50 protein-coding genes and 4 tRNA genes are annotated in these 42,151 nt (G+C 55.5%); 4 read left to right on the forward strand and 50 right to left on the reverse strand.

The window, feature by feature from the left end; translation table 11 throughout:
- On the forward strand, nucleotides 1-248 hold a 248-nt coding region (locus GVN17_RS28015), incomplete at its 5' end, for a hypothetical protein (RefSeq protein WP_166598545.1).
- Nucleotides 249-254: 6 nt separating this feature from the next.
- Here GVN17_RS28015 and GVN17_RS28020 read toward each other — a convergent pair.
- On the reverse strand, nucleotides 255-2,411 hold the full coding sequence (locus tag GVN17_RS28020) for a mechanosensitive ion channel family protein (RefSeq protein WP_256665489.1): 2,157 nt from the start codon (nucleotides 2,409-2,411) through the stop codon (nucleotides 255-257).
- Nucleotides 2,412-2,599: 188 nt separating this feature from the next.
- On the opposite strand from GVN17_RS28020, the gene GVN17_RS28025 reads away from it, so the two are divergent.
- The gene (locus tag GVN17_RS28025) at nucleotides 2,600-3,178 is read left to right on the forward strand and encodes a TetR/AcrR family transcriptional regulator (protein ID WP_166598547.1); all 579 of its coding nucleotides are present in this window, start codon (nucleotides 2,600-2,602) and stop codon (nucleotides 3,176-3,178) included.
- Between the two features lie 53 nt (nucleotides 3,179-3,231).
- Complete coding sequence (locus GVN17_RS28030; protein ID WP_166598548.1) at nucleotides 3,232-3,708, forward strand: nuclear transport factor 2 family protein; 477 nt, start codon at nucleotides 3,232-3,234, stop codon at nucleotides 3,706-3,708.
- A 91-nt stretch (nucleotides 3,709-3,799) separates the two neighbouring features.
- Here the strand turns inward: GVN17_RS28030 and GVN17_RS28035 are convergent, their stop codons facing one another.
- Together GVN17_RS28035 and GVN17_RS28040 are read right to left on the reverse strand one after the other, a co-directional pair.
- Entirely contained in the window at nucleotides 3,800-4,327 is a 528-nt protein-coding gene (locus tag GVN17_RS28035) for a single-stranded DNA-binding protein (RefSeq protein WP_166598549.1), read from the reverse strand.
- Between the two features lie 9 nt (nucleotides 4,328-4,336).
- On the reverse strand, nucleotides 4,337-5,731 hold the full coding sequence (locus GVN17_RS28040; protein WP_166598550.1) for an MFS transporter: 1,395 nt from the start codon (nucleotides 5,729-5,731) through the stop codon (nucleotides 4,337-4,339).
- Nucleotides 5,732-5,918: 187 nt separating this feature from the next.
- Between GVN17_RS28040 and uvrA the strand changes: the two genes are divergently transcribed.
- Complete coding sequence (gene uvrA, locus GVN17_RS28045) at nucleotides 5,919-8,753, forward strand: excinuclease ABC subunit UvrA (protein ID WP_166598551.1); 2,835 nt, start codon at nucleotides 5,919-5,921, stop codon at nucleotides 8,751-8,753.
- Nucleotides 8,754-8,820: 67 nt separating this feature from the next.
- Here the strand turns inward: uvrA and bfr are convergent, their stop codons facing one another.
- From bfr to birA, 47 genes are all read right to left on the reverse strand, one after another.
- Nucleotides 8,821-9,285: a bacterioferritin gene (gene bfr / locus GVN17_RS28050; RefSeq protein ID WP_166598552.1), complete on the reverse strand. Its 465-nt coding sequence runs from the start codon at nucleotides 9,283-9,285 to the stop codon at nucleotides 8,821-8,823.
- A gap of 260 nt (nucleotides 9,286-9,545) precedes the next feature.
- Nucleotides 9,546-9,932, reverse strand: a complete 387-nt coding sequence (gene rplQ / locus GVN17_RS28055) for a 50S ribosomal protein L17 (protein ID WP_166598553.1) — start codon at nucleotides 9,930-9,932, stop codon at nucleotides 9,546-9,548.
- Nucleotides 9,933-9,974: 42 nt separating this feature from the next.
- Nucleotides 9,975-10,976, reverse strand: a complete 1,002-nt coding sequence (rpoA, locus tag GVN17_RS28060; RefSeq protein WP_007970428.1) for a DNA-directed RNA polymerase subunit alpha — start codon at nucleotides 10,974-10,976, stop codon at nucleotides 9,975-9,977.
- 22 nt (nucleotides 10,977-10,998) lie between these two features.
- Nucleotides 10,999-11,619, reverse strand: a complete 621-nt coding sequence (gene rpsD, locus GVN17_RS28065) for a 30S ribosomal protein S4 (protein WP_002555465.1) — start codon at nucleotides 11,617-11,619, stop codon at nucleotides 10,999-11,001.
- 18 nt (nucleotides 11,620-11,637) lie between these two features.
- A complete protein-coding gene (gene rpsK / locus GVN17_RS28070; protein ID WP_002555466.1) occupies nucleotides 11,638-12,027 on the reverse strand; it encodes a 30S ribosomal protein S11 in 390 nt (129 codons plus the stop codon).
- Nucleotides 12,028-12,057: 30 nt separating this feature from the next.
- Nucleotides 12,058-12,414, reverse strand: a complete 357-nt coding sequence (gene rpsM / locus GVN17_RS28075; RefSeq protein WP_004883692.1) for a 30S ribosomal protein S13 — start codon at nucleotides 12,412-12,414, stop codon at nucleotides 12,058-12,060.
- A gap of 131 nt (nucleotides 12,415-12,545) precedes the next feature.
- Nucleotides 12,546-12,662 (reverse strand): 50S ribosomal protein L36, encoded by a 117-nt coding sequence (gene rpmJ / locus GVN17_RS28080; protein ID WP_002555468.1) that lies wholly within the window; start codon nucleotides 12,660-12,662, stop codon nucleotides 12,546-12,548.
- Nucleotides 12,663-12,690: 28 nt separating this feature from the next.
- Complete coding sequence (gene secY, locus GVN17_RS28085; RefSeq protein WP_166598554.1) at nucleotides 12,691-14,022, reverse strand: preprotein translocase subunit SecY; 1,332 nt, start codon at nucleotides 14,020-14,022, stop codon at nucleotides 12,691-12,693.
- Nucleotides 14,023-14,454 (reverse strand): 50S ribosomal protein L15, encoded by a 432-nt coding sequence (gene rplO / locus GVN17_RS28090; RefSeq protein WP_166598555.1) that lies wholly within the window; start codon nucleotides 14,452-14,454, stop codon nucleotides 14,023-14,025.
- A 3-nt stretch (nucleotides 14,455-14,457) separates the two neighbouring features.
- Entirely contained in the window at nucleotides 14,458-14,634 is a 177-nt protein-coding gene (gene rpmD, locus GVN17_RS28095; RefSeq protein WP_093468886.1) for a 50S ribosomal protein L30, read from the reverse strand.
- A 2-nt stretch (nucleotides 14,635-14,636) separates the two neighbouring features.
- On the reverse strand, nucleotides 14,637-15,137 hold the full coding sequence (gene rpsE / locus GVN17_RS28100; RefSeq protein ID WP_093468883.1) for a 30S ribosomal protein S5: 501 nt from the start codon (nucleotides 15,135-15,137) through the stop codon (nucleotides 14,637-14,639).
- Between the two features lie 3 nt (nucleotides 15,138-15,140).
- Nucleotides 15,141-15,491: a 50S ribosomal protein L18 gene (gene rplR / locus GVN17_RS28105; protein WP_037017727.1), complete on the reverse strand. Its 351-nt coding sequence runs from the start codon at nucleotides 15,489-15,491 to the stop codon at nucleotides 15,141-15,143.
- A gap of 10 nt (nucleotides 15,492-15,501) precedes the next feature.
- A complete protein-coding gene (gene rplF / locus GVN17_RS28110; protein WP_074758964.1) occupies nucleotides 15,502-16,035 on the reverse strand; it encodes a 50S ribosomal protein L6 in 534 nt (177 codons plus the stop codon).
- 13 nt (nucleotides 16,036-16,048) lie between these two features.
- The gene (gene rpsH / locus GVN17_RS28115) at nucleotides 16,049-16,441 is read right to left on the reverse strand and encodes a 30S ribosomal protein S8 (protein ID WP_020290698.1); all 393 of its coding nucleotides are present in this window, start codon (nucleotides 16,439-16,441) and stop codon (nucleotides 16,049-16,051) included.
- Nucleotides 16,442-16,654: 213 nt separating this feature from the next.
- Nucleotides 16,655-16,960 (reverse strand): 30S ribosomal protein S14, encoded by a 306-nt coding sequence (gene rpsN / locus GVN17_RS28120; RefSeq protein WP_003228726.1) that lies wholly within the window; start codon nucleotides 16,958-16,960, stop codon nucleotides 16,655-16,657.
- A gap of 13 nt (nucleotides 16,961-16,973) precedes the next feature.
- Entirely contained in the window at nucleotides 16,974-17,513 is a 540-nt protein-coding gene (gene rplE / locus GVN17_RS28125) for a 50S ribosomal protein L5 (RefSeq protein ID WP_037017720.1), read from the reverse strand.
- Between the two features lie 20 nt (nucleotides 17,514-17,533).
- Complete coding sequence (rplX, locus tag GVN17_RS28130) at nucleotides 17,534-17,848, reverse strand: 50S ribosomal protein L24 (RefSeq protein ID WP_002555478.1); 315 nt, start codon at nucleotides 17,846-17,848, stop codon at nucleotides 17,534-17,536.
- Nucleotides 17,849-17,859: 11 nt separating this feature from the next.
- Nucleotides 17,860-18,228 (reverse strand): 50S ribosomal protein L14, encoded by a 369-nt coding sequence (gene rplN, locus GVN17_RS28135; RefSeq protein WP_002555479.1) that lies wholly within the window; start codon nucleotides 18,226-18,228, stop codon nucleotides 17,860-17,862.
- Nucleotides 18,229-18,251: 23 nt separating this feature from the next.
- Nucleotides 18,252-18,518, reverse strand: a complete 267-nt coding sequence (rpsQ, locus tag GVN17_RS28140) for a 30S ribosomal protein S17 (RefSeq protein ID WP_003194644.1) — start codon at nucleotides 18,516-18,518, stop codon at nucleotides 18,252-18,254.
- Between the two features lie 2 nt (nucleotides 18,519-18,520).
- Nucleotides 18,521-18,712, reverse strand: a complete 192-nt coding sequence (gene rpmC / locus GVN17_RS28145; protein ID WP_002555481.1) for a 50S ribosomal protein L29 — start codon at nucleotides 18,710-18,712, stop codon at nucleotides 18,521-18,523.
- A complete protein-coding gene (rplP, locus tag GVN17_RS28150; RefSeq protein WP_003228729.1) occupies nucleotides 18,712-19,125 on the reverse strand; it encodes a 50S ribosomal protein L16 in 414 nt (137 codons plus the stop codon). Before rplP ends, rpmC begins: the two co-directional genes overlap by 1 nt.
- Nucleotides 19,126-19,137: 12 nt before the next feature.
- Nucleotides 19,138-19,824, reverse strand: coding sequence for a 30S ribosomal protein S3 (rpsC, locus tag GVN17_RS28155; RefSeq protein WP_008065719.1), 687 nt, complete (start codon nucleotides 19,822-19,824; stop codon nucleotides 19,138-19,140).
- A 13-nt stretch (nucleotides 19,825-19,837) separates the two neighbouring features.
- Complete coding sequence (rplV, locus tag GVN17_RS28160) at nucleotides 19,838-20,170, reverse strand: 50S ribosomal protein L22 (protein WP_003103908.1); 333 nt, start codon at nucleotides 20,168-20,170, stop codon at nucleotides 19,838-19,840.
- A 13-nt stretch (nucleotides 20,171-20,183) separates the two neighbouring features.
- Entirely contained in the window at nucleotides 20,184-20,459 is a 276-nt protein-coding gene (gene rpsS / locus GVN17_RS28165) for a 30S ribosomal protein S19 (RefSeq protein ID WP_002555486.1), read from the reverse strand.
- 16 nt (nucleotides 20,460-20,475) lie between these two features.
- A complete protein-coding gene (rplB, locus tag GVN17_RS28170; RefSeq protein ID WP_166598556.1) occupies nucleotides 20,476-21,300 on the reverse strand; it encodes a 50S ribosomal protein L2 in 825 nt (274 codons plus the stop codon).
- A gap of 14 nt (nucleotides 21,301-21,314) precedes the next feature.
- The gene (rplW, locus tag GVN17_RS28175; protein WP_008374165.1) at nucleotides 21,315-21,614 is read right to left on the reverse strand and encodes a 50S ribosomal protein L23; all 300 of its coding nucleotides are present in this window, start codon (nucleotides 21,612-21,614) and stop codon (nucleotides 21,315-21,317) included.
- Entirely contained in the window at nucleotides 21,611-22,213 is a 603-nt protein-coding gene (gene rplD / locus GVN17_RS28180) for a 50S ribosomal protein L4 (RefSeq protein ID WP_037017717.1), read from the reverse strand. Before rplD ends, rplW begins: the two co-directional genes overlap by 4 nt.
- Nucleotides 22,214-22,225: 12 nt before the next feature.
- Nucleotides 22,226-22,861: a 50S ribosomal protein L3 gene (rplC, locus tag GVN17_RS28185; protein WP_166598557.1), complete on the reverse strand. Its 636-nt coding sequence runs from the start codon at nucleotides 22,859-22,861 to the stop codon at nucleotides 22,226-22,228.
- Nucleotides 22,862-22,942: 81 nt separating this feature from the next.
- Entirely contained in the window at nucleotides 22,943-23,254 is a 312-nt protein-coding gene (gene rpsJ / locus GVN17_RS28190) for a 30S ribosomal protein S10 (RefSeq protein WP_003186070.1), read from the reverse strand.
- 141 nt (nucleotides 23,255-23,395) lie between these two features.
- The gene (gene tuf, locus GVN17_RS28195; protein ID WP_166598558.1) at nucleotides 23,396-24,589 is read right to left on the reverse strand and encodes an elongation factor Tu; all 1,194 of its coding nucleotides are present in this window, start codon (nucleotides 24,587-24,589) and stop codon (nucleotides 23,396-23,398) included.
- 31 nt (nucleotides 24,590-24,620) lie between these two features.
- The gene (gene fusA, locus GVN17_RS28200; protein ID WP_166598559.1) at nucleotides 24,621-26,750 is read right to left on the reverse strand and encodes an elongation factor G; all 2,130 of its coding nucleotides are present in this window, start codon (nucleotides 26,748-26,750) and stop codon (nucleotides 24,621-24,623) included.
- 30 nt (nucleotides 26,751-26,780) lie between these two features.
- On the reverse strand, nucleotides 26,781-27,254 hold the full coding sequence (gene rpsG / locus GVN17_RS28205) for a 30S ribosomal protein S7 (protein ID WP_007970418.1): 474 nt from the start codon (nucleotides 27,252-27,254) through the stop codon (nucleotides 26,781-26,783).
- Nucleotides 27,255-27,366: 112 nt separating this feature from the next.
- Nucleotides 27,367-27,738 (reverse strand): 30S ribosomal protein S12, encoded by a 372-nt coding sequence (rpsL, locus tag GVN17_RS28210; RefSeq protein WP_003186084.1) that lies wholly within the window; start codon nucleotides 27,736-27,738, stop codon nucleotides 27,367-27,369.
- A gap of 204 nt (nucleotides 27,739-27,942) precedes the next feature.
- Complete coding sequence (gene rpoC / locus GVN17_RS28215; protein WP_166598560.1) at nucleotides 27,943-32,142, reverse strand: DNA-directed RNA polymerase subunit beta'; 4,200 nt, start codon at nucleotides 32,140-32,142, stop codon at nucleotides 27,943-27,945.
- A 63-nt stretch (nucleotides 32,143-32,205) separates the two neighbouring features.
- Nucleotides 32,206-36,279 carry a DNA-directed RNA polymerase subunit beta gene (gene rpoB, locus GVN17_RS28220; RefSeq protein ID WP_166598561.1) on the reverse strand — a complete coding sequence of 1,358 codons (4,074 nt, stop codon included), beginning with the start codon at nucleotides 36,277-36,279 and terminating at the stop codon, nucleotides 32,206-32,208.
- A gap of 220 nt (nucleotides 36,280-36,499) precedes the next feature.
- Nucleotides 36,500-36,865: a 50S ribosomal protein L7/L12 gene (rplL, locus tag GVN17_RS28225; RefSeq protein ID WP_166598562.1), complete on the reverse strand. Its 366-nt coding sequence runs from the start codon at nucleotides 36,863-36,865 to the stop codon at nucleotides 36,500-36,502.
- Nucleotides 36,866-36,943: 78 nt separating this feature from the next.
- Nucleotides 36,944-37,444 carry a 50S ribosomal protein L10 gene (gene rplJ, locus GVN17_RS28230; protein ID WP_081569202.1) on the reverse strand — a complete coding sequence of 167 codons (501 nt, stop codon included), beginning with the start codon at nucleotides 37,442-37,444 and terminating at the stop codon, nucleotides 36,944-36,946.
- A gap of 199 nt (nucleotides 37,445-37,643) precedes the next feature.
- Nucleotides 37,644-38,339 (reverse strand): 50S ribosomal protein L1, encoded by a 696-nt coding sequence (gene rplA, locus GVN17_RS28235; RefSeq protein WP_166598563.1) that lies wholly within the window; start codon nucleotides 38,337-38,339, stop codon nucleotides 37,644-37,646.
- A complete protein-coding gene (gene rplK, locus GVN17_RS28240; RefSeq protein ID WP_020290713.1) occupies nucleotides 38,339-38,770 on the reverse strand; it encodes a 50S ribosomal protein L11 in 432 nt (143 codons plus the stop codon). The genes rplA and rplK overlap by 1 nt, the downstream gene beginning before the upstream one ends.
- A gap of 119 nt (nucleotides 38,771-38,889) precedes the next feature.
- Nucleotides 38,890-39,423, reverse strand: coding sequence for a transcription termination/antitermination protein NusG (gene nusG, locus GVN17_RS28245; RefSeq protein WP_166598564.1), 534 nt, complete (start codon nucleotides 39,421-39,423; stop codon nucleotides 38,890-38,892).
- Between the two features lie 9 nt (nucleotides 39,424-39,432).
- Nucleotides 39,433-39,801: a preprotein translocase subunit SecE gene (gene secE, locus GVN17_RS28250; protein ID WP_166598565.1), complete on the reverse strand. Its 369-nt coding sequence runs from the start codon at nucleotides 39,799-39,801 to the stop codon at nucleotides 39,433-39,435.
- Between the two features lie 46 nt (nucleotides 39,802-39,847).
- Nucleotides 39,848-39,923, reverse strand: a tRNA-Trp gene (locus tag GVN17_RS28255).
- 179 nt (nucleotides 39,924-40,102) lie between these two features.
- Nucleotides 40,103-40,178, reverse strand: a tRNA-Thr gene (locus GVN17_RS28260).
- 27 nt (nucleotides 40,179-40,205) lie between these two features.
- Nucleotides 40,206-40,279, reverse strand: a tRNA-Gly gene (locus tag GVN17_RS28265).
- 25 nt (nucleotides 40,280-40,304) lie between these two features.
- Nucleotides 40,305-40,389 (reverse strand) — tRNA-Tyr (locus GVN17_RS28270).
- Nucleotides 40,390-40,530: 141 nt separating this feature from the next.
- Nucleotides 40,531-40,968 carry a hypothetical protein gene (locus GVN17_RS29775; protein ID WP_256665500.1) on the reverse strand — a complete coding sequence of 146 codons (438 nt, stop codon included), beginning with the start codon at nucleotides 40,966-40,968 and terminating at the stop codon, nucleotides 40,531-40,533.
- Between the two features lie 57 nt (nucleotides 40,969-41,025).
- Nucleotides 41,026-41,985 (reverse strand): bifunctional biotin--[acetyl-CoA-carboxylase] ligase/biotin operon repressor BirA, encoded by a 960-nt coding sequence (birA, locus tag GVN17_RS28275; RefSeq protein WP_166598566.1) that lies wholly within the window; start codon nucleotides 41,983-41,985, stop codon nucleotides 41,026-41,028.
- Between the last annotated feature and the right edge of the window lie 166 nt (nucleotides 41,986-42,151).

Below are 42,151 nucleotides of genomic sequence, written 5' to 3' on the forward strand. Positions count from 1 at the left end.
CGATTCCCCTGCTGCGGGAGGTCCGCAAACGCCCATTGGATGGCAGTTTGATCGGGGTCAGCGGCGTCGATCCGCTGAACCTGGCGGGCACGCTGTTGCCAGGGCCGAAAGTCGCGGCAGTGGTCGGCAACCGGCTGGTCTACCGCGACGGGGTTCCCATCGCGGCGGTCGTGGCGGGCAAGCCGCAATACTGGGGCGAACTGGACGCCGGGATGATGTTGCAGGTCCGGGACCGGTTGTTTAGATAATCGCGGTCACACCGGGCTCTCCGACCCGTCTTTATTCACGATTGTCGTCTTGCCCGGCAACGCTTGCTGCTCGTCGCCGTCCTCCATCTGCGAATACTGGCCGTTGTGCGGGCTCATCACCAGTTGTGGATAAGTTTGCGCAAATCGCACGTCTGTGGACTTATCCACAAGGCGCTTGAGTTTGTCGTTGAATGCGCGACTGACCGCATACTGCCCGCCCGACGACGTGCGGAACTGCGCCGTGATCACGATCCCGTTCATGTCCATGCGATCCAGCCCGAACACTTCCAGCGGCCCTTGCAGCTTGCTGGCCAGCAGGAAATCATCGGTGATTGCCTGCCCGGCTTCGCGAATCAGCGAGGTCGCAGAATCCACATCCGAATCGTAGGTGAACTGGAACGAGAAGAACGCGTAAGCGAACTGGCGAGACTGGTTGGTCACCGCCTTGATCTGACCGAACGGCACCGAATGCACGAACCCCTTGCCGTCGCGCAAACGCAGCGTGCGGATAGTCAGACTTTCCACGGTGCCCGCGTGGCCGGAATCCAGCACCACCCAGTCGCCGATGGAAATGGTGTCTTCGATGATGATGAACAGACCGGTGATCACGTCCTGCACCAATTGCTGCGAACCGAAACCGATGGCGAGACCGACCACCCCGGCACCCGCGAGCAGCGGCGCGACGTTGATCCCGAGGTTGGCCATGGTCGTGATCGTGCAGATCACCACCAGAATGATTTTGATCGCGTTGCGCAGCAGCGGCAGGATCGTCTTGACTCGCGTACTCGGCTGACGGGACGAACGCGTGCTGGTCGGCGGCTTGAGGGCTTCCTGAATTGCAGTGTCCATCACCACCCACAGCAGCCAGGTCACCAGAAAGATCAGCCCGATGCTGCTGAGGGAATCACTGATTACTTTGCCCAGCGCATTCCGTTGCGCGAATTCGAACAGCGAAAAACCCCAAATCCGGCCCAACAATTCAATGAACCCAATCGCCAGCGCAATGCGCAGCACAGCGTGCAACAGGCTCAGCAAACGCTCCTTGTAAACCCTTGAGCTGCGCTCCTCCGCAGGCTTGAACATGTGTTGGAACAATGTGCTGAGAAACACCGTGCCGATCAGCAAAACGGTCGTGAGCAAGGCGCAACGCAGGGCTTCCTGGCTGTCCTCGCCTGCGCCGATCAGGTTGACGCCCGAGACCAGAATCATCAGCAAAATAGGCAGGTGCCATAGGCTCGAAAAAATCTTCAACGTTTGCTGCAACGCCGGTCGCGACAGCCGTGCACTCAATGGACGGTTGCGGATCAGATGGGCCACGGGGCGGCGCATGCGAATCACCACGATGCAAAACATGATCGACGCCATCAGCCCGGTGAACGCTGCGACGCTGGTGGTGACGTTGCCGCCGATCTGGCGGGAAATCTGTGGGCTGGTCAGCGCGTCACTCAAGGCCGCGAAGAACCCGATGATGAACAGCGGATGCGGCGCGTAGTGACGAATGATGCGAACCGCCGGCCGCTTGTGGCCCGAGTTGAACAGCACGATCACCGACATCAGCACCGAGGTAGAGAAAATGCCGCTGCTCGTCGAATACGCCAGACACAACGCCAGCGCCCGGCCAATCGACAGTTGCATGAAATGACTCACGTAAAGCGTCAGCGGTAGAGAGATCAGAGCCGGAATCGTGAAGGGCAGCACGTAACTCAGCACGCCTTGCACACGCTCTCGCCGGGCCAGCAGCCGATGCCGCGACACGCGATTGACGATGAACGTGCCGATTCGATTCAGCATCAGGAATGCGCCGATCCAGACCACCGACAGGATCAAGAAGTCTCCCGCGATTGCCCAAGGCGAGCGGGAAGACGGTTTGTTGACCAGCGCCCCCAGCTCATCAGCCGCACGGTCGGCACGCAAACGCCAGGAGTCGAGCAAATGGCCGTCCAGGTCCAGCTTGTCCTGGACGCTGTCGATACTGGTGCTGATGACGCCGAGCAATCCGCCCTTCACCAGGATCTCTGGTTTAGGGGGTTCGGCTGCTGGCGCCGCATCGGCTGGCGCGGTTGACTGGGCGGTGCTCGTGGGAGGCGCACTGGCTGCGTGCGCGTTGAGGCTGCCGAGACAGATCGTCAGACACAGCAGCAGGACAGATTTGAAATTCGACAAAACGCAGGTCACTCCTTCGGTCATGAGGGACGGCGAAATCAAGGCCCACAGAAACTGATCGAAATTCGCCGCGCAAGTTCGGCGCGGTCGGCAACCTTCATCCGCTTTGAGCTTCGCCCGACCAACGGAAAACGTCCTTTTCATAAACGCACTTGACGATGGAGAACGATCGTTCTACCTTAAATCCCATGAATACGACGACCACCGACACACGCGACAAAATTCTCGCGACCGCCGAGCAGCTCATCTATCAGAACGGGATTCACGCTATGGGCATGGATCTTCTGGTGAAGACTTCCGGTGTCGCCCGTAAAAGCATCTACCGTTATTTCGCGACCAAAGACGAGGTCGCCGCCGCGGCGCTCAATGCCCGCGATGTGCGCTGGATGCAATGGTTCAGAACCGAATCGGACAAGGCGGACACCCCGCAGGCGCGCATCCTGAACATGTTCAACGTGCTCAAAGGCTGGTTTGAATCGAAAGGGTTTCACGGCTGCGCGTTCATCAATACGTCAGGGGAAATCGGTGATCCAAACGACCCCATTCGCCTGATCGCCAAGCTGCACAAACAGAAATTGCTGGATTACACGCTAGAACTGACCGAGCAACTGAACATTGAGCAACCGTCAGCACTCGCCCGGCAGTTGCTGATACTGATGGAAGGCGCCATCACCATGGCCCGCGTCATGGGCGACTACAGCGCCGCCGACAGCGCAAGAGATGTTGCGCAGCTGTTGCTGAAACAGGCCTTGCCCCAAGAGGCCTGAGCTTCAAGAACGCTCCACCCACTGATCTATCCAACTTGCCTGGAGGCTCTGCCATGTCCAATGCCCAAACTCGCCCGCCGCTTCCCCCGTTCACCCGCGAATCGGCGATCCAAAAGATTCGCCTCGCCGAAGATGGTTGGAACAGCCGCGATCCTGAAAAAGTCTCGTTGGCCTACACCCTCGACACCCAATGGCGTAACCGCGCCGAGTTCGCGACCAATCGCGAAGAGGCCAAGGCCTTCCTCACCCGCAAATGGAAAAAAGAGCTGGACTACCGTCTGATCAAAGAGCTGTGGGCTTTCACCGACAACCGCATTGCCGTGCGTTACGCCTACGAGTGGCACGACGACTCCGGCAACTGGTTCCGCTCCTACGGCAACGAGAACTGGGAATTCAACGAAGACGGCCTGATGCACCGCCGCTTTGCCTGCATCAACGACATGCCAATCAAGGAATCCGAGCGCAAGTTCTTGTGGCCACTGGGACGCCGTCCGGATGACCATCCGGGGCTGACAGAACTGGGGCTGTAAACGCCAACGCCGATGAAACAACAAAGCCCCCGACAGCTGAGCTGTACGGGGGCTTTAGTTCTAATGCGTTATTGCGTTTGATTCGGATGAATCAGAACGGAATATCGTCATCAAAGCTGTCGAAGTCAGGAGCCGGTTGTGGCGCTTGCTGCGGAGCTGGACGCGATTCGCGCTGTGGCTGTTGTTGTGGAGCAGCCTGTGGACGCGATTGTTGTGGACGAGGTGCGGAATTCTGATAACCACCACCGCCTTGACCTTGTTGAGCATCACCCTGTGGACGGCCGCCGAGCAGTTGCATGGTGCCTTGCATGTCCACGACGATTTCAGTGGTGTAACGCTTGATGCCGTCTTTTTCCCACTCGCGGGTTTGCAGTTTGCCTTCGATGTAGACCTGCGAACCTTTACGCAGGTACTCGCCGGCGATCTCTGCGACCTTGCCGAACATCGAAACGCGGTGCCATTCGGTCTTTTCAACTTTCTGACCGGTTTGCTTGTCGGTCCATTGTTCGCTGGTCGCCAGACTCAGGTTGGTCACAGCGTTACCGTTAGGCAAGTAGCGAACTTCGGGATCCTGGCCGCATGTACCGACCAATATGACTTTGTTAACCCCACGGGCCATAACGTTCTCCTAGGCTTCAACCGTTTCCGACGCTGGATTGACCACTTCGTCGAAAGACGCCCGATCCAACAGTTCTTTGTCAAATTTGATATAGATGGCAGCCTCATCGGCTACCACTACTGCATCTGTTACTCCACGTACGGCCAACACGCGATCGGCAAGGCCTGTGTCGCGTTGAGCCTCGGGCGACAACGGCAAGCGAAGGCTGGTTACGTACGGAGGCTCGCGCATGGTAACAGCAAAAGCGAGCCAAATGGCGGCCAGCGCTGCGCCTCCCAGGAAGACCACACCCAACCCACCGTGCTGAAACAGCCAGCCGCCGAGGATGCCACCCGCCGCCGAGCCGAGGAACTGACTGGTGGAGTAAATCCCCATCGCAGTGCCTTTGCCGCCCGCCGGAGAGACCTTGCTGATCAGAGAAGGCAGCGACGCTTCCAGCAGATTAAATGCGGTGAAAAACACCACTGTCCCGATGACCAACGCCCTAAGCGTATTGCCGAACTCCCAGAAGAATAGTTCAGTGAGCATCAGCACGGAGACCGCGCCGAGCAAGATACGCTTCATCTGACGCTTCTTCTCGCCGTAGATGATGAACGGGATCATCGCGAAGAAAGAAATGAGCAACGCGGTCAGGTAGACCCACCAGTGCTGTTCTTTGGGCAAGCCCGCTTTTTCGACCAACGCCAGCGGCAACGCGACGAAACTGGACATGAGCATCGCGTGCAACGCGAAGATACCCAAATCCAGGCGCAGCAAGTCAGGATGTCGGAGCGTCGCGCCCAAGGCTTGACGAGCGAGGCCAGATTCGCGGTGTTGCAGCGTCACGGTGGATTTGGGCACCACAAACGCGACGATCACGATACCGATCAATGCCATGGCCCCTGTCGCCAGGAACAAACCTGAAAGCCCAAAGGCACTGGTCAGGATCGGCCCGACCACCATCGCGATGGCGAACGACACGCCAATCGTCATCCCGATCATCGCCATCGCCTTCGTGCGATGCTGTTCACGAGTCAGATCGGACAACAGCGCCATGACTGCGGCTGAGATAGCACCCGCGCCTTGAAGAACGCGCCCGGCGATAACGCCCCAGATCGACGTGGACTGTGCAGCCAGTACGCTACCGAGCGCAAACACCACCAGCCCCAGATAAATCACCGGGCGACGGCCGATGCGGTCGGAGATGATGCCGAATGGAATCTGCAGTACGGCCTGGGTCAGGCCGTATGCGCCAATCGCCAGACCAATGAGCGTCGGGCTTGCGCCTGCCAGGTCCATACCGTAGGTCGCCAGGACCGGCAGCACCATGAACATGCCAAGCATACGGAACGCGAACACCAGCGCCAGACCGCCCGCTGCGCGGGTTTCGCTGCCACTCATGCGCTCGCTGTGAGAATCGTGCATGGAAGAACCTCATGTGAACCGGCGGCGATTCTACCAGTCCCATCGATGTACAGCACATACGACGCTTTGCCGCGCATCGCGGGAATTTTCTTTTTCCCCTGTACGTAGGCCGACTGCTCAATAGTGTGCATCCATCCAGTATTTGGCCGTATACTCCAGCGTTTTACGCCCGCCGTGCGAGGCCACCTTGGACAAGATCCTGATTCGTGGGGCACGAACCCACAACCTGAAAAACATCGACCTCACCCTGCCCCGCGACAAGCTGATCGTCATTACCGGCCTTTCTGGTTCCGGTAAGTCGTCGCTGGCATTCGACACGCTGTACGCCGAAGGCCAACGCCGCTACGTCGAGTCGCTTTCGGCGTACGCGCGCCAGTTCCTGTCGATGATGGAAAAGCCTGACGTTGACACCATCGAAGGCCTCTCGCCTGCGATTTCGATTGAGCAGAAATCCACATCCCACAACCCGCGTTCGACCGTGGGCACCATCACCGAAATCTACGACTACCTGCGCTTGCTATATGCCCGCGTCGGCACACCACGCTGCCCGGACCACGACATCCCGCTGGAAGCGCAGACCGTCAGTCAGATGGTCGATCTGGTGCTTGCGGAGCCAGAGGGCGCCAAGCTGATGTTGCTCGCCCCGGTTGTGCGCGAGCGCAAAGGCGAGCATTTGGCGGTATTCGAAGAACTGCGCGCTCAGGGCTTCGTTCGTGCACGGGTCAACGGCAAGCTGTGCGAACTCGACGAGCTGCCGAAACTGGATAAACAGAAGAAGCACTCCATTGACGTCGTCGTCGACCGTTTCAAGGTCCGTGCCGACCTGCAACAACGTCTGGCCGAGTCGTTTGAAACAGCACTAAAACTGGCCGACGGCATCGCGCTGGTCGCACCGATGGACGATGAACCCGGCGAAGAGATGATTTTCTCCGCGCGGTTTGCCTGCCCCATCTGTGGACACGCCATCAGCGAGCTGGAACCCAAGCTGTTCTCCTTCAACAACCCGGCGGGCGCCTGTCCGACCTGCGATGGCCTGGGTGTGAAGCAGTTCTTCGATATCAAACGACTGGTGAATAGCGAACTGACGTTGGCCGAAGGCGCGATACGTGGTTGGGACCGACGCAACGTTTACTATTTCCAGATGCTCGGGTCTTTAGCGAGTCATTACGGTTTCAGTTTGGAAGTGCCGTTCAAGGAACTGCCAGCCGATCTCCAAAAAGTCCTGCTCAACGGCAGCGGGAGCCAGAACGTCGACTTCCGCTACCTGAATGACCGTGGCGACATCGTCAAGCGCGCTCACCCCTTCGAGGGGATCGTGCCTAACCTTGAGCGTCGCTATCGCGAAACCGAATCCGCCACTGTGCGCGAAGAACTGGCGAAATTCCTCAGCACTCAACCTTGCCCGGATTGCCGAGGGACGCGACTGCGTCGTGAGGCTCGGCACGTTTGGGTGGGCGAAAAAACGCTCCCGGCCGTCACCAACCTGCCTATCGGTGACGCCACTGAATACTTTGGCGAACTGAAGCTGACAGGACGTCGTGGCGAGATTGCGGACAAGATTCTCAAAGAGATCCGCGAGCGGTTGCAGTTCCTTGTGAACGTGGGCCTGGATTACCTGACGCTGGACCGCAGCGCCGACACCCTGTCGGGCGGTGAAGCTCAGCGTATTCGCCTTGCCAGCCAGATCGGCGCGGGCCTCGTGGGGGTGATGTACATCCTTGACGAACCCTCCATTGGCCTGCACCAACGCGACAACGACAGGCTGCTGGACACCCTCCGTCACCTTCGTGACATCGGCAACACCGTGATCGTGGTTGAGCATGACGAAGATGCCATCCGCCTCGCCGATTATGTGGTGGACATTGGACCCGGAGCTGGCGTGCACGGCGGCAATATCGTCGCAGAAGGCACGCCAGAAGAGGTCATGTCCCACCCGGACTCGCTCACCGGTAAATACCTGTCAGGTCGCGTCAAGATCGAGGTACCGGCGAAGCGCACCCCGCGTAACAAGAAGCTGTCTCTCAAACTAAAAGGCGCGCGCGGAAATAACCTGCGTAATGTCGATCTGGAAATCCCGATCGGCTTGCTGACGTGCGTCACGGGCGTTTCCGGATCAGGCAAATCGACGCTGATCAACAACACGCTGTTCCCGCTCAGCGCAACTGCGTTGAACGGGGCGACGACGCTGGAGGCCGCCACGCACGACAGCATCGATGGCCTTCAGCACCTGGACAAAGTGGTAGACATCGATCAGAGCCCAATCGGCCGGACGCCGCGTTCGAACCCCGCCACCTACACGGGCCTGTTCACCCCGATTCGCGAGCTGTTCTCCGGCGTTCCTGAATCTCGCTCTCGGGGCTACGGACCGGGCCGCTTCTCGTTCAACGTCAAAGGCGGCCGGTGCGAAGCCTGTCAGGGCGACGGGCTGATCAAGGTCGAAATGCACTTCCTGCCAGACATCTACGTGCCGTGCGACGTGTGCAAGAGCAAGCGCTATAACCGCGAGACCCTTGAGATCAAATACAAGGGCAAAAGCATCCACGAAGTGCTGGAAATGACTATCGAGGAAGCGCGCACGTTCTTCGATGCTGTTCCAGCGTTGGCGCGCAAGCTGCAGACGTTGATGGATGTCGGGCTCTCGTATATCAAACTCGGTCAATCGGCCACCACGCTGTCTGGTGGTGAGGCGCAACGAGTGAAGCTATCACGCGAGCTGTCCAAACGGGATACCGGCAAAACCCTCTACATCCTTGACGAGCCCACTACAGGTTTGCACTTCGCAGACATTCAACAGCTATTGGACGTCTTGCACCGCCTGCGGGACCACGGCAACACCGTCGTCGTGATTGAGCATAATCTGGACGTGATCAAAACCGCGGACTGGCTGGTCGACCTGGGACCGGAAGGCGGCTCCAAAGGCGGGCAAATCATTGCCACCGGTACTCCAGAACAAGTCGCGGAAATGAAACAGTCTTACACCGGGCATTACCTCAAACCTTTACTCGAACGTGATCGCGCCTGATCACCGTGTAAAAACGAAAAAGCCCCTATCATGGCGATCATGACAGGGGCTTTTTTAAGCTGATGAATCAGAACTGCGATTGCAGATAGTTTTCCAGCCCGATGGATTTGATCAGACCCATCTGCTTTTCGAGCCAGTAGGTGTGATCTTCTTCAGTATCGGCCAGTTGAACACGCAAGATGTCACGACTCACGTAGTCCTTATGCTGCTCACAGAGCGCGATACCTTTGCACAATGCTGCGCGGACCTTATATTCGAGACGAAGATCGCTGGCGAGCATTTCAGGCACGGTAGTACCCACGTCCAGATCGTCCGGCCGCATGCGCGGCGTTCCTTCAAGCATCAAAATACGACGCATTAACGCATCAGCGTGTTGTGCCTCTTCTTCCATTTCATGATTGATACGCTCGTAGAGCTTGGTGAAACCCCAATCCTCATACATCCGCGAATGGACGAAATATTGGTCGCGTGCAGCCAATTCGCCGGTCAGCAGCGTGTTGAGGTAATCGATGACGTCCGGGTGGCCTTGCATCGCCGTGAATCTCCTTCATGAAAGTCGATAGTTTGGACCAACATTGGCGACAGGTCACCTTTCAAGAAGCAGAAAACCGAAGAAAATCACCGAATACGTGACATTTGGTGCCGAAAACATGGGTAAATGAGGTGAGTTCTCTTTATCACTAAGAATTAGCGCAATAACCTGGCGCTCAACTGATAACGCGTTGTATTTAACTAAATGAAAGGCAACAAAAAACCGGGCACTAGGCCCGGTTTTTTGTGAAGACTGATGTCTTACTCAGCAGCTTCTACAGAGCCACCGACTGGACGATCAACCAGCTCGACGTACGCCATAGGCGCATTGTCGCCAGCGCGGAAACCGCACTTCAGGATACGCAGGTAGCCACCCTCACGGGTCGCATAGCGCTTGCCCAGATCGTTGAACAGCTTACCGACGATTTCTTTCGAACGAGTACGGTCGAAAGCCAGACGGCGGTTAGCAACGCTGTCGATCTTGGCCAAAGTGATCAGCGGCTCGGCAACGCGGCGCAGTTCCTTGGCTTTCGGCAGGGTAGTTTTGATCAGCTCGTGCTCGAACAGCGACACCGCCATGTTTTGAAACATGGCCTTGCGGTGAGAGCTGGTACGGCTCAGGTGACGTCCACTTTTACGATGACGCATGGTTCATTCCTTACCAAACACAACGTTCGGTGATTACGACGATCAGGCAGTCGCCTTGTCGTCCTTCTTAAGACTTGCAGGCGGCCAGTTGTCGAGGCGCATGCCGAGGGAGAGACCACGAGAAGCCAGAACGTCCTTGATTTCGGTCAAGGATTTCTTGCCCAGGTTCGGAGTCTTCAACAGTTCCACTTCAGTGCGCTGGATCAGATCACCGATGTAGTAAATGTTCTCCGCCTTAAGGCAGTTGGCCGAACGTACGGTCAGTTCCAAATCGTCAACCGGACGAAGCAGGATCGGATCGATCTCGTCTTCCTGTTCGACTACAACAGGTTCGCTGTCACCTTTGAGGTCGACGAACGCAGCCAACTGCTGTTGCAGAATGGTTGCAGCGCGACGGATTGCCTCTTCAGGGTCCAGAGTACCGTTGGTTTCCAGATCAATAACCAGCTTGTCCAGGTTGGTACGCTGTTCGACACGGGCGTTTTCCACCACGTATGCGATACGACGTACCGGGCTGAACGAGGAGTCGAGCTGCAAGCGACCAATGCTGCGGCTTTCGTCTTCGTCGCTCTGACGCGAGTCTGCTGGTTCATAACCGCGACCACGAGCTACAACGAGCTTCATGTTCAGGGCGCCGTTAGACGCCAGGTTAGCGATTACGTGATCGGGGTTAACGATCTCGACATCATGATCCAGCTGAATATCGGCAGCGGTAACCACCCCCGAACCCTTCTTCGACAAGGTCAGCGTAACTTCGTCTCGACCGTGCAGCTTGATAGCCAGACCTTTAAGGTTCAACAGGATTTCAATGACATCTTCCTGTACACCTTCGATGGCGCTGTACTCATGAAGTACACCGTCAATCTCGGCCTCGACTACTGCACAGCCGGGCATGGAGGACAACAAGATGCGGCGCAGCGCGTTGCCCAGGGTATGGCCGAAACCACGCTCGAGAGGCTCGAGAGTGATTTTGGCGCGGGTTGGACTGACAACCTGTACATCAATGTGACGGGGTGTCAGGAACTCATTTACCGAAATCTGCATGGATGCACCTATTTTCTAGCCCTTACTTGGAGTAGAGCTCGACAATCAGGCTTTCGTTGATGTCGGCGGACAGATCACTGCGAGCTGGAACGTTTTTGAAGACGCCAGATTTTTTCTCAGTGTCTACTTCTACCCATTCTACGCGGCCACGTTGGGCACACAGATCGAGAGCCTGGACGATACGCAGTTGGTTTTTCGCTTTTTCGCGAATAGCTACTACGTCACCAGCACGAACCTGGTAGGACGGAACGTTAACGGTTTTACCGTTTACGCTAACCGACTTGTGCGATACCAGCTGACGAGATTCGGCACGAGTAGAACCGAAACCCATACGGTATACGACGTTGTCCAGACGGCATTCGAGCAGTTGCAGCAGGTTCTCACCAGTAGCGCCTTTCTTGCCGGCAGCTTCTTTGTAGTAACCGCTGAACTGACGCTCGAGAACGCCATAGATACGACGGACTTTCTGCTTTTCACGCAGCTGGGTGCCGTAGTCGGACTGGCGACCGCGGCGCTGACCGTGGATACCAGGTGCTGCTTCAATGTTGCACTTCGATTCGATAGCGCGCACGCCGCTCTTCAGGAAGAGATCGGTGCCTTCGCGACGAGCGAGTTTGCATTTTGGACCAATGTAACGAGCCATTCTTTACAATCTCCTGGATTACACGCGGCGCTTCTTCGGCGGACGGCACCCGTTGTGCGGGATTGGCGTCACGTCGGTGATGCTGGCGATCTTGTAGCCACAGCCGTTCAAAGCACGGACAGCAGATTCACGACCTGGACCTGGACCTTTGACGTTAACGTCGAGGTTTTTCAGGCCGTATTCCAGCGCAGCTTGACCAGCACGCTCAGCAGCTACTTGAGCAGCGAACGGGGTGGACTTGCGGGAACCGCGGAAACCCGAACCACCGGAGGTAGCCCAGGAAAGAGCGTTACCTTGACGGTCGGTGATGGTCACGATGGTGTTGTTAAAAGAAGCATGGATGTGGGCGATGCCATCAACCACTGTCTTTTTAACTTTTTTACGAGGACGAGCAGCAGGTTTTGCCATGATTTAATTCCTGTCGATTCGCTGGGGCGATTACTTGCGGATCGGCTTACGCGGACCTTTACGGGTACGCGCGTTGGTCTTGGTACGCTGACCGCGTACTGGAAGACCGCGACGATGACGCAGACCGCGGTAGCAACCGAGATCCATCAAGCGCTTGATTTTCATGTTGATTTCGCGACGCAGGTCACCTTCAGTGGTGAACTTCGCGACTTCGCCACGCAGCTGTTCAATCTGCTCATCGCTCAGATCTTTGATCTTCGCCGCCGGGTTAACCCCGGTGGTAGCACAGATTTTCTGTGCAGTCGTGCGACCAACACCATAGATGTAGGTCAGCGAGATAACAGTATGCTTGTTATCTGGAATGTTAACGCCTGCAATACGGGCCATTCAGTGGGACTCCAATTGACAGCTACCTACGCCCCGGAAGCCAAGAAATAGGGCGCGAGATAATATCGCTGTAATAACAAATAATCAACCCAGCAGCGCACTAGCTGCTGGGCTTTTAGCACAGATCACACTCAGCCTTGGCGCTGCTTGTGACGTGGTTCCGCGCTGCAAATTACTCGAACAACACCTTCGCGGCGAATAATCTTGCAGTTGCGGCACAGCTTTTTCACCGATGCACGAACTTTCATCACCAACTCCTCGAACCTTATGGGTGCTTCAGCGCAGCATGCCGCTGCCGTAGCCCTTCAGGTTGGCTTTCTTCATCAGGGATTCATACTGGTGCGAAACGAGGTGAGATTGCACTTGGGACATGAAGTCCATCACAACCACGACCACGATCAGCAACGAGGTCCCGCCAAGGTAGAACGGCACGTTTGCAGCCACCACCAGAAACTGGGGCAACAAGCACACGGCCATCATATATAGAGCACCGAACATGGTCAGACGAGTCAAAACGCCATCGATATAGCGTGCCGACTGCTCACCAGGACGGATACCCGGAATAAAGGCACCGGACTTCTTCAGGTTTTCCGCTACGTCTTTCGGATTGAACATCAACGCCGTATAGAAGAAGCAGAAGAAAATAATCCCTGCACTAAACAGCAGAATATTCAACGGCTGACCAGGAGCGATCGACTGCGAGATGTCCTGCAACCAGCCCATACCTTCAGACTGACCGAACCAGGCACCCAACGAAGCCGGAAACAGCAAGATGCTGCTCGCGAAAATGGCCGGAATTACACCAGCCATGTTCACTTTCAGCGGCAAGTGGCTGGTCTGCGCTGCGAAGACCTTACGGCCCTGCTGACGCTTGGCGTAGTGAACAGCGATACGACGCTGACCACGCTCAATGAACACCACGAAACCGATGATCGCTACTGCCAGCAAACCGATGGCGACCAGAGCGAAAATGTTGATATCACCCTGACGTGCAGACTCGAAAGACTGCCCGATAGCCCTCGGAAGACCGGCGACGATACCCGAAAAAATCAACATCGAGATACCGTTACCAACACCGCGCTCTGTGATCTGCTCGCCCAGCCACATCATGAACAAGGCACCCGCCACGAAGGTGGTAACCGCCACGAAGTGGAAGCCGATATCTGCAGAAAAAGCGACGCCCTGACCCGCCAAGCCAATGGACATGCCAATAGCTTGAACCAGGGCCAGTGCAACGGTGCCATAGCGGGTGTATTGGCTGATCTTACGACGACCAGCCTCACCTTCCTTCTTCAACTGCTCCAGCTGTGGGCTGACAGCGGTCATGAGCTGCATGATGATCGACGCCGAAATGTACGGCATGATCCCCAACGCAAAGATGCTCATGCGCTCCAGCGCACCACCGGAAAACATGTTGAACAAGCTAAGAATGGTCCCCTCATTCTGTCGAAACAGGTCCGCCAGCCGGTCAGGGTTGATACCTGGAACTGGGATATGCGCACCGATCCGATAGACGATAATCGCCAGGAACAGAAAACGCAGACGAGCCCAGAGCTCGGACAACCCGCCGCTTTTGCTGAGCGCTGAGAGAGCACCTTGCTTAGCCATTTATTCCTCGAATTTGCCGCCAGCTGCTTCGATAGCCGCACGCGCACCTTTGGTGGCTGCGATACCTTTGAGGGTGACCGCGCGAGTAACCTCACCGGACAGCATGATTTTCACGCGCTGTACGTTTTGGTTGATCACGTTGGCATCCTTCAGGGACTGCACAGTTACGACGCCTTCCACTTTAGCCAGCTCGGAGGTGCGAACTTCTGCACGATCCATAGCCTTCAAAGAGACGAAGCCGAACTTAGGCAGACGACGATGCAACGGCTGTTGGCCGCCTTCGAAGCCCGGAGCGATGGCGCCACCGGAGCGGGAGGTCTGACCTTTGTGGCCGCGGCCACCAGTCTTACCCAAACCACTACCGATACCACGGCCCGGACGATGCTTCTCGCGACGGGAACCCGGCGCAGGACTCAGATCATTGAGTTTCATCGATTAACCCTCGACTCGCAGCATGTAGTAAGCCTTGTTGATCATCCCACGGTTTTCCGGGGTATCAGCGACTTCTACAGTGTGACCGATGCGACGCAGACCCAGACCCTTAACGCACAGTTTGTGGTTAGGGATGCGGCCGGTCATGCTTTTGATCAAAGTAACTTTAACGGTAGCCATGATCAGATGATCTCCTCAACGTTCAAGCCGCGCTTGGCAGCGATGGACTCAGGAGACTGCATGGCCTTCAAACCCTTGAACGTTGCGTGTACAACGTTGACCGGGTTGGTCGAACCGTAGCATTTGGCCAGAACGTTCTGAACGCCAGCAACTTCCAGGACAGCACGCATTGCGCCGCCAGCGATGATGCCAGTACCTTCAGAAGCAGGCTGCATGTAAACCTTCGAAGCGCCGTGGGCGGACTTCATGGCGTACTGCAGAGTGGTGCCGTTCAGATCAACTTGGATCATGTTGCGGCGAGCAGCTTCCATTGCCTTCTGGATCGCAGCAGGCACTTCACGCGACTTGCCACGGCCGAAGCCAACACGGCCCTTACCATCACCCACCACGGTCAACGCGGTGAAAGTGAAGATACGGCCGCCTTTTACGGTTTTTGCTACGCGATTAACTTGAACCAGCTTCTCAATGTAGCCTTCGTCGCGTTTTTGGTCGTTATTTGCCATAACTTAGAACTCCAGCCCGCCTTCACGAGCAGCATCAGCCAGCGCCTTGACGCGACCGTGGTACTTGAAGCCGGAACGATCAAAAGCCACTTGCGATACACCGGCGGCTTTCGCACGCTCAGCGATCAGCTGGCCAACTTTAGTGGCCGCGTCGATGTTGCCAGTGGCGCCATCACGCAGTTCTTTGTCCAAAGTCGAGGCATTTGCCAGGACTTTGCTGCCGTCGGCCGAAATGACCTGGGCATAAATGTGCTGCGAAGAGCGGTACACGCAGAGACGCACGACTTCGAGTTCGTGCATTTTCAGGCGTGCTTTGCGAGCGCGACGCAGTCGGGTAACTTTTTTGACGGTCATTTGCTATGCCCTACTTCTTCTTGGCTTCTTTACGACGGACGACTTCGTCCGCGTAACGCACGCCTTTGCCTTTGTATGGCTCTGGACGGCGGAAGTCGCGGATCTCAGCGGCCACTTGACCAACCAACTGCTTGTCGATACCACGGATGAAGATATCGGTTTGGTTGGGAGTCTCAGCGGTGATGCCTGCTGGCAATTCGTAGTCCACTGGGTGCGAGAAGCCAAGGGCCAGGTTCAGCACCGTGCCTTTTGCTTGCGCTTTGTAACCAACACCGACCAGCTGGAGCTTACGCTCGAAGCCTTGGCTTACGCCTTGGACCATGTTGTTTACCAACGCACGAGTGGTACCGGCCATTGCGCGAGTCTGTTGATCGCCGTTACGAGCAGCAAAACGCAGCTCACCAGCTTCTTCAACAATTTCAACGGACGAATGAATGTTCAGGTCCAGGGTGCCTTTTGCACCCTTCACCGAAAGCTGCTGACCGACGAGTTTAACTTCGACGCCTGCTGGCAACTTAACGGGGTTCTTAGCTACGCGTGACATGCTTATCCCCCCCTTAGAACACTGTGCAAAGCACTTCGCCGCCGACACCGGCAGCGCGCGCAGCACGATCCGTCATCACACCTTTGTTGGTGGAGACGATAGACACACCGAGACCGCCACGAACTTTTGGCAGATCATCGACGGACTTGTACTGACGCAGGCCTGGACGGCTAACGCGCTTGACTTCTTCGATAACCGGACGGCCTTCGAAATATTTCAGCTCGATAGACAGCAAGGGCTTGGTTTCGCTGCTGATCTGATAACCCGCAATGTAACCTTCGTCCTTCAGGACTTTGGCTACAGCCACCTTCAAAGTGGAGGATGGCATGCTTACGACGGGCTTTTCGGCCATCTGGGCATTACGGATACGAGTTAGCATGTCCGCTAACGGGTCCTGCATACTCATGGGCTAGACGCTCCTAATACAAAATAATTAGCCTTACGGCTACTGCTTGTCGCCAAAAAAACGCGGCCACGTGAGGACACGGGCTCTGGCGAGCCGGCAATTCTAGACGTACGCCAGAAACGAATCAAGCCCCAAAAGGGGCTTGATTCCAATTCAAGTGTTACGCCGGTCGGTTTCCGAAGAAACCTGCCCGCATAACACGAGAAGTTCGGCTTACCAGCTGGCTTTAACCAGACCTGGTACGTCACCACGCATAGCAGCTTCACGCAGCTTGTTACGGCCGAGGCCGAACTTGCGGTAAACGCCGTGCGGACGACCAGTCAGGCGGCAACGGTTACGCATGCGCGATGCGCTTGCGTCACGTGGTTGCTTCTGCAGCGCTACGGTAGCTTCCCAACGCGCTTCTGGACTTGCGTTCAGATCGACGATGATTGCTTTCAGTGCTGCACGCTTGGTGGCGTACTTGGCAACGGTGAGCTGACGCTTCAGCTCACGGTTTTTCATGCTCTTCTTGGCCATGGTCCTACTCCAATCAGTTGCGGAACGGGAACTTGAAAGCACGCAGCAATGCGCGACCTTCTTCGTCCGTACGAGCAGTGGTGGTCAGGGTAATGTCCAGACCGCGCAGGGCATCGATCTTGTCGTAGTCGATTTCCGGGAAAATGATCTGCTCTTTCACACCCATGCTGTAGTTGCCACGACCATCGAAGGACTTGGCATTCAGGCCGCGGAAGTCGCGAACCCGAGGCAGGGAGATCGACAGCAGACGATCCAGGAATTCATACATACGCTCACGGCGCAGAGTCACTTTGACGCCGATCGGCCAGCCTTCGCGGACTTTGAAGCCAGCGATGGATTTACGAGCGTAGGTCACAACGACTTTCTGGCCGGTGATCTTTTCCAGGTCAGCAACTGCATGCTCGATGACTTTTTTGTCGCCGATTGCTTCGCCGAGACCCATGTTCAGGGTGATCTTTGTTACGCGTGGAACTTCCATCACGTTCGACAGCTTAAGTTCTTCCTTAAGCTTCGGTGCGATTTCCTTCCAGTAAATCTCTTTCAGTCGTGCCATGGTCTTCTACCTAGCAGTGTTCAAGCATCAACCGCTTTTTGGGTCGACTTGAAGACACGAATTTTTTTGCCGTCTTCAACTTTGAAACCAACGCGGTCAGCCTTGTTGGTTGCGCCGTTGAAAATGGCGACGTTGGAAGCGTGCAGTGGCGCTTCTTTCTCGACGATACCGCCCTGTACGCCCGACATCGGGTTAGGCTTGGTATGACGCTTCACCAGGTTAATCCCACCAACGACCAAACGGTCGTCAGCGAGAACCTTGAGCACCTTACCGCGCTTACCTTTGTCTTTGCCGGCGATCACGATGATCTCGTCGTCACGACGAATCTTTTGCATGTCGGATCTCCTTACAGCACTTCTGGGGCGAGCGAGACGATCTTCATGAACTTCTCAGTACGAAGTTCACGGGTCACTGGCCCAAAGATACGGGTGCCGATCGGCTCTTGCTTGTTGTTCAACAGAACAGCAGCGTTGCCATCGAAGCGGATGATGGAGCCGTCTGCACGACGAACACCGTGGCGAGTGCGGACTACAACAGCAGTCATCACTTGGCCTTTTTTCACCTTACCGCGCGGAATTGCTTCCTTGACGGTCACTTTGATGATGTCACCGATACCAGCGTAACGACGATGAGAGCCACCAAGCACCTTGATGCACATAACGCGGCGAGCGCCGCTGTTATCGGCCACATCGAGCATGGATTGAGTCTGAATCATATAATTTCTCCGACCCCTAGCCCTTAGACTTCCACAGCGCGTTCGAGAACATCAACCAGCGCCCAAGATTTAGTCTTGGCCATCGGACGAGTTTCACGAATAGTGACCTTGTCGCCGATGTGGCATTGGTTGGTTTCGTCGTGCGCGTGCAGCTTAGTCGAACGCTTAACGTATTTACCGTAGATAGGGTGCTTTACGCGACGCTCAATCAGTACGGTGATGGTCTTGTCCATCTTGTCGCTGACGACACGGCCAGTCAGCGTACGGACGGTTTTTTCGGCTTCAGCCATGATTACTTACCTGCCTGCTGGTTGAGCACAGTCTTCACGCGAGCGATGTCACGCTTAACTTGCGAGAGCAGGTGAGACTGCCCCAACTGGCCAGTTGCTTTCTGCATACGCAGATTGAACTGGTCGCGCAGCAAGCCGAGCAGTTGCTCGTTCAGTTGCTGTGCTGATTTTTCACGAAGTTCATTCGCTTTCATCACATCACCGTCCGCTTAACAAAGGAGGTGGCGAGCGGCAGCTTTGCAGCAGCCAGGGCGAAAGCCTCACGCGCCAACTCTTCGGAAACACCCTCGATTTCATACAGGACTTTGCCTGGCTGAATCTGGGCAACCCAGTATTCGACGTTACCCTTACCTTTACCCATCCGAACTTCGAGGGGCTTTTTGGAAATAGGCTTGTCCGGGAATACACGGATCCAGATCTTGCCGCCACGTTTTACGTGACGGGTCAGAGCACGACGCGCTGACTCGATCTGACGAGCGGTGAGACGACCACGAGCAACAGACTTCAGCGCGAACTCGCCGAAGCTGACTTTGCTACCGCGCAGCGCCAGACCACGGTTGTGGCCGGTCATCTGCTTGCGGAACTTCGTACGCTTTGGTTGCAACATTTGGCGTACCCCTTACTTAGCAGCTTTTTTACGAGGCGCTGGTGCTTGTGGTTTCAGTTCTTCTTGGCGACCACCAATTACTTCGCCTTTGAAGATCCAAACCTTGACACCGATCACACCGTAAGTGGTGTGAGCTTCGTAGTTGGCATAGTCGATGTCGGCACGCAGGGTGTGCAGTGGCACACGACCTTCGCGATACCATTCAGTACGTGCGATTTCAGCACCGCCGAGACGACCGCTCACTTGGATTTTGATGCCTTTGGCACCAATGCGCATGGCGTTCTGTACGGCGCGTTTCATGGCGCGACGGAACATCACACGACGCTCCAGCTGCTGAGCTACGCTCTGAGCAACCAGCATACCGTCGAGCTCCGGCTTGCGGATCTCTTCGATATTGATGTGCACAGGCACACCCATTTGCTTGGTCAGGTCCTGACGCAGTTTCTCAACATCTTCACCTTTCTTCCCGATAACGATACCTGGACGAGCGGTGTGGATGGTGATGCGTGCAGTTTGAGCCGGACGATGGATATCGATACGGCTAACGGACGCGCTTTTTAGTTTGTCTTGGAGATACTCACGCACCTTCAGATCTGCGAGCAAATAGTCCGCATAAGTCCGACCGTCTGCGTACCAGACGGAGGTGTGCTCCTTGACGATTCCCAGGCGAATGCCAATGGGATGTACTTTCTGACCCATCTCTTCGACTCCGTTACTTGTCAGCAACCTTGACAGTGATATGGCAAGACCGCTTGACGATGCGATCAGCACGGCCTTTGGCACGTGGCATGATGCGCTTCAGCGAACGCCCTTCGTTGACGAAAACGGTGGAGACCTTGAGGTCATCAACGTCTGCGCCTTCGTTATGCTCGGCGTTGGCTACGGCCGACTCCAGCACTTTTTTCATGATCTCGGCGGCTTTCTTACTGCTGAAAGCCAACAGGTTGAGCGCTTCGCCCACCTTCTTCCCGCGGATCTGGTCGGCGACCAAGCGGGCTTTCTGGGCGGAGATTCGAGCGCCCGACAACTTAGCGGCTACTTCCATCGTTCCTTACCCCTTAACGCTTGGCTTTCTTGTCTGCCACGTGCCCACGATAAGTGCGGGTACCGGCAAACTCGCCCAGTTTGTGGCCGACCATGTCTTCGTTCACGAGAACAGGAACATGCTGACGACCGTTATGCACAGCAATGGTCAAACCGACCATTTGTGGCAGGATCATCGAACGACGCGACCAGGTCTTAACCGGTTTGCGATCGTTCTTTTCCGCCGCCACTTCGATCTTCTTCAGTAGGTGAAGATCAATAAAAGGACCTTTTTTCAGAGAACGTGGCACTGTCGTATCCCTCTATTTACTTGCGACGACGGACGATCATTTTGTCGGTACGCTTATTACCACGAGTCTTCGCGCCCTTAGTCGGGAAGCCCCACGGCGATACCGGATGACGACCACCAGAGGTACGACCTTCACCACCACCATGTGGGTGGTCAACCGGGTTCATGGCAACACCACGAACGGTTGGGCGAACGCCACGCCAGCGCTTGGCACCAGCTTTACCCAGCGAACGCAGGCTGTGCTCGGAGTTGGAAACCTCACCGAGAGTTGCACGGCATTCGGACAGGACTTTACGCATTTCACCGGAGCGAAGACGCAGAGTCACGTAGACACCTTCACGAGCGACCAACTGAGCCGAAGCACCAGCGGAACGCGCGATTTGAGCGCCTTTACCAGGTTTCAGTTCGATACCGTGAACGGTGGAACCAACTGGGATGTTACGCAGTTGCAGAGCGTTGCCCGGCTTGATTGGAGCCAAGGCACCTGCAATCAGCTGGTCGCCAGCACTCACGCCTTTAGGCGCGATGATGTAACGACGCTCGCCGTCTGCGTACAGCAGCAGTGCGATGTGAGCAGTACGGTTTGGATCGTATTCAATGCGCTCGACGGTGGCAGCGATGCCATCCTTGTCGTTGCGACGGAAGTCGACCAGACGATAATGCTGCTTATGACCACCACCTACGTGACGAGTAGTGATGCGGCCATTGTTGTTACGACCACCAGACTTCGATTTTTTCTCGAGCAGCGGTGCGTGAGGAGCGCCTTTGTGCAGCTCCTTGTTGACCACCTTGACCACAAAACGGCGGCCAGGGGAAGTCGGTTTGCATTTAACGATTGCCATGATGCACCCCTTCCTTACTCAGCACTGCTGCTGAAATCGAGATCTTGGCCTGGCTGAAGGGAGATAACCGCCTTCTTCCAGTCATTACGCTTGCCCAGACCGCGAGCAGTGCGTTTGGTCTTACCCAGAACATTCAGGGTAGTGACGCGCTCTACTTTCACGCTGAACAGGCTTTCGACGGCCTTCTTGATTTCCAGCTTGGTTGCATCAGTAGCAACCTTGAAAACGAACTGACCTTTCTTGTCTGCCAGAACCGTAGCCTTCTCGGAAACGTGCGGGCCAAGCAGAACTTTAAATACGCGTTCCTGGTTCATCCCAGCAGCTCCTCGAATTTCTTCACGGCCGACACAGTGATCAACACTTTGTCGTATGCGATCAGACTAACTGGATCGGAACCTTGCACATCACGTACATCAACGTGTGGCAGGTTGCGAGCAGCCAGGTACAGGTTCTGATCAACAGCATCCGACACGATCAACACGTCGGTCAGGCTCATGTCGTTCAGCTTGCCCAGCAGGTCTTTGGTTTTCGGCGATTCAACGGCGAAATCCTGAACCACGACCAGACGATCAGTACGAACCAGCTCAGCGAGGATGGAGCGCAGTGCTGCGCGATACATCTTCTTGTTGAGCTTCTGAGAGTGGTCCTGAGGACGTGCTGCGAATGTGGTACCGCCGCCACGCCAGATTGGGCTACGGATAGTACCGGCACGAGCACGGCCAGTACCCTTCTGACGCCATGGGCGCTTGCCGCCACCGGAAACGTCGGAACGGGTCTTTTGCTGCTTGCTACCTTGACGGCCGCCAGCCATGTAGGCCACGACTGCTTGGTGAACCAGCGTCTCGTTGAACTCGCCGCCGAATGTCAGTTCGGAAACTTCGATCGCTTGAGCGTCATTTACATTTAATTGCATGTCAGCTTCCCCTTAACCGCGAGCCTTGGCTGCTGGACGTACAACCAGGTTGCCGCCAGTAGCGCCAGGAACAGCGCCCTTGACCAACAACAGATTGCGTTCAGCGTCCACACGCACTACTTCCAGGGACTGCACGGTCACGCGCTCAGCGCCCATATGACCGGACATTTTTTTGCCCTTGAATACACGACCAGGAGTCTGGCACTGGCCGATAGAGCCCGGGACGCGGTGGGAAACGGAGTTACCGTGAGTATTATCTTGACCACGGAAATTGTGGCGCTTGATAGTACCTGCGAAACCCTTACCCTTGGACTGACCGGTCACATCGACCAGTTGACCAGCGGCGAAGATTTCTGCATTGATCAGATCACCAGCCTGGTACTCGCCTTCTTCAAGACGGAATTCCAGAACGGTGCGACCCGCGGCAACGTTCGCTTTAGCGAAGTGACCTGCTTGAGCAGCAGTCACGCGCGAAGCACGACGCTCACCGACAGTGACTTGCACTGCGCGATAGCCATCGCTTTCTTCGGTTTTGAACTGGGTGACGCGATTCGGCTCGATCTCAATGACCGTGACCGGAATGGAGACACCTTCTTCGGTGAAAATACGAGTCATGCCCGCTTTTCGACCGACTACACCAATAGTCATGTTGTAAACCTCATAAGTGTACGGGGCTTTCACCCGCTATGGCCGCCCATTTCAGAGCGTTACACGACTAAGACCCGAGTCTTAGCCGAGGCTGATCTGCACTTCCACACCTGCCGCAAGATCAAGCTTCATAAGTGCATCAACGGTTTTATCCGTTGGCTGGACGATGTCCAGGACACGCTTATGAGTACGGATCTCGTACTGGTCGCGCGCGTCTTTGTTGACGTGCGGAGAAACCAGAACGGTGAACCGCTCTTTACGGGTAGGCAGTGGAATTGGACCACGCACTTGAGCACCAGTACGTTTCGCGGTTTCCACGATTTCCTGGGTGGATTGGTCGATCAGGCGATGGTCAAAAGCCTTCAACCTGATACGGATTTGCTGATTTTGCATTGGATTTCAGACTCCGGCTGCTATTCCCAGCGAGCGCAATACGCCCGTTAAAAGGAGGCGCAATTCTATAGACGAGCAATCAGGGTGTCAACCCAATAAAAAAGCCCCCGCAAGGCGGGGGCTTTTTTGGCAAATCAACGCTTAGGCGATGATTTTGGCTACGACACCAGCGCCGACGGTACGACCGCCTTCACGGATGGCGAAACGCAGGCCGTCTTCCATTGCGATTGGCTTGATCAGAGTGACGGAAACTTTAACGTTGTCACCTGGCATAACCATTTCGGTGCCTTCCGGCAGTTCGCAGCTACCAGTTACGTCGGTAGTACGGAAGTAGAACTGTGGACGGTAGCCTTTGAAGAACGGGGTGTGACGACCGCCTTCTTCCTTGCTCAGAACGTAGATTTCAGCTTCGAACTGAGTGTGAGGCTTGACGCTGCCTGGCTTGACCAGAACCTGACCACGCTCAACGTCGTCACGCTTGGTGCCGCGCAGCAGAACGCCGCAGTTCTCGCCAGCACGACCTTCGTCCAGCAGCTTGCGGAACATTTCAACGCCGGTGCAAGTCGTCTTGGTGGTCTCACGCAGACCCACGATCTCGACTTCTTCCTGGATGCGAACGATGCCACGCTCAACACGACCGGTCACAACAGTACCGCGACCCGAGATCGAGAATACGTCTTCGATTGGCATCAGGAACGGCTTGTCGATAGCACGAACTGGTTCTGGGATGTAGCTGTCCAGAGTCTCTACCAGCTTCTTGACGGCAGTGGTGCCCATCTCATTGTCGTCCAGACCTTCCAGAGCCATACGAGCAGAACCGATGATGATCGGAGTGTCGTCGCCTGGGAAGTCATAGGTAGTCAGCAGATCGCGGACTTCCATTTCAACCAGTTCCAGCAGCTCAGCGTCGTCTACCAGGTCAGCCTTGTTCAGGAAGACCACGATGTACGGAACGCCAACCTGACGGGACAGCAGGATGTGCTCACGAGTTTGCGGCATCGGACCATCGGCGGCCGAGCAAACCAGGATCGCGCCGTCCATCTGGGCAGCACCGGTGATCATGTTTTTTACGTAGTCAGCGTGACCCGGGCAGTCAACGTGCGCGTAGTGACGAGCATGCGAGTCGTACTCTACGTGTGCAGTGTTGATGGTGATACCACGAGCCTTCTCTTCTGGAGCGCTGTCGATCTTGTCGAAGTCAACGCGAGCCGAACCGAAAACTTCGGAGCAAACACGGGTCAGAGCAGCGGTCAGAGTGGTTTTACCGTGGTCGACGTGACCGATGGTGCCGACGTTGACGTGCGGTTTGTTACGTTCAAATTTTTCTTTAGCCACGACAGTGAACTCCTAGCCTAAAGGGGCTGAATCAGCCTTGTTTTTTAACGAGAGCTTCGACGATATTCGACGGAGCTTCGGAGTATTTGGAGAATTCCATGGAGTAGCTTGCGCGACCCTGAGACATGGAACGAACGTCGGTCGCGTAACCGAACATTTCACCCAACGGAACCTCGGCGCGGATAACCTTGCCGGAAACCGTATCTTCCATACCTTGGATCATGCCGCGACGACGGTTCAGGTCACCCATCACGTCACCCATGTAGTCCTCAGGTGTTACAACTTCTACCTTCATGATCGGCTCAAGCACCACACCGCCACCTTTGGAGGCAAGTTGCTTGGTCGCCATGGAGGCAGCCACCTTGAACGCCATCTCGTTGGAGTCGACGTCGTGGTAAGAACCGTCAAAGACGGTAGCCTTCAGGCCGATGAGCGGATAGCCGGCAACAACACCGTTCTTCATCTGCTCTTCAATGCCTTTCTGGATGGCAGGAATGTATTCCTTAGGAACAACACCACCAACCACTTCGTTTACGAATTGCAGACCTTCCTGACCTTCGTCAGCAGGTGCAAAACGGATCCAGCAGTGACCAAACTGGCCACGACCGCCGGACTGACGAACGAACTTGCCTTCGATCTCGCAGTTCTTAGTGATCTTCTCACGGTAAGAAACCTGCGGTTTACCGATGTTGGCTTCGACGTTGAACTCACGGCGCATCCGGTCTACCAGGATGTCCAGGTGCAACTCACCCATGCCCGAGATGATCGTTTGACCAGTCTCTTCGTCGGTTTTGACGCGGAAAGAAGGGTCTTCCTGAGCGAGCTTGCTCAGAGCGATACCCATTTTTTCCTGGTCGTCTTTGGTCTTCGGCTCAACAGCAACCGAGATCACCGGCTCAGGGAAGTCCATACGCTCAAGGATAATCGGCTTATCCAGTGCGCAAAGGGTTTCACCAGTGGTTACATCTTTCATGCCGATCAAGGCAGCGATGTCACCAGCCAGTACTTCCTTGATTTCTTCACGGGTGTTGGCATGCATCTGAACCATACGGCCCACACGCTCTTTCTTGCCTTTCACCGAGTTCAGAACCGAGTCACCGGAGTTCAGAGCACCCGAGTAGACGCGCACGAAGGTGATCGAACCCACGAACGGGTCGGTCGCGATCTTGAACGCCAGAGCCGAGAACGGCTCGTTGTCGTCTGCATGACGCTCGTCGTGACGAATAGCCGGATCGTCCTTGTCCAGTTCCTTGTCGTCCGGGTTGATACCCTTGATCGCAGGAATCTCGACAGGTGCTGGCAGGTAGTCGACGACGGCGTCCAGAACCAGCGGAACACCTTTGTTCTTGAACGAAGAACCGCAAACTGCCAGAACGATTTCACCGGCAATAGTACGCTGACGCAGAGCGGCCTTGATCTCTTCGAGAGTCAGCTCTTCGCCTTCCAGGTACTTGTTCATCAAGTCTTCATTGGCCTCGGCAGCCGCCTCAACCATGTTGCTGCGCCACTCTTCGGCCAACTCTTGCAGCTCGGCAGGGATAGCTTCGCGACGAGGAGTCATACCCTTGTCGGCGTCATCCCAGTAAACCGCTTCCATGGTCATCAGATCGATCTGGCCCTGGAAGTTGTCTTCCGAACCGATTGCCAGCTGAATCGGCACCGGGGTGTGGCCCAGGCGCTTCTTGATCTGGTCGACGACGCGCAGGAAGTTTGCACCGGCGCGGTCCATCTTGTTGACATAAACAAGACGCGGGACGCCGTACTTGTTGGCTTGACGCCATACAGTTTCCGACTGTGGCTCAACACCCGAAGTACCACAGAACACAACGACCGCGCCGTCGAGTACGCGCAGCGAGCGCTCTACTTCGATGGTGAAGTCAACGTGGCCCGGGGTATCGATGATGTTGAAGCGATAGCGGTCTTTATGCTGCTTGACAGAACCCTGCCAGAAAGCAGTGGTGGCAGCAGAAGTAATGGTAATACCACGCTCCTGCTCCTGCACCATCCAGTCCATGGTCGCGGCGCCATCATGCACCTCGCCCATTTTGTGGTTCACGCCGGTGTAAAAAAGGACGCGCTCGGTGGTGGTGGTTTTACCAGCATCCACGTGAGCCACGATACCAATGTTACGGTAGCGGTTAATCGGAGTAGTACGAGCCATAAAGCCCTCGCAAAAATAGTGACGCTGAGATTAGAAGCGGTAGTGCGAGAAAGCCTTGTTGGCTTCAGCCATACGGTGCACGTCTTCACGCTTCTTGACCGCAGCACCTTTGCCCTCGGCGGCGTCCAACAGTTCGCCAGCCAAACGCAGAGCCATAGACTTCTCACCGCGCTTGCGCGCGAAGTCTACCAGCCAACGCATTGCCAGAGCATTACGACGGGATGGACGAACTTCGACCGGAACCTGGTAAGTAGCACCACCAACGCGGCGCGACTTCACTTCGACCAGCGGAGCGATGGCGTCGAGTGCTTTTTCGAAGAGTTCCAGGGGATCGGTACCAGCCTTACGAGCCTTGACTGTGTCCAGGGCACCGTAAACGATACGTTCGGCAACGGCTTTTTTACCGCTTTCCATTACGTGGTTCATGAACTTGGCGAGAATCTGCGACCCGTACTTCGGATCGTCAAGAATCTCACGTTTTGCTGCTACGCGACGTCTTGGCATGATAAGCCCTCAAACGGTCTTCAGGTTCGCTCGGGACAGCGCAGGAAATGCATCGCCCGACCTTACTCTTATCGACACAATAAAATTTATGAACAACTGCAAGACGGCCGAATTACTTCGGACGCTTGGTACCGTATTTCGAACGACCCTGGTTACGACCCTTAACACCGGAGGTATCCAACGAACCGCGAACGGTGTGGTAACGAACACCTGGCAAGTCTTTTACACGGCCGCCACGAATCAGGACGACGCTGTGCTCTTGCAGGTTGTGGCCTTCACCACCGATGTACGAGGAAACCTCGAAACCGTTGGTCAGACGCACACGGCATACTTTACGCAGTGCCGAGTTAGGTTTTTTCGGCGTAGTGGTGTACACGCGAGTGCACACGCCACGACGTTGCGGGCAGTTCTGCAGCGCAGGCACGTCGGATTTCTCGACGATACGCTTACGCGGCTGACGTACCAGCTGGTTGATAGTTGCCATCTACTAGCTCCACTGTTGTCTTGCGACGCTATTGTCTTACAAGAAAAGCAAAATGGCAGGACATTCGTCCCGCCAGATTTAGGGGTACAAGAGTCTAAAGACGATCCTTCCCCCAGTCAAGACAAAGCCCCGACCTCATGACCACCCGCCCTCACAGCAACAGCCTGTCAGTGATGGGCGGACATGAAAATCAGGGCCCTACTCTCAATTACTGCTTGAGTTCAACGCTTCGGTCAGCGCGGCTTCAACTTCGCTCGCACTCACGCGCAACGGCTTGTCAGCATCACGACGGCGCTTACGCTCGCTGTGATAGGCCAAACCGGTACCGGCCGGGATCAGACGCCCCACCACCACGTTTTCTTTCAGGCCGCGCAGGTAATCGCGCTTGCCAGTTACCGCTGCCTCGGTCAGAACGCGAGTGGTTTCCTGGAAGGAAGCCGCCGAGATGAACGATTCGGTAGACAGCGATGCCTTGGTAATACCGAGCAGCACACGAGTGAATTTCGAAATGAATTTCTCGTCCTGCGCCAGTCGCTCGTTCTCGACCAATACGTGCGTCAACTCCATCTGGTCACCCTTGATGAAGCTTGAATCGCCCGACTCGCTGATCTCGACTTTACGCAGCATCTGACGAAGAATCGTTTCAATGTGCTTGTCGTTGATCTTCACGCCCTGCAGACGGTAAACATCCTGAATCTCGTTGACGATGTACTTCGCCAGCGCACTGACACCCAGCAAGCGCAGGATATCGTGTGGATCGCTAGGACCGTCTGAGATAACCTCACCGCGGTTAACTTGCTCACCTTCAAAGACGTTCAGGTGACGCCACTTCGGAATCAACTCTTCGTACGGATCACTACCGTCATTCGGAGTGATGACCAGGCGACGCTTACCTTTAGTCTCTTTACCGAACGCGATCGTACCGCTGACCTCTGCCAGGATCGACGCTTCTTTCGGACGACGCGCTTCGAACAAGTCCGCAACGCGTGGCAGACCACCGGTGATGTCACGAGTCTTGGAAGTCTCTTGTGGGATACGGGCAATAACATCACCCACCCCCACTTGAGCGCCGTCCGCGACGCCGACCAAAGCGTTCGCAGGCAGGAAGTACTGAGCCGGAACGTCGGTACCCGGCAGCAACAGATCCTTACCGTCGACACCCACCATCTTGACCGCAGGACGAATGTCTTTGCCCGCTGCCGGACGGTCTTTGGCATCCAGTACTTCGATGTTGGTCAAACCGGTCAGTTCGTCGGTCTGGCGCTTGATCGTAATACCTTCTTCCATGCCCACGTAGGTCACGGTACCTTTCATTTCGGTAACGATCGGGTGAGTGTGCGGGTCCCACTTGGCTACGATCGAGCCAGCGTCAACCTTGTCACCTTCTTTCACCGAAATTACTGCACCGTAAGGCAGTTTGTAGCGTTCACGCTCACGACCAAACTCGTCAGCAATGGCAAGCTCGCCGGAACGCGATACCGCCACCAGGTTGCCATCCAGACGCTCAACATGCTTCAGGTTATGCAGGCGGACAATACCGCCGTTTTTGACCTGAACGCTGTCGGCTGCAGAAGTACGACTGGCCGCACCACCGATGTGGAACGTACGCATGGTCAGCTGTGTACCTGGCTCACCGATCGACTGAGCGGCGATTACACCGACAGCTTCACCAATGTTTACCTGGTGACCACGTGCAAGATCACGGCCGTAGCACTTCGCGCAAATACCGTAACGAGTTTCGCAGCTGATTGGCGAGCGCACGATGACTTCGTCGATGCTGTTCAGCTCGATGAATTCAACCCACTTCTCGTCCACCAGCGTGCCAGCCGGAACGATAACGTCCTCAGTACCCGGCTTGAACACGTCACGCGCAATTACACGACCCAGTACGCGCTCACCCAAAGGCTCGACAACGTCGCCGCCTTCAATGTGCGGCGTCATGAGCAGACCTTGCTCCGTACCGCAATCGACTTCGGTGACAACCAAGTCTTGCGCTACGTCTACCAAACGACGTGTCAGGTAACCGGAGTTAGCGGTTTTCAACGCGGTATCCGCGAGACCTTTACGAGCACCGTGAGTCGAGATGAAGTACTGCAGTACGCTCAGACCTTCACGGAAGTTCGCTGTAATTGGCGTCTCGATGATCGAGCCATCTGGCTTGGCCATCAGACCACGCATGCCGGCCAACTGGCGAATCTGGGCTGCGGAACCCCGTGCACCCGAGTCAGCCATCATGTACATCGAGTTGAAGGACTCTTGGTCCACAGTCTCGCCGTGACGGTCGACAACCTTCTCTTTCGAGAGGTTGGACATCATCGCCTTGGAGACTTCGTCGTTCGCCTTGGACCAAAGGTCGATCACCTTGTTGTACTTCTCGCCCTGAGTAACCAGGCCGGACGCATACTGGCTTTCGATTTCTTTAACTTCTTCGGTCGCAGCATCGATGATGCGAGCTTTCTCATCCGGGATAACGAAGTCGTTAACGCCGATCGAGACACCCGAAATCGTCGAATAGGCAAAACCGGTGTACATCAACTGGTCAGCGAAGATCACGGTCTCTTTCAGACCAACCACGCGGTAGCATTGGTTGATCAGTTTTGAGATCGCCTTTTTCTTCATCGGCTGGTTGACGACGTCGTACGACAGACCCGGCGGAACCACCTGGAACAGCAGCGCACGTCCGACAGTCGTGTCGACGATACGAGTGTTCTTGACGCTACCACCATCGCGGTCATTGACGGTCTCGTTGATACGAACCTTGATTTTCGCGTGCAGAGCGGCTTCGCCGGCGCGGAATACGCGATCGACTTCTTGCAGGTCCGCGAATACGCGGCCCTCGCCCTTAGCATTGATCGCCTCTCGGGTCATGTAATACAGACCCAATACAACGTCCTGAGACGGAACGATGATTGGCTCACCGTTCGCTGGCGACAGAATGTTGTTGGTGGACATCATCAACGCACGCGCTTCCAGCTGGGCTTCCAGCGTGAGCGGTACGTGAACAGCCATCTGGTCACCGTCGAAGTCGGCGTTGTATGCCGCACAAACCAGCGGGTGCAGCTGGATTGCCTTACCTTCGATCAACACTGGCTCAAACGCCTGGATACCCAAACGGTGAAGGGTCGGTGCACGGTTGAGCAGCACTGGGTGTTCGCGAATCACTTCTGCAAGAACGTCCCAGACCTCTGGCAGTTCACGCTCGACCATTTTCTTGGCGGCTTTGATGGTGGTCGCCAGACCACGCATTTCCAGCTTGCCGAAAATGAACGGCTTGAACAGCTCGAGAGCCATTTTCTTCGGCAGGCCGCACTGGTGCAGACGCAGGGTCGGACCTACGGTAATTACCGAACGACCCGAGTAGTCAACACGCTTACCGAGCAAGTTCTGACGGAAACGACCTTGTTTACCCTTGATCATGTCGGCCAGGGATTTCAGAGGACGCTTGTTCGAACCGGTAATGGCGCGACCGCGACGACCGTTGTCGAGCAGCGCATCCACTGCTTCCTGCAGCATACGTTTTTCGTTGCGCACGATGATGTCCGGAGCGGACAGATCCAGCAGGCGCTTCAAACGGTTGTTACGGTTGATCACTCGACGGTACAGATCGTTGAGGTCGGAAGTCGCAAAGCGACCGCCATCCAGCGGGACCAGTGGACGCAGATCTGGCGGCAGAACCGGCAGAACGGTCAACACCATCCACTCAGGCAGGTTGCCGGAACCCTGGAAGGCTTCCATCAACTTCAGGCGCTTGGACAGCTTCTTGATCTTGGTTTCGGAGTTGGTTTGCGGAATTTCTTCGCGCAGACGGCCAATCTCGTGCTCCAGATCGATAGCGTGCAGCAGTTCGCGGACAGCCTCAGCACCCATGCGGGCGTCGAAGTCGTCACCGAACTCTTCGAGAGCTTCGAAGTACTGTTCGTCGTTCAGCAGCTGACCTTTTTCAAGAGTGGTCATGCCTGGATCAATAACGACATAGCTCTCGAAGTAGAGAACGCGTTCGATATCACGCAGGGTCATGTCCATCAGCAGGCCGATACGGGACGGCAGTGATTTCAGGAACCAGATGTGAGCAACCGGCGATGCCAGTTCGATGTGAGCCATGCGCTCACGACGGACCTTGGCCAGTGCAACTTCAACGCCACACTTCTCGCAAATCACGCCACGATGCTTCAAGCGCTTGTACTTACCGCACAGGCACTCGTAATCCTTGACCGGGCCAAAGATCTTGGCGCAGAACAGGCCGTCACGCTCAGGCTTGAACGTACGGTAGTTGATGGTTTCCGGCTTTTTAACTTCACCGAACGACCACGAACGGATCATCTCAGGCGATGCCAACCCGATACGGATGGCGTCGAACTCTTCGACTTGACCCTGGTTTTTCAGCAAATTCAGTAGGTCTTTCAAGGCCTTTCCTCCTGGCGGAGCAGAGAGTGGTCATACCGACCCACTCTCGATTCGCGTCACGTGTTATTCGGTTTCCAGATCGATATCGATACCGAGCGAACGGATTTCTTTGATCAACACGTTGAAGGACTCGGGCATGCCCGGCTCCATACGGTGATCGCCGTCCACGATGTTTTTGTACATCTTGGTACGACCGTTCACATCGTCCGACTTCACTGTGAGCATTTCTTGCAGAGTGTATGCCGCGCCGTATGCTTCCAGCGCCCAGACCTCCATCTCCCCGAAACGCTGACCACCGAACTGTGCCTTACCACCCAGCGGCTGCTGGGTAACCAGGCTGTAAGAACCAGTGGAACGCGCGTGCATCTTGTCGTCCACCAAGTGGTTCAGCTTCAGCATGTACATGTAGCCAACAGTTACCGGACGCTCAAATTTGTTGCCGGTGCGACCGTCGAACAGTTGCATTTGGCCACTGTCCGGCATGTCCGCCAGGCGCAGCATCGCCTTGATTTCGCTTTCCTTGGCACCGTCGAATACCGGAGTTGCCATCGGAACGCCGCCACGCAGGTTCTTCGCCAGATCCAGAACTTCTTGATCAGACAGGTCGTCCAGATTTTCCTGACGGCCGCCGATCTCGTTGTAGATCTCGTTCAGGAACTTGCGCAACTCAACGACTTTACGCTGCTCCTCGAGCATACGGTTGATCTTCTCGCCCAGACCTTTGGCCGCGAGGCCCAGGTGAGTTTCGAGAATCTGACCAACGTTCATACGCGAAGGTACACCCAACGGGTTAAGGACGATATCCACCGGTGTGCCATTGGCATCGTGCGGCATGTCTTCAACAGGCATGATCACGGAGACCACACCCTTGTTACCGTGACGACCGGCCATTTTGTCGCCCGGCTGAATGCGGCGACGAATGGCAAGGTAAACCTTGACGATTTTAAGCACACCCGGAGCCAGGTCATCGCCCTGTTGCAGCTTGCGCTTCTTATCTTCGAACTTGTCGTCCAGCAGACGACGACGATCAACGATATAAGCCTGAGCTTTTTCGAGTTGCTCATTCAGCGCGTCTTCAACCATGCGTAGTTTGAACCACTGCCCATGCTCGAGACCGTCGAGGACTTCGTTGGTGATTTCCTGACCTTTCTTCAGGCCAGCACCACCTTCGACAGAACGACCAACCAGCGCCTGACGCAGACGCTCGAAGGTTGCACCTTCAACGATGCGGAACTCTTCGTTCAGATCCTTGCGGATCTCGTCCAGCTGGCTCTTCTCGATGGACAATGCACGAGCATCACGCTCAACGCCGTCACGGGTGAACACCTGAACATCGATGACAGTACCTTTGGTACCGGTCGGTACGCGAAGGGAAGTGTCTTTAACGTCGCTCGCTTTCTCACCGAAGATCGCGCGCAGCAGTTTCTCTTCCGGAGTCAGCTGGGTCTCGCCTTTCGGAGTGACCTTACCGACGAGAATGTCGCCTGCGCCAACTTCAGCACCTACGTAAACGATACCGGCTTCGTCAAGCTTGTTCAGCGCTGCTTCACCCACGTTCGGGATGTCAGCGGTGATTTCCTCTGGACCAAGCTTGGTGTCACGCGCCACACAGGTCAGTTCCTGGATGTGGATCGTGGTGAAGCGATCTTCCTGAACAACACGCTCAGACAGGCAGATGGAGTCTTCGAAGTTGAAGCCGTTCCATGCCATGAACGCGATGCGCATGTTCTGACCCAGAGCCAGTTCACCCATATCGGTGGACGGCCCGTCAGCCATGATGTCGCTACGCTGGACGCGGTCACCCTTGCTCACCAGCGGACGCTGGTTGATGCAGGTGTTCTGGTTCGAGCGTGTGTATTTGGTCAGGTTGTAGATATCGACACCGGCTTCTCCCGGCTCAACTTCGTCATCGGCAACACGAACCACGATACGGCTGGCATCAACAGAGTCGATCACGCCGCCCCGACGAGCCACGACACAAACGCCGGAGTCGCGGGCAACGTTGCGCTCCATGCCAGTACCTACCAGCGGCTTGTCGGCACGCAGTGTTGGTACAGCCTGACGCTGCATGTTCGAGCCCATCAACGCACGGTTGGCGTCGTCGTGCTCGAGGAACGGAATCAGCGACGCTGCAACCGAAACGACCTGCTTCGGCGAAACGTCCATCAAAGTGACGTCTTCCGGCGCCTTGACGGTGAACTCGTTCAAGTGACGAACAGCTACCAGTTCGTCGATCAGGTGACCTTTGTCGTTCATGGTCGCCGAAGCCTGCGCGATCACGTGATCGGCCTCTTCAATAGCGGACAGGAAGACGATCTCGTCAGTCACCAGACCTTCTTTCACCACACGGTACGGGCTTTCCAGGAAGCCGTACTGGTTGGTGCGGGCATAGGCCGCCAACGAGTTGATCAGACCGATGTTCGGGCCTTCCGGAGTTTCAATCGGGCAAACGCGACCATAGTGGGTCGGGTGTACGTCACGAACTTCAAAGCCCGCGCGCTCACGTGTCAGACCACCAGGGCCCAGTGCAGAAACACGGCGCTTGTGGGTGATTTCGGACAGTGGGTTGTTCTGGTCCATGAACTGCGACAGCTGACTGGAACCGAAGAACTCCTTGACCGCAGCGGCGACCGGCTTGGCGTTGATCAGGTCCTGAGGCATCAGGCCTTCGCTCTCCGCCATCGACAGACGCTCTTTGACTGCACGCTCAACACGCACCAGACCTACGCGGAACTGGTTTTCGGCCATCTCACCGACGCAACGGACCCGACGGTTACCCAGGTGGTCGATGTCATCGACGATGCCTTTGCCGTTACGGATATCGACCAGGGTCTTGAGGACCGCAACGATATCTTCTTTACACAGCACGCCCGACCCTTCGATCTCGGTACGACCGATACGACGGTTGAACTTCATACGACCTACAGCAGACAGATCGTAACGCTCTGGACTGAAGAACAGGTTGTTGAACAGCGTCTCGGCTGCATCCTTGGTCGGCGGCTCGCCTGGACGCATCATGCGATAGATTTCGACCAGCGCTTCCAGCTGGTTGCCAGTCGAATCAATCTTCAGCGTATCGGAGATGAACGGACCGCAGTCGATGTCATTGGTATACAACGTCTCGATACGGACAACCTGTGCCTTGGCAATTTTGGCCAAGATTTCAGGGTTCAGCTCGGTGTTGCACTCGGCAATGATTTCGCCGGTGGCCGGGTGCACGATCGCCTTGGCAGTGGTGCGGCCAATGACGTAGTCGAGCGGAACTTCCAGCGCTTTGATGCCGGCTTTTTCCAACTGGTTGATGTGCCGCGCAGTAATACGACGGCCTTGCTCGACGATGACCTTGCCCTTGTCATCCAGGATGTCCAGAACGGCAATCTCACCACGTAGACGCTGAGGCACCAACTCCAGGCTCAGGGATTCGCCCTGTACGTGGAAAACGTTGGTGGTATAGAAAGCGTCCAGCACTTCTTCAGTGGTGTAGCCAAGAGCGCGGAGCAAAACCGAAGCAGGAAGCTTACGGCGACGGTCGATACGGACGAATACACAGTCCTTGGGATCGAACTCGAAGTCCAGCCAGGAACCACGATAAGGAATGATGCGTGCGGAGTACAGCAGCTTGCCAGAACTGTGCGTCTTGCCGCGGTCGTGGTCAAAGAACACGCCTGGCGAACGGTGCAGTTGGGAAACGATAACACGCTCGGTACCATTGATAACGAAGGTACCGTTTTCAGTCATCAGGGGGATTTCACCCATATAGACTTCTTGCTCTTTGATGTCCTTGATCGCTTTGTTCGACGATTCTTTGTCGAAAATGATCAGGCGCACTTTTACCCGCAACGGTACTGCGTACGTCACACCGCGCAGAACGCATTCCTTGACATCAAAAGCCGGTTCGCCCAGACGATAACCGACGTACTCCAAAGCAGCATTGCCGGAGTAGCTGATGATCGGGAAAACGGATTTGAAGGCCGCATGCAGGCCCACGTCGCGGAACTGATCTTTAGTCGCTCCCGCTTGCAAGAATTCACGATACGAATCCAGCTGGATGGCCAGGAGGTAAGGCACATCCATGACGTCCGGCAACTTGCTAAAGTCCTTGCGGATACGTTTTTTCTCAGTATATGAGTAAGCCATCAGCGTTCCCCAGCTTGGTCACCTGCTTGTTTGGCCTCCCCCGACGGGAGCGACCAGAAAATCGTGCAAACCCCATGGTTTGCGCCACCGTTCGAGGTGGTTGAAGCACGTTAGTGGCGCCGATCTGATCGGATGCCAATAACGGAAAAAGGCCGGTGGCAGAAGCCACCAGCCATCAGCCTTCCGCTCAACGCTTGGGCTGGAGACGCAAGGTCGATGCTTACTTCAGCTCGACTTTAGCGCCTGCTTCTTCCAGAGTTGCTTTGGCTTTGTCAGCAGCGTCTTTTGCTACTGCTTCCAGAACAATGGCTGGAGCGCCGTCAACTACTGCCTTGGCTTCTTTCAGGCCCAGACCGGTCAGCTCACGGACAGCTTTAATGACGTTGACTTTCTTCTCGCCAGCTTCGGTCAGCATGACGTTGAATTCGGTTTGCTCTTCAACAACAGCGGCAGCAGCAGCTGGACCAGCCGATGCAGCAGCAGCGCTAACGCCGAATTTTTCTTCAAAAGCTTTGATCAGCTCAACAACCTGCAGAACGGACATTTCAGCTACGGCGTTGAGGATATCGTCTTGAGAGATAGACATGACTCTAATTCCTGAATTGTGTGAGGGCCTAAGCGGCCTTCGAAATAAACAAAAATACGCGAGAGAGAGTGCGAGCCCTTAGGCTGCTGCAGCTTCTTTCTGTTCGCGAACTGCCGCCAGAGTACGAGCCAATTTGCTGGTAGCGCCTTGAATCACGCTCATCAGCTGAGAAATTGCTTCGTTACGGGTCGGCAAGGTTGCCAGTACGTCGATCTGATTAGCTGCGAGGAACTTGCCCTCAAACGCAGCTGCCTTGATCTCGAACTTGTCCTGACCTTTGGCGAACTCTTTGAACAAACGGGCAGCAGCGCCTGGGTGTTCGTTGGAGAAAGCGATCAAGGTCGGGCCAGTGAACGCGTCGTTGAGGACACTGTATTCAGTGTCAGCAACAGCGCGCTTGAGCAGGGTGTTACGTACAACACGTACGTATACGCCAGCTTCACGAGCCTCTTTACGGAGTCCGGTCATCGCGCCTACTGTCACGCCACGGGCATCAGCCACGACAGCAGACAGAGCGACTTTGGCAGCCTCGTTGACTTCAGCGACGATGGCCTTCTTGTCTTCGAGTTTAATTGCCACGGGTTTAACTCCTGCTTGTTACCGTTTCATCTGGCCGGAGCCGGATGTCGTTTTGGTGTCTGATTCGGTAAGGAACCGGGAGCACCATCTGCGTAGGCTTGTGGTTTAAGACTTGCGTCGCCTACGGTCTTGGATAGCCCCCGCCAGGCAGGGACCCCAATTTTTTTGCTAAGGCGCAGTTTCCTGCACCTTGGCGGTCTTACGCGTTCAACGAACCTTGATCGATGACCAAACCTGGGCCCATAGTGGTGCTCAGGGTAACGCGCTTGACATAGACACCTTTCGAGGAAGCTGGCTTGATACGCTTCAGGTCTGCGATCAGTGCTTCAACGTTCTCACGCAGCTTGTCCGCATCAAAGCCGACTTTGCCAACGGAGGTGTGGATGATGCCGTTTTTGTCAGTGCGATAACGAACCTGACCCGCCTTGGCGTTTTTAACCGCAGTGGCGACATCTGGAGTTACAGTACCAACTTTCGGGTTAGGCATCAGACCACGTGGACCGAGGATCTGACCCAACTGACCTACAACACGCATTGCATCCGGGGAGGCAATCACGACGTCATAGTTCAGGTCGCCGCCTTTCATTTCAGCAGCCAAATCGTCCATACCAACGCGATCAGCGCCCGCTGCCAGCGCAGCTTCAGCCGCTGGACCCTGGGTGAACACTGCTACACGAACGGTCTTGCCAGTGCCGTGTGGCAGCACAGTAGCGCTACGAACAACCTGGTCAGATTTACGTGGGTCAACACCGAGGTTTACAGCAACGTCAACGGACTCGCTGAATTTTACGGTGGACAGTTCGGTCAGCAGAGCTGCCGCGTCGTTGAAGCTATAGGACTTGCCAGCTTCAACTTTCGAAGCGATTGCCTTTTGGCGTTTGGTCAGCTTAGCCATTACACACCCTCCACGTTAAGGCCCATGCTACGAGCAGAACCGGCGATAGTGCGCACGGCTGCTTCCATGTCAGCAGCAGTCAGATCCGCGTTTTTAGCTTTCGCGATATCTTCCAGCTGAGCACGGGTAACAGTGCCAACTTTGACGGTGTTCGGGCGAGCCGAACCGCTGGTCAGACCAGCTGCTTTTTTCAGCAGAACCGAAGCAGGTGTGCTTTTGGTTTCGAAAGTGAAGCTACGGTCGCTGTATACAGTGATGATCACTGGAGTCGGCAGACCTGGCTCAAGACCCTGAGTACGGGCGTTGAAGGCCTTGCAGAATTCCATGATGTTCACACCGTGCTGACCCAGAGCAGGACCAACAGGTGGGCTTGGGTTAGCCTGAGCGGCTTTCACTTGAAGCTTGATGTAAGCGGTAATCTTCTTGGCCATGAGGCACTCCAATTACGGGTTCAAACGCCTCGAAAGGCTCCCCGGTTACTTGCGCGTTTATCCCAGTGACGACAAAACCCCACAGCCCAAGGCTGCGGGGTATGGGATTTCCAGCTCAGCTATGCCTTTTCGACCTGGCTGAACTCGAGCTCCACCGGAGTGGAGCGACCGAAAATGAGCACAGCCACGTGGATCCGGCTCTTTTCGTAGTTAACTTCTTCAACCGTACCATTGAAGTCCGCGAACGGACCGTCGGTCACGCGAACAACTTCACCCGGCTCAAACAGAGTCTTCGGCTTAGGCTTGTCGCTGCCATCGGCCACACGACGCAGTATCGCTTCGGCTTCTTTATCGGTAATTGGGGCTGGCTTATCAGCCGTCCCACCAATGAAGCCCATGACACGCGGAGTATCCTTGACCAAGTGCCAAGTACCCTCATTCATGTCCATCTGAACAAGCACATAACCAGGGAAGAATTTACGTTCGCTTTTGCGCTTCTGGCCGTTACGCATCTCTACCACTTCTTCAGTAGGGACCAGAATCTCGCCAAAACCATCTTCCATGCCTGCCAGCTTTACACGCTCGACCAGAGAGCGCATAACATGCTTCTCGTAACCCGAGTAGGCATGCACTACGTACCAACGCTTAGCCACGGGACACCCTTAGCCGACGATCAAGGAAACAAGCCAGCCGAGCAGGGAGTCGAGCCCCCACAACAGCAGCGCCATAACCAAAACCACAGCCACCACGATTAGGGTAGTCTGAGTGGTTTCTTGACGAGTAGGCCATACGACTTTACGAATCTCTGCGCGAGCTTCCTTGGCCAACACGAAGAAAGCTTTGCCCTTACCCGTCTGCAGCCCTACATAAGCAGCAGCAGCAGCAATTACGAGCAGAGCGAGCACGCGATACAGGATTGGCTGCGCCGAGTAGTATTGATTTCCGACGACACCCACAACGACCAAAAGGACTACGACGAGCCACTTTACGAGATCAAAACGGGAGTCTTGGGCTTCAGCCTTTGGATTCATCTACTAAAATCCTGTGAAAAGAAAGCCAGACACGTTGAACCGAATCTGGCAGGTCAGGAGGGAATCGAACCCCCAACCTACGGTTTTGGAGACCGTCGCTCTGCCAATTGAGCTACTGACCTAAAAGCAAAATCAGGCCGACCATTATGCGGACCTGACAAGAAGATTTCAACAGCTATTCGACGAACCTTTTTGACCCATCAAACAACCGCAGGCCTTCACCTGCCACCTGAACACAACGAAACCAGGCGACTCGCGACACCTAAAACAAAGGCAGATACTTTCATATCTGCCTTAGTAATGGAGCTCTTGAGCGGATTTGAACCGCTGACCTCACCCTTACCAAGGGTGTGCTCTACCAACTGAGCTACAAGAGCAAAACACGTTGCACAACCAACAAAACCTGGAGCGGGTAGCGGGAATCGAACCCGCATCATCAGCTTGGAAGGCTGAGGTTCTACCACTAAACTATACCCGCTGAGCTTGCTGCTTACGCTCAAATTTGGTGGAGGGGGAAGGATTCGAACCTTCGAAGTCGTAGACGTCAGATTTACAGTCTGATCCCTTTGGCCGCTCGGGAACCCCTCCTAAGCGAGCCGACATTCTATATGATGCCGACCTTCTGTCAACCTTTTTCTCAATAAAATCTTGAGGTTACAAACGTTGACTCAAGCTTCGCGTGCATTCCAACTTGTCTTGCACTGCGAAGCGGGCGCCATTCTATGCAAACTATTCTGTAGTTGCAATGCCTTCGCACGACATTATTTTACTTTTTAACTGCTGAAAATCCTGCCTTAACCGTCCTACCAGCACATCATCCACAAGACGCCTACTTTCAGGAGCTACTTTCAACCAAAACACCTCTCCCGAATCGTCCTGCCACCGACCAAATTGGGTCTGTATATCAAGGCTCGTTAGTCGCTGCTCCATTGTCCTGGCATCACCTTGCGAGACACCACCCCCCAAGTAGATACATTGGGCGCCCACCGCTTTCGTGCCCCCCTCCAGCCGACCCGCTCCAGATTCGCTGAGGAGTCGAATATCCTGCTGAGCGCCCTTATAGAGGGACAGGGGCGTGATCTCCTTGGGCCTGAGAGGAGCCTCCTGTCGATGCCACACGTAATAAAATGCGTTCAACATAACCAACAGCAAAAATACCCACCGCATGACGACCTCACAAACCCTCAGATGCCAGGACAGCTGTCATCCGCACTACGGCCTTACCTAGGACTGCTCACGCAGTCTCAGACTCAACTCCCCACCGCTAAATACGCGAACATCCTCGCCCACTCGCAACCGGAGCCCGCCAACCGCATCCACCCCAAGCACCGTACCCTCAATGGCGTTTGGACCCGAAAGCAATGTCACAGGTTTGTTTTGCCACAAATGATTGCGCTCCCACTCATCTCTAAAAGCGCCAAAGCCTTTCTCACTATGCGCCTCCAGATATTCGGCCAGGGCCACACTCAAGCGGGCTACAACTTGGTTGCGATCCATATCCACCCCCGCCTCAAGCGCCATGGAAGTCCAGGACTGGTCGACCTGATCGGAAGACTGCATATTGACGTTGATACCAATGCCAACCACGACATGACAAACATCAGCTGGATCACCAGTGAGCTCCAGCAAAACACCGGCGAGCTTTTGTCGCCCTACCAAAATATCGTTGGGCCATTTTAGCCCAGCGTCTTCAACTCCCATTTCCCGGAGCATTTTCAAGACGGCAAGGCCCACAAGGAGACTTAAGCCCTCTAATTGCCGCATCCCACCCTCAACCCGTAGCGCCAAACTGTAATAGAGATTTTGGGCGAAAGGACTGACCCACTTGCGCCCGCGCCGCCCGCGCCCTGCTGTCTGTTGCTCCGCTAGAACTAGCAAAGGCAAAGACACCCCTTGAGCCACCAGCCGCATGGCTTCCGCGTTCGTAGAATCGATGGTTTCGTAGACTCGAATATCCCAGCCAGCGACACCCTGATTGTCATTGAGCCATTTCATGTTCAATAGGGAAATGGGTCTAGCCAAGCGATATCCCCGACCGCGCACCTTATGAATCTCGATTCCTGTTTCGACTTGCAGCTGCTGGAGCTTTTTCCATACGGCGCTGCGACTGACCCCGAGCACTTGCCCCAAGTCTTCACCAGAATGGAACGCACCATCCCCCAGAAGCCTCAACAACGTCTGCATTTGTCATACGCCTTGCAATGAGGGACGCATAATATCCGCGCGCACCATCAATGCATAGAAGCCAAATCGCGACCTGGTCTGTTGAGATGTTTTTCCGCGCGCAAAAACAAAACCCCATCTGCTTTCGCAAATGGGGTTCTGGAATTTAATCTTGACGATGACCTAC

It is taken from the genome of Pseudomonas sp. SLFW (assembly GCF_009905615.1).
Taxonomy (GTDB): Bacteria; Pseudomonadota; Gammaproteobacteria; order Pseudomonadales; family Pseudomonadaceae; genus Aquipseudomonas; species Aquipseudomonas bambusae.

Coding starts and splice junctions, on each gene's coding strand:
- rplX (WP_002555478.1), bottom strand. CDS start 17,848: ATGCAAAAGATTCGTCGTGACGACGAGATCATCGTGATCGCCGGCAAA.
- rpsH (WP_020290698.1), bottom strand. CDS start 16,441: ATGAGTATGCAGGACCCGTTAGCGGACATGCTAACTCGTATCCGTAAT.
- rplW (WP_008374165.1), bottom strand. CDS start 21,614: ATGAACCAGGAACGCGTATTTAAAGTTCTGCTTGGCCCGCACGTTTCC.
- rplV (WP_003103908.1), bottom strand. CDS start 20,170: ATGGAAGTAGCCGCTAAGTTGTCGGGCGCTCGAATCTCCGCCCAGAAA.
- rplE (WP_037017720.1), bottom strand. CDS start 17,513: ATGGCACGACTGAAAGAGATTTACTGGAAGGAAATCGCACCGAAGCTT.
- rplO (WP_166598555.1), bottom strand. CDS start 14,454: ATGAAACTCAATGATCTGAGTCCTGCGCCGGGTTCCCGTCGCGAGAAG.
- rplK (WP_020290713.1), bottom strand. CDS start 38,770: ATGGCCAAGAAGATTACCGCTTACATCAAGCTTCAAGTGAAAGCCGCT.
- GVN17_RS28035 (WP_166598549.1), bottom strand. CDS start 4,327: ATGGCCCGTGGGGTTAACAAAGTCATATTGGTCGGTACATGCGGCCAG.
- rplQ (WP_166598553.1), bottom strand. CDS start 9,932: ATGCGTCATCGTAAAAGTGGACGTCACCTGAGCCGTACCAGCTCTCAC.
- rpoB (WP_166598561.1), bottom strand. CDS start 36,279: ATGGCTTACTCATATACTGAGAAAAAACGTATCCGCAAGGACTTTAGC.
- rpmD (WP_093468886.1), bottom strand. CDS start 14,634: ATGGCTACCGTTAAAGTTACTTTGATCAAAAGCATGACCGGCCGCATC.
- secY (WP_166598554.1), bottom strand. CDS start 14,022: ATGGCTAAGCAAGGTGCTCTCTCAGCGCTCAGCAAAAGCGGCGGGTTG.
- GVN17_RS28025 (WP_166598547.1), top strand. CDS start 2,600: ATGAATACGACGACCACCGACACACGCGACAAAATTCTCGCGACCGCC.
- rplL (WP_166598562.1), bottom strand. CDS start 36,865: ATGTCTATCTCTCAAGACGATATCCTCAACGCCGTAGCTGAAATGTCC.
- birA (WP_166598566.1), bottom strand. CDS start 41,985: ATGCAGACGTTGTTGAGGCTTCTGGGGGATGGTGCGTTCCATTCTGGT.
- GVN17_RS28030 (WP_166598548.1), top strand. CDS start 3,232: ATGTCCAATGCCCAAACTCGCCCGCCGCTTCCCCCGTTCACCCGCGAA.
- rpmC (WP_002555481.1), bottom strand. CDS start 18,712: ATGAAAGCGAATGAACTTCGTGAAAAATCAGCACAGCAACTGAACGAG.
- GVN17_RS28040 (WP_166598550.1), bottom strand. CDS start 5,731: ATGCACGATTCTCACAGCGAGCGCATGAGTGGCAGCGAAACCCGCGCA.
- rpsG (WP_007970418.1), bottom strand. CDS start 27,254: ATGCCAAGACGTCGCGTAGCAGCAAAACGTGAGATTCTTGACGATCCG.
- rpsC (WP_008065719.1), bottom strand. CDS start 19,824: ATGGGTCAGAAAGTACATCCCATTGGCATTCGCCTGGGAATCGTCAAG.
- fusA (WP_166598559.1), bottom strand. CDS start 26,750: ATGGCTCGTACTACTCCGATTAACCGCTACCGTAACATTGGTATCGTG.
- rplB (WP_166598556.1), bottom strand. CDS start 21,300: ATGGCAATCGTTAAATGCAAACCGACTTCCCCTGGCCGCCGTTTTGTG.
- rpsK (WP_002555466.1), bottom strand. CDS start 12,027: ATGGCAAAACCTGCTGCTCGTCCTCGTAAAAAAGTTAAAAAGACAGTG.
- rpsN (WP_003228726.1), bottom strand. CDS start 16,960: ATGGCCAAGAAGAGCATGAAAAACCGTGAGCTGAAGCGTCAGCTCACC.
- rplC (WP_166598557.1), bottom strand. CDS start 22,861: ATGACTATTGGTGTAGTCGGTCGAAAAGCGGGCATGACTCGTATTTTC.
- rpsQ (WP_003194644.1), bottom strand. CDS start 18,518: ATGGCTGAAGCCGAAAAAACCGTCCGTACGCTGACTGGCCGTGTCGTC.
- rplR (WP_037017727.1), bottom strand. CDS start 15,491: ATGACCGTCAAAAAAGTTACCCGACTGCGTCGCGCTCGCAAAGCACGC.
- rplN (WP_002555479.1), bottom strand. CDS start 18,228: ATGATTCAGACTCAATCCATGCTCGATGTGGCCGATAACAGCGGCGCT.
- rpmJ (WP_002555468.1), bottom strand. CDS start 12,662: ATGAAAGTTCGTGCATCGGTGAAAAAGCTGTGCCGCAACTGCAAGATT.
- rpoA (WP_007970428.1), bottom strand. CDS start 10,976: ATGCAGATTTCGGTAAATGAGTTCCTGACACCCCGTCACATTGATGTA.
- GVN17_RS29775 (WP_256665500.1), bottom strand. CDS start 40,968: ATGCGGTGGGTATTTTTGCTGTTGGTTATGTTGAACGCATTTTATTAC.
- rpsE (WP_093468883.1), bottom strand. CDS start 15,137: ATGGCAAATAACGACCAAAAACGCGACGAAGGCTACATTGAGAAGCTG.
- rpsL (WP_003186084.1), bottom strand. CDS start 27,738: ATGGCAACTATCAACCAGCTGGTACGTCAGCCGCGTAAGCGTATCGTC.
- rplA (WP_166598563.1), bottom strand. CDS start 38,339: ATGGCTAAGCTGACCAAACGCCAAAAGGCAATCGCTTCGAAAGTTGAA.
- secE (WP_166598565.1), bottom strand. CDS start 39,801: ATGAATCCAAAGGCTGAAGCCCAAGACTCCCGTTTTGATCTCGTAAAG.
- rplP (WP_003228729.1), bottom strand. CDS start 19,125: ATGTTGCAACCAAAGCGTACGAAGTTCCGCAAGCAGATGACCGGCCAC.
- rplD (WP_037017717.1), bottom strand. CDS start 22,213: ATGCAATTAAATGTAAATGACGCTCAAGCGATCGAAGTTTCCGAACTG.
- bfr (WP_166598552.1), bottom strand. CDS start 9,285: ATGCAAGGCCACCCGGACGTCATCGATTACCTCAACACGCTGCTGACC.
- rplF (WP_074758964.1), bottom strand. CDS start 16,035: ATGTCACGCGTAGCTAAGAACCCCGTTAAGTTGCCAGCAGGCGTCGAA.
- rpsM (WP_004883692.1), bottom strand. CDS start 12,414: ATGGCCCGTATTGCAGGCGTTAACATTCCAGATAACAAGCATACTGTT.
- rpsJ (WP_003186070.1), bottom strand. CDS start 23,254: ATGCAAAATCAGCAAATCCGTATCAGGTTGAAGGCTTTTGACCATCGC.
- rpsD (WP_002555465.1), bottom strand. CDS start 11,619: ATGGCTCGTTACATTGGTCCAAAATGCAAACTCGCTCGTCGCGAAGGC.